At 69.4% G+C, this 57,671-nt stretch carries 46 protein-coding genes and 9 pseudogenes (2 of these 55 running past the window's edge); 26 read left to right on the top strand and 29 right to left on the bottom strand.

The window, feature by feature from the left end:
- The 5 genes and pseudogenes from OG390_RS48580 to OG390_RS48560 all read right to left on the bottom strand — a co-directional run.
- Positions 1-877 carry the 5' portion of an alkaline phosphatase family protein gene (locus tag OG390_RS48580; RefSeq protein ID WP_406177082.1) on the bottom strand. It extends 14 nt beyond the left edge of the window, so 877 of the gene's 891 nt are visible here — the first part of the coding sequence; the start codon lies at positions 875-877; its stop codon lies beyond the left edge, outside the window.
- Between the two features lie 431 nt (positions 878-1,308).
- Positions 1,309-4,245, bottom strand: coding sequence for a hypothetical protein (locus OG390_RS48575; protein WP_406177080.1), 2,937 nt, complete (start codon positions 4,243-4,245; stop codon positions 1,309-1,311).
- Between the two features lie 2 nt (positions 4,246-4,247).
- Entirely contained in the window at positions 4,248-6,131 is a 1,884-nt protein-coding gene (locus tag OG390_RS48570) for an HSP90 family protein (protein WP_406177078.1), read from the bottom strand.
- A gap of 55 nt (positions 6,132-6,186) precedes the next feature.
- On the bottom strand, positions 6,187-7,173 hold the full coding sequence (locus OG390_RS48565; protein WP_406177076.1) for a hypothetical protein: 987 nt from the start codon (positions 7,171-7,173) through the stop codon (positions 6,187-6,189).
- 538 nt (positions 7,174-7,711) lie between these two features.
- Positions 7,712-8,050 (bottom strand): annotated as a pseudogene (locus tag OG390_RS48560) (serine hydrolase); the annotation flags it as partial.
- 564 nt (positions 8,051-8,614) lie between these two features.
- Here OG390_RS48560 and OG390_RS48555 point away from each other — a divergent pair.
- Positions 8,615-9,337, top strand: a complete 723-nt coding sequence (locus OG390_RS48555; protein WP_406177074.1) for an FAD binding domain-containing protein — start codon at positions 8,615-8,617, stop codon at positions 9,335-9,337.
- Entirely contained in the window at positions 9,334-9,633 is a 300-nt protein-coding gene (locus OG390_RS48550) for a hypothetical protein (protein WP_406177072.1), read from the top strand. The genes OG390_RS48555 and OG390_RS48550 overlap by 4 nt, the downstream gene beginning before the upstream one ends.
- Positions 9,634-10,198: 565 nt before the next feature.
- Here the strand turns inward: OG390_RS48550 and OG390_RS48545 are convergent.
- Both OG390_RS48545 and OG390_RS48540 read right to left on the bottom strand, forming a co-directional pair.
- A complete protein-coding gene (locus tag OG390_RS48545) occupies positions 10,199-11,569 on the bottom strand; it encodes a PQQ-binding-like beta-propeller repeat protein (RefSeq protein ID WP_406177070.1) in 1,371 nt (456 codons plus the stop codon).
- Complete coding sequence (locus OG390_RS48540) at positions 11,566-12,117, bottom strand: SigE family RNA polymerase sigma factor (protein ID WP_406177068.1); 552 nt, start codon at positions 12,115-12,117, stop codon at positions 11,566-11,568. The genes OG390_RS48545 and OG390_RS48540 overlap by 4 nt, the downstream gene beginning before the upstream one ends.
- A 132-nt stretch (positions 12,118-12,249) precedes the next feature.
- Here OG390_RS48540 and OG390_RS48535 point away from each other — a divergent pair.
- Positions 12,250-13,084 (top strand): annotated as a pseudogene (locus tag OG390_RS48535) (TrmB family transcriptional regulator); the annotation flags it as partial.
- 449 nt (positions 13,085-13,533) lie between these two features.
- Positions 13,534-13,857, top strand: coding sequence for a DUF6302 family protein (locus tag OG390_RS48530; protein WP_406177066.1), 324 nt, complete (start codon positions 13,534-13,536; stop codon positions 13,855-13,857).
- 227 nt (positions 13,858-14,084) lie between these two features.
- Here OG390_RS48530 and OG390_RS48525 read toward each other — a convergent pair whose 3' ends face one another.
- On the bottom strand, positions 14,085-14,498 hold the full coding sequence (locus tag OG390_RS48525) for a winged helix-turn-helix transcriptional regulator (protein WP_406177064.1): 414 nt from the start codon (positions 14,496-14,498) through the stop codon (positions 14,085-14,087).
- An 89-nt stretch (positions 14,499-14,587) separates the two neighbouring features.
- On the opposite strand from OG390_RS48525, the gene OG390_RS48520 reads away from it, so the two are divergent.
- Both OG390_RS48520 and OG390_RS48515 read left to right on the top strand, forming a co-directional pair.
- The gene (locus OG390_RS48520; protein ID WP_406177062.1) at positions 14,588-15,544 is read left to right on the top strand and encodes an NmrA family NAD(P)-binding protein; all 957 of its coding nucleotides are present in this window, start codon (positions 14,588-14,590) and stop codon (positions 15,542-15,544) included.
- A 292-nt stretch (positions 15,545-15,836) separates the two neighbouring features.
- Complete coding sequence (locus tag OG390_RS48515) at positions 15,837-16,307, top strand: hypothetical protein (RefSeq protein WP_406177061.1); 471 nt, start codon at positions 15,837-15,839, stop codon at positions 16,305-16,307.
- A 385-nt stretch (positions 16,308-16,692) separates the two neighbouring features.
- Here OG390_RS48515 and OG390_RS48510 read toward each other — a convergent pair whose 3' ends face one another.
- The gene (locus OG390_RS48510; RefSeq protein ID WP_406178312.1) at positions 16,693-17,595 is read right to left on the bottom strand and encodes an EamA family transporter; all 903 of its coding nucleotides are present in this window, start codon (positions 17,593-17,595) and stop codon (positions 16,693-16,695) included.
- A 623-nt stretch (positions 17,596-18,218) separates the two neighbouring features.
- Here OG390_RS48510 and OG390_RS48505 point away from each other — a divergent pair.
- Positions 18,219-18,467, top strand: a pseudogene (locus OG390_RS48505) (hypothetical protein); the annotation flags it as partial.
- Positions 18,468-18,716: 249 nt separating this feature from the next.
- On the opposite strand, the gene OG390_RS48500 reads toward OG390_RS48505, so the two are convergent.
- Positions 18,717-20,909 (bottom strand): FG-GAP repeat domain-containing protein, encoded by a 2,193-nt coding sequence (locus OG390_RS48500; RefSeq protein ID WP_406177059.1) that lies wholly within the window; start codon positions 20,907-20,909, stop codon positions 18,717-18,719.
- Between the two features lie 689 nt (positions 20,910-21,598).
- Here OG390_RS48500 and OG390_RS48495 point away from each other — a divergent pair.
- A complete protein-coding gene (locus tag OG390_RS48495) occupies positions 21,599-23,431 on the top strand; it encodes an AMP-dependent synthetase/ligase (protein ID WP_406177058.1) in 1,833 nt (610 codons plus the stop codon).
- Positions 23,432-23,505: 74 nt separating this feature from the next.
- Positions 23,506-23,716 (top strand): annotated as a pseudogene (locus tag OG390_RS48490) (IS630 family transposase); the annotation flags it as partial.
- A gap of 135 nt (positions 23,717-23,851) precedes the next feature.
- Here OG390_RS48490 and OG390_RS48485 read toward each other — a convergent pair.
- Together OG390_RS48485 and OG390_RS48480 are read right to left on the bottom strand one after the other, a co-directional pair.
- A pseudogene (locus OG390_RS48485) lies at positions 23,852-24,957 on the bottom strand (IS701 family transposase); the annotation flags it as partial.
- A 42-nt stretch (positions 24,958-24,999) separates the two neighbouring features.
- Positions 25,000-25,335, bottom strand: a pseudogene (locus OG390_RS48480) (DsbA family protein); the annotation flags it as partial.
- 341 nt (positions 25,336-25,676) lie between these two features.
- Between OG390_RS48480 and OG390_RS48475 the strand changes: the two are divergent.
- Together OG390_RS48475 and OG390_RS48470 are read left to right on the top strand one after the other, a co-directional pair.
- Positions 25,677-26,294, top strand: coding sequence for a TOPRIM nucleotidyl transferase/hydrolase domain-containing protein (locus tag OG390_RS48475; RefSeq protein ID WP_406178311.1), 618 nt, complete (start codon positions 25,677-25,679; stop codon positions 26,292-26,294).
- A 991-nt stretch (positions 26,295-27,285) separates the two neighbouring features.
- A complete protein-coding gene (locus OG390_RS48470; protein WP_406177056.1) occupies positions 27,286-27,423 on the top strand; it encodes a hypothetical protein in 138 nt (45 codons plus the stop codon).
- A 177-nt stretch (positions 27,424-27,600) separates the two neighbouring features.
- Here the strand turns inward: OG390_RS48470 and OG390_RS48465 are convergent, their stop codons facing one another.
- The 5 genes from OG390_RS48465 to OG390_RS48445 all read right to left on the bottom strand — a co-directional run bounded on the left by OG390_RS48465 (position 27,601) and on the right by OG390_RS48445 (position 30,809).
- Positions 27,601-27,882: a transposase gene (locus OG390_RS48465; protein ID WP_406177055.1), complete on the bottom strand. Its 282-nt coding sequence runs from the start codon at positions 27,880-27,882 to the stop codon at positions 27,601-27,603.
- A 356-nt stretch (positions 27,883-28,238) separates the two neighbouring features.
- Positions 28,239-29,351, bottom strand: coding sequence for an ABC transporter substrate-binding protein (locus OG390_RS48460; RefSeq protein WP_406177053.1), 1,113 nt, complete (start codon positions 29,349-29,351; stop codon positions 28,239-28,241).
- A 395-nt stretch (positions 29,352-29,746) separates the two neighbouring features.
- Complete coding sequence (locus tag OG390_RS48455) at positions 29,747-30,178, bottom strand: SHOCT-like domain-containing protein (protein WP_406177051.1); 432 nt, start codon at positions 30,176-30,178, stop codon at positions 29,747-29,749.
- 20 nt (positions 30,179-30,198) lie between these two features.
- Positions 30,199-30,450 (bottom strand): hypothetical protein, encoded by a 252-nt coding sequence (locus tag OG390_RS48450; protein ID WP_406177049.1) that lies wholly within the window; start codon positions 30,448-30,450, stop codon positions 30,199-30,201.
- Complete coding sequence (locus tag OG390_RS48445) at positions 30,447-30,809, bottom strand: DUF2089 domain-containing protein (RefSeq protein WP_406177047.1); 363 nt, start codon at positions 30,807-30,809, stop codon at positions 30,447-30,449. The genes OG390_RS48450 and OG390_RS48445 overlap by 4 nt, the downstream gene beginning before the upstream one ends.
- Positions 30,810-30,900: 91 nt before the next feature.
- Here OG390_RS48445 and OG390_RS48440 point away from each other — a divergent pair, with 91 nt between their 5' ends.
- The gene (locus OG390_RS48440; protein WP_406177045.1) at positions 30,901-31,221 is read left to right on the top strand and encodes a hypothetical protein; all 321 of its coding nucleotides are present in this window, start codon (positions 30,901-30,903) and stop codon (positions 31,219-31,221) included.
- A 52-nt stretch (positions 31,222-31,273) separates the two neighbouring features.
- Here OG390_RS48440 and OG390_RS48435 read toward each other — a convergent pair whose 3' ends face one another.
- Complete coding sequence (locus OG390_RS48435; protein WP_406177043.1) at positions 31,274-31,690, bottom strand: ATP-binding protein; 417 nt, start codon at positions 31,688-31,690, stop codon at positions 31,274-31,276.
- A gap of 230 nt (positions 31,691-31,920) precedes the next feature.
- Between OG390_RS48435 and OG390_RS48430 the strand changes: the two genes are divergently transcribed.
- Positions 31,921-32,799: a DMT family transporter gene (locus tag OG390_RS48430; protein ID WP_406177041.1), complete on the top strand. Its 879-nt coding sequence runs from the start codon at positions 31,921-31,923 to the stop codon at positions 32,797-32,799.
- Between the two features lie 110 nt (positions 32,800-32,909).
- Here OG390_RS48430 and OG390_RS48425 read toward each other — a convergent pair whose 3' ends face one another.
- A complete protein-coding gene (locus OG390_RS48425; protein ID WP_406177039.1) occupies positions 32,910-34,085 on the bottom strand; it encodes a cytochrome P450 in 1,176 nt (391 codons plus the stop codon).
- 450 nt (positions 34,086-34,535) lie between these two features.
- Here OG390_RS48425 and OG390_RS48420 point away from each other — a divergent pair.
- Positions 34,536-34,962: pseudogene (locus OG390_RS48420) on the top strand (Crp/Fnr family transcriptional regulator); the annotation flags it as partial.
- 822 nt (positions 34,963-35,784) lie between these two features.
- Here the strand turns inward: OG390_RS48420 and OG390_RS48415 are convergent.
- The 3 genes from OG390_RS48415 to OG390_RS48405 all read right to left on the bottom strand — a co-directional run bounded on the left by OG390_RS48415 (position 35,785) and on the right by OG390_RS48405 (position 39,136).
- Positions 35,785-36,354 (bottom strand): hypothetical protein, encoded by a 570-nt coding sequence (locus tag OG390_RS48415; RefSeq protein WP_406177037.1) that lies wholly within the window; start codon positions 36,352-36,354, stop codon positions 35,785-35,787.
- Positions 36,355-36,403: 49 nt separating this feature from the next.
- Positions 36,404-38,269, bottom strand: a complete 1,866-nt coding sequence (locus tag OG390_RS48410) for a hypothetical protein (protein WP_406177036.1) — start codon at positions 38,267-38,269, stop codon at positions 36,404-36,406.
- A 255-nt stretch (positions 38,270-38,524) separates the two neighbouring features.
- On the bottom strand, positions 38,525-39,136 hold the full coding sequence (locus OG390_RS48405; protein WP_406177035.1) for a TetR/AcrR family transcriptional regulator: 612 nt from the start codon (positions 39,134-39,136) through the stop codon (positions 38,525-38,527).
- Between the two features lie 173 nt (positions 39,137-39,309).
- On the opposite strand from OG390_RS48405, the gene OG390_RS48400 reads away from it, so the two are divergent.
- Complete coding sequence (locus tag OG390_RS48400; protein ID WP_406177033.1) at positions 39,310-39,897, top strand: ester cyclase; 588 nt, start codon at positions 39,310-39,312, stop codon at positions 39,895-39,897.
- A gap of 85 nt (positions 39,898-39,982) precedes the next feature.
- Here the strand turns inward: OG390_RS48400 and OG390_RS48395 are convergent, their stop codons facing one another.
- On the bottom strand, positions 39,983-40,633 hold the full coding sequence (locus OG390_RS48395; protein ID WP_406177031.1) for a hypothetical protein: 651 nt from the start codon (positions 40,631-40,633) through the stop codon (positions 39,983-39,985).
- Positions 40,634-42,001: 1,368 nt separating this feature from the next.
- Here OG390_RS48395 and OG390_RS48390 point away from each other — a divergent pair.
- The 7 genes and pseudogenes from OG390_RS48390 to OG390_RS48360 all read left to right on the top strand — a co-directional run bounded on the left by OG390_RS48390 (position 42,002) and on the right by OG390_RS48360 (position 48,197).
- Positions 42,002-43,234 carry a GNAT family N-acetyltransferase gene (locus OG390_RS48390; protein ID WP_406177030.1) on the top strand — a complete coding sequence of 411 codons (1,233 nt, stop codon included), beginning with the start codon at positions 42,002-42,004 and terminating at the stop codon, positions 43,232-43,234.
- A gap of 405 nt (positions 43,235-43,639) precedes the next feature.
- Entirely contained in the window at positions 43,640-44,491 is an 852-nt protein-coding gene (locus tag OG390_RS48385; RefSeq protein WP_406177028.1) for an SDR family NAD(P)-dependent oxidoreductase, read from the top strand.
- A gap of 86 nt (positions 44,492-44,577) precedes the next feature.
- Complete coding sequence (locus OG390_RS48380) at positions 44,578-45,597, top strand: GlxA family transcriptional regulator (protein ID WP_406177027.1); 1,020 nt, start codon at positions 44,578-44,580, stop codon at positions 45,595-45,597.
- A 302-nt stretch (positions 45,598-45,899) separates the two neighbouring features.
- On the top strand, positions 45,900-46,163 hold the full coding sequence (locus OG390_RS48375) for a hypothetical protein (RefSeq protein WP_406177025.1): 264 nt from the start codon (positions 45,900-45,902) through the stop codon (positions 46,161-46,163).
- Positions 46,142-46,405, top strand: coding sequence for a hypothetical protein (locus OG390_RS48370; RefSeq protein ID WP_406177024.1), 264 nt, complete (start codon positions 46,142-46,144; stop codon positions 46,403-46,405). The genes OG390_RS48375 and OG390_RS48370 overlap by 22 nt, the downstream gene beginning before the upstream one ends.
- 80 nt (positions 46,406-46,485) lie before the next feature.
- A complete protein-coding gene (locus OG390_RS48365) occupies positions 46,486-47,301 on the top strand; it encodes a DUF427 domain-containing protein (protein ID WP_406177023.1) in 816 nt (271 codons plus the stop codon).
- A 95-nt stretch (positions 47,302-47,396) separates the two neighbouring features.
- A pseudogene (locus tag OG390_RS48360) lies at positions 47,397-48,197 on the top strand (hypothetical protein).
- Between the two features lie 88 nt (positions 48,198-48,285).
- On the opposite strand, the gene OG390_RS48355 reads toward OG390_RS48360, so the two are convergent.
- Positions 48,286-49,239: an EamA family transporter gene (locus OG390_RS48355; RefSeq protein WP_406177021.1), complete on the bottom strand. Its 954-nt coding sequence runs from the start codon at positions 49,237-49,239 to the stop codon at positions 48,286-48,288.
- A 42-nt stretch (positions 49,240-49,281) separates the two neighbouring features.
- Between OG390_RS48355 and OG390_RS48350 the strand changes: the two genes are divergently transcribed.
- Positions 49,282-49,806 (top strand): MarR family winged helix-turn-helix transcriptional regulator, encoded by a 525-nt coding sequence (locus OG390_RS48350; RefSeq protein ID WP_406177020.1) that lies wholly within the window; start codon positions 49,282-49,284, stop codon positions 49,804-49,806.
- Between the two features lie 84 nt (positions 49,807-49,890).
- On the opposite strand, the gene OG390_RS48345 is transcribed toward OG390_RS48350, so the two are convergent.
- Entirely contained in the window at positions 49,891-50,067 is a 177-nt protein-coding gene (locus tag OG390_RS48345; protein WP_406177018.1) for a DUF6059 family protein, read from the bottom strand.
- A 175-nt stretch (positions 50,068-50,242) separates the two neighbouring features.
- Positions 50,243-52,990, bottom strand: coding sequence for a multifunctional oxoglutarate decarboxylase/oxoglutarate dehydrogenase thiamine pyrophosphate-binding subunit/dihydrolipoyllysine-residue succinyltransferase subunit (locus OG390_RS48340; RefSeq protein ID WP_406177016.1), 2,748 nt, complete (start codon positions 52,988-52,990; stop codon positions 50,243-50,245).
- A gap of 339 nt (positions 52,991-53,329) precedes the next feature.
- Between OG390_RS48340 and OG390_RS48335 the strand changes: the two genes are divergently transcribed.
- Positions 53,330-53,737, top strand: a complete 408-nt coding sequence (locus OG390_RS48335) for a hypothetical protein (RefSeq protein WP_406177015.1) — start codon at positions 53,330-53,332, stop codon at positions 53,735-53,737.
- A gap of 164 nt (positions 53,738-53,901) precedes the next feature.
- Here OG390_RS48335 and OG390_RS48330 read toward each other — a convergent pair whose 3' ends face one another.
- A complete protein-coding gene (locus OG390_RS48330) occupies positions 53,902-54,228 on the bottom strand; it encodes a sulfurtransferase TusA family protein (protein WP_406178309.1) in 327 nt (108 codons plus the stop codon).
- Between OG390_RS48330 and OG390_RS48325 the strand changes: the two are divergent.
- Both OG390_RS48325 and OG390_RS48320 read left to right on the top strand, forming a co-directional pair.
- A pseudogene (locus tag OG390_RS48325) lies at positions 54,160-54,759 on the top strand (SDR family NAD(P)-dependent oxidoreductase); the annotation flags it as partial. The gene OG390_RS48330 and the pseudogene OG390_RS48325 sit on opposite strands and share 69 nt — an antisense overlap.
- 81 nt (positions 54,760-54,840) lie before the next feature.
- Positions 54,841-54,993, top strand: coding sequence for a hypothetical protein (locus OG390_RS48320; protein WP_406177013.1), 153 nt, complete (start codon positions 54,841-54,843; stop codon positions 54,991-54,993).
- Between the two features lie 45 nt (positions 54,994-55,038).
- Here the strand turns inward: OG390_RS48320 and OG390_RS48315 are convergent, their stop codons facing one another.
- On the bottom strand, positions 55,039-56,391 hold the full coding sequence (locus tag OG390_RS48315) for a carboxypeptidase regulatory-like domain-containing protein (RefSeq protein ID WP_406177011.1): 1,353 nt from the start codon (positions 56,389-56,391) through the stop codon (positions 55,039-55,041).
- Between the two features lie 507 nt (positions 56,392-56,898).
- Positions 56,899-57,671 carry the 3' portion of an SDR family NAD(P)-dependent oxidoreductase gene (locus OG390_RS48310; RefSeq protein WP_406177010.1) on the bottom strand. Its footprint extends 19 nt past the window's final position, so the window shows 773 of its 792 coding nt (coding positions 20-792); its start codon lies beyond the right edge, outside the window; the stop codon is at positions 56,899-56,901.

Here is a 57,671-nt window from a genome sequence, read left to right as displayed (position 1 = left end):
CGGTGATGTCGGACGCCGAGGCGGCGTGGCCCGCGTGCGTGGACAGACCGGCCAGGTCTTCCACGGTGCGCAGGACGTTGTAGTGGTTGTAGGTGGTGGAGGTGGAGCTGCCGGGGGTGACGTGCTGCCCGTAGAAGACGGTGGGGATGCGGTTGCCGGAGAGCTTGTTGTCCTCGTCGAAGGTGACGGCGAGGATGCTGTTGTGCGTCTGGGCCCAGGTGGCGTAGGCGCCCAGGTTGTTCTTGATCCAGGTGTCGCCGGTGTTGACCGAGCAGTCGTGCATGTCACTGCACAGGTTCGGTACGACGAAGGAGACCTTCGGCAGGGTCGTGTAGTCGGTCGGGAACTGCGCCATGGTCATCGCGCTGCTCGTCGGCACGTTGGAGAAGCCGAACCACGGGTTGTGCTTCTGCGCGTACCTGCCGCTGCTGCAGGTCGTCGAACCCTGGCTGGGCAGCGACTCGTTGTAGCTCTTCCAGGTCTTGCCCGCGGCGATCAGCTCGGAGGCGAGGTTCGGCGCGGAGATGGAACCTACGGGGACACAGCTGTCGTCGGTGCGGCCCTGGTTGGAGCCCGAGAACAGCATGTAGTAGTTCGGCTCACTGGGGTGGGTGAGGCCGTAGGACTGGGTGAGGTTGGCGCCACCCGCCTTGAGGGTGTTGTTGATGTACGGGGCGCTGGAGCTGCCGATCACCTGCGAGTAGGCGTGGTTCTCCATCACCACGACCACCACGTGGTCGGGGGTGGGGAGAGCGACGGCCTGAGCGGTGGAGGCTGTTGCGGCCCACACGCCGATCGACGTGGCAGTGAGGGCGACAGCCCCGGCGAGTGCGGCGAGGGGGCGTCTGTTGCGCTTGGAAGCCTTGACGGCGGCCATGACTGTCCTCCGGACAGTAGTGACGGACGTTCGGGGAGCGGCGCCGCAAACCCTAGAAGCCCCAAGCCGGTACTGCGTGAAGCACAGACGAACGGTGGGCCCCACCAGGCAAAGGTCACGCCAGGCACAGGTCACGCACAGCAAAAGTCGCGCCGGCGAGCCTCACCCCACCGCCGGCACCGCAGGCACGGGAAGGCAGCTTCGGGCGGGGCGTGTTCACTCATGACGAGCAGGTGTTGAGCCTGCGCTGCGGCGCCTTCGGCCGCCCGCTGGTTGAAGCCGTCGTCGTCCTTCTGCCGGAGCCGGACCCGGCTGACGGCCGCTCAACTGGGCCGTCGGCGCGGCGGGCAGGCCGTCAGCGCCACGGCGGACGGACCCACCCACCGCCCCCGGCGCCGGGGCGAGCTGGAGCCCCGGCACCGGTGGCCGCGTCACTCCTCGTCGCGCAGCCGGGCCGCCAAGGAGGTCAGGGGCTCGGTCTCCTCGGTGTGGCCCAGTGCGGTCAGGCGGGAGATTGCCGCGTCGAGGCGAGTGAGGGCGGGGGCGGGGCGTTTGAGGTAGATGCCCTCCACGGCACCCGCGAGGCGGACGCACTCGGCCCACTCGCCGGCGTGGTCCTGCTCTGGTCCCGGCTCGCCGAGCAGGGCGAGGGCCTTCTCCAGGGCGGACAGGGCGTCCTCGTACTCACCGGCGTAGGCGTTGACCCGCCCGTGTTCGTAGGCCAGGGCGGTGTCCAGGGAACGGCCGCGTGCCTCGTAGTCGGCGGCGCGGGCCTCGTCGGCGACCCGGCCGGCGTCGGCGAGTCGGGCGAGCGCGTCGGCAAGGCCGTCGGAGCCCTGTTGCTGGGCCTGGAGGCGGGCCAGTTCGCGTAGGCAGTTGCTGAGGTGCTCGTAGCGCGGGGCCCGGGCGTGGGCGGCGAGTGCCTGGTTCGCAGCCTCGCGGGCCCGTTCGAACTCGCCGGACTCGCCGAGGAGTACGGCCGTCTCCGCGGCGATCATGGCGTGGCTCCCCGGGTCGTCGTCCCAGCCGGCCGACTCGGCCGCGAGGGCGACGAACTCCGTCGTGGCGGCCTTGAGGTCCTCCCCCGCGTGCAGCGCGCGGGCGCGGGTCAGGCGCAGCTGAGCGACGAGTCGGTCGTCCAGCTCTTTGGCGGCAACGTCCGGTTCGGCCAGGAGGGAGTCGAGCAGAGCGATGCAGTCCTCGATGCGGCCCAGGTCGAGGCTGAGCTGGGCCGCGTTGCTGTAGGTGCAGAACGCGTCTGTCCGGCTGCCGCGACGAAGGTCCAGCTCCGCCGAGCGCGTCAGGTGCCGCAGTGCCTCGTCGGGGCGGCCCAGGTGCATACTGGCCTCGGCCAGATCACTGTGGAAGCGGCCGGTGTTGACCGCGTCGGCCGGCCAGTCGGCGCCCAGTCGCAGGCCTTCGGCCAGGTCCGCGTGCGCGGCCTGCGCGTCCTGGAGGCCGAGCTGGAGCCGGCCACGCAGTCCGAGCGTGCGGGGCACGTGCCAGGCGGGGCCGTGCACCTTCAGCCGGTCGAGAAGGCCGTCGATCTCGCTGACCGCGGTGGGCAGGTCGCCGGAGAGGGCGTGCGTGCTGGCCCGCAGCAGCAGGGCGCCGGAGATCTGCCCGGCGATGTCGTGCCGGGTGGCGAACGCATGCAGCAGCTCCACCTCGGCGAAGACCGGCGCGACGTGCTCTTCGCTCCCCGACGTCTGCAGGCGCAGGCCGAGTACGGTCGCCCGCAGCTGCAGGAGGCGGGCCTCTTGATACGGGGCGAGGCCGGCCGTCTGCTCGTGCAGGCGGACCATGGACGCGTGAGTGGTGGTCAGCGCGGCGGCCTTCGTCTCGGCTGCGTGGGCACCCTCCGCCGCGGGGATTTCGGCAGCGGCGAGCAGGGCGCAGGCGTGGGCGAGCGCCGCGTGAGCCGGCATTCCGGCGTCGTCGTACAGGCCGGCGGCCTCCTCGTGGAGGTCGGCGGCGACGGCGAACTCGTCCTTGTGGCCCGCGCGGCTCGCTTCGTTGTCGAGCAGGTCCGCGCGCAGCTGTACGAGCGGGCCCACGGCCGGGTCGTCGGGGTGGGTGTAGTCGCCGGCGGCGACGAGCGTGCGCAGCCGCGCCCAGCAGGTCTGCGCGTCAGGGTGCCCCTGCTCGTCCAACGCCCTTGCCTGGAGGATGAGTTCGGGCAGCGACTCGGGGACGGCGGCGGCCGTACGGGCAGCGGGCTCGGTAACCGGGGCGGCCGGGGCCACGTCGTCGAGGCTGCGGGTGCGCAGGGTCAGTTCCAGCGCGTCCAGGAGTGGGGCACGGTCGAGGCGGGCCCTGCGGCGGTCGGTGTGGGCCATTGTGCCATTGCGGGCATCGAAGCGGGCGGCGAGGTCGTCGGCGCGGCCTCGCAACTCGGCGCGCAGACCGGCCACCGTCCAGGTCCGGCCCGCATATCCGGCGGCGGGCAGTTCGCCGTGGCCAAGGGGCTCGACGCGCTGGAGGAGGACCTCCACGCCGGTGAGGAAGTCGAACAGGTCCTGCGGCGAGTCCACCTCCTCGAACAGGCTCCGGTTCTCGGCGAGCAGTTCCAGGCCGCGGGCCTCGTTGCCGGTCAGCGCGCAGAACTCCAGGTGCCGGCCGACCTCTCCGGACATCGACGGATTGCGGCGGCAGGCGCGGTAACCGCTGAGGTGCAGTTCCCGGGCCCGGTCGGCGTCGCCCGTGCGCAGCAACGGCAGCAGCGCGTACGAGACGGAGCGGGCGGGCTCCTCCTGGCAGGATTCCTTCCCGGCCAGGACGGGCTCCCACGTGCGCAGCGCCCGCTCGTCGTCGCCCGCCGCGAGGTGGTACAGGGCGCGCTCGCAGATCTCGCAGGCCTCGCAGTCGCTGAGCCGGCTGCGGGTGCGGCCGGCCCACAGTTCGTACGCGAGGGCGGTGTCCTCACCGACGTGGGCGGCCAACTGGTACGCCTGGCCGTAGTACGGCTGGAGATCGAGGCCGGCCTTCACATACCGGTCGCGCATCTCCGTCAGCCACTGGCGCAGGCTCTCCATCGGCACCTCCGGCAGCGCGCGCAGAGCGTTGGCCACCCACTTGAACCGCCAGAACAGCATGTGGCGCAGGCGCTCGTCGAAGACGTCGGGCTGCTCGTCGAAGAGGTTCAGCAGTCGCGCGAAGACGACGGGCGACTTCCGGGGTTCGGCACCGTAGGTGTAGGCCTCCTGGAGCTCCAGGAGCGCGTACGCGAGCGGCTCCGGCTCCCCGAACTGCTCGGCGGCGTCCACGAGTTCCTCGGCCGTGACGGTCCGGGAGCGCCCGTACGGGCGCCGGTCGTTCTCGCTCAGGGCCTGGAAGAGTTCGTCGGTGGTCTGGGGTGCGGTCGGCATCGTCAGCTGTCCTTGCGGAGGGCGTGGGCGAGGAGGTCGAGGAAGGAGCGGTTGATGAGGCTCGATTCGGCGGGCCGCAGCGGGCGCCGGGACAGCATCGCGGCCTGCCCGTAGAGGGCTTCGGCGCTGGTGCGGGCCAGTTCCGGCTCGTCGATGGTGACGGCCGTGCGGACCAGCGGGTTGAGCTGGTTGAGGATCAGCTGGGCCCGCGGGGCCTCCTGGCGCAGGGCGCCGAGGATGTCGCCCCACAGGCCGCCCTCCTGCTCACGGGCGAGCTGGGAGCGGGTGCGCTCGTGCCGGGCTTCGCGGGTGTCGACGAGGAGGGCAGGCGCGGAGGCAGGCTGGAAGGCGCGCAGCGCGACGTCGCAGTCGAAGACGGCGAGGGCGTCGCGGGCCAGGGCGAGATAGGCCGCGGCGGCCAGCTCCGTCTCGCGGTCGACCGGGTCGAGATGGGCGGTGAGGGTCGCCGGGTCGAGGTCGGCGACGGTGGCCTCGGGCCTGATCTCGGGCAGCCGGTGGACCAGTTCACGGTCGTACGTGTAGCCGCCGTTGACGACGCCGAGCCCGGCGGCGGAGGCGATCGCGGCGACCTGCCGGAACTCTTCCACGCTCGACGTCACGAGCACGGTGCGGTGGGTGCGTGCGAACTCGTCGAGAGTGGCATGCCCGTCGGTGGTCTCGAACGGCAGCCAGGGCAGCAGCATCCGCAGGATCTCGTCGTCGTGCACCGCGAGCGACTTCACGGCCAGGTGGTGGACCTGGAGGAAGCGGGCGAGCAGGTCCGGGTCGCTGGCGGCGGCCCGGGCGATCCACGCGCGCAGCCGCTCGGCGAGGGCGTCGCGGACGGCGGCGAGGGTGTCGTCCTCGTACAGGGACTCGCGGGACGCCGTCGGGCGCAGGCTCTCGGCGTCGACGACGCAGCGGACGAAGAACGCCCACTCGGGCAGGATCTCCTCGGCCTGCTCGGACAGCAGCATGCCCTTGACGTGCACGCGGTGGCCATGGCGGCGCCCGGCCGGTACCGCCTCGGGCAACACGCACGCGATGCCCTTCAGTCCCACGGCCGGCAGGTCCAGCTCGATGGTGTCCAGCGGCGTGAACCCGAAGACCTCCTCGCCGTACGCGCCCAGCGCGCGGGAGCGGGCTCCCGGCGTGGGGTGCGTACGCGCCCAGGGTGCGGGTTCGGCGTTGATGGATGCCCCCGGGCCGCCCGTGCCGTCGTCAAAGGTCACCGGGTGGCGCAGCAGTGAGCCGAAGTGCCGGGCCAGCGAGTGCACCTGCGTCGGCCGGGTCCACTCGCCCGCGTCGGCGCGCGGCGTCAGCGTGACGGTGGTGCCGGGCCGGGGGCGGGCGGAGGCGGGCAGGGTGCGAACGGTGTAGCTGCCGTCGCCGCGGCCCCGCCATTCCACGGCAGGGGCGTCGGGGGTGCGCGCGGAGCGGCTCAGGACGTGGATCTCGTCCGCGACCAGGAAGCAGGAGAGCAGGCCGATTCCGAACTGGCCGATGAAGTCGCCGCGTTGCTCGGCGATTCTCCCCCAGCCTCGAATGGGCTCGTCCGGGGGGACCCCCATGGCGCGCTTGCTGCTGCGGCCGATCGTGGCGAGGAAGGTGTGCACGTCGGTCTCGGTGAGACCGACGCCGTCGTCCTCGACGCGTACCACCGAACCGTCGGCGTACAGGCGGATACCGAAGGCGTGGGCGGGGGCAGCCGGTTCGAGACCGTGCCGGGCGGTCAGCGCGTCCACCGCGTTCTGCAGGAGTTCGCGCAGGTAGACGCGGGGGCTGGAGTAGAGGTGATGGGAGAGGAGATCGACGAGGCCGCGCAGATCCACCTGGAAGGTGCGGTCGGCGCCGGCCGGGTTCGCGGCGGTGTCGGGCAGAGTCATCGGGCAGTCCTGGGAGGGGCGACGGTGGCGGGCGGGACCAGGGATCGGCGTGCGCTCAGGCGCGGCGGTGATGGCGGGCGAACTGCTTCTCGGGCTCCGCGAAGTAGGTCCAGGGCCATCTGGTGTAGGCGCCGTCGAGCGTTTGGAAGACACGCCGGACCGTGTGGCGCTCACCGGCCAGCGACAAGGCCATGGCGAACATGTTGAAGTCGTGCTGCCAGCCCGGGCGACGCGCATAGGCGGGGTGGAGGATGCTGTGGTCGGCCGCGTTGCGCAATTCGGCCTGGATCTCGGAGGTTTGGAGGCAGTCCTCACCGTCCGACTCGACCCAGTCCTCGATGTGCGCCATAGCGACCACACAACCCAGGCGGTGCCCCTGCGGTGCCCGGGCGAGCGCGTCGCGGGCGAACGCCAGGGCATGGCCGGGCTCACCACCCCAGCGGGGCTGCAACTGCGACACCCACTCGACGTGGGTCTCCAGGTCCAGCGGGTCACGGCGCAGGGCGGCGTCGAGCCGCGCCTCGTTCACGGCGGGGCCCAACGACATGCCGCGGCCGGAGGTGAGGAGGCGGCGCCACGGCGTGACCCATTCCGGCCGCAACTCGGCGGCCTCGAGCAGCTGTTCCTCGGCGATGTGGAGCCTCTCACGGAAGACCCGCCACTGCTCCTGCGTGACGTTCACGGCAAGCGCGGTGGTACGCGCCTCCCAGCCCCAGCTGATGTGGCGCGTACCGGATATCAGCAGGGCCGTCGCCCGGTGCTCCTTGTCCTCCTCGACGGCCCGGCCGATCCAATCCTGCACACCGTCCAAGTCGGCCAGCTCACCCAGGACTTGGTGGTCTCGGCCGACATCGAAGGGGGCCAGCGCCGCCTTGACCGCCTCCCAGTCACCAGCGTCGGCCGCCTCCACCAGCGCGAGCACCCGCTCATCCCCCAGCGCGCGCAGCGTGTACATGCCGTTCTTCTGCCTGCGCGGGACGGGAAGGGCGTGCGAATCCGCCTCCGGTCCCGCCCCACCCCTGCCGAACAGTTTGCCGAGCATGCTGCGCCCTCCCCTGGTCCCGCGTGATCGTCCGGTGCAGCATAAGCGGCCCCGCTGACACCGCTTCCACAGGGTTCTCACCAGTGCTTCACGGGCCCGGCCCCGGTCCCGTCCTCTCCCCCCTCCCGGTCCCTGCCGGCACCTCTACCACCCCAAATGAGGACGGGACACGAGAACGCCGGGTGGCGGCGATGGAGCAAGCTATGACCACGGGGCCATCCACGCAGCCCCTGTGACGGTCAGTCCGGTCAGGTCGGGAACGCAGACGCGGATGCCCCGCTCACCGCATGCGCTTGCGCATGCGAGAACCGCAAGCTGTTCGACGCACAGACCGCCTTCCCGGACGATCTCGCCGTCGCCGCAGGACGGCAGAACCTCGTCCGCCATGCCGGCCGTCACGCAGGGACCGGGGGACGCGTGACCGAGCCGATCGCCGTATGGATCACGGGTCACAATCTGTGCCCTTCCTGGAACTGCTGTCCCGCTCGGGTGGTTGGCGGAGGCGTACTCGTCGCGACGGAATGTCAGGGCGTGTGGTTCAGCGGCACAGGGCCGTGTCCACGACACTGTCCATGCGCTCCTTGGTTGCCTGGCTCGGCTGGATGGTCACCGCGATGCCGGCGGCGCGTCCGTCCTCGGTTGCGCCGCCTCGGGTCTCGTATCCCGTCATGCTGCCGCCGTGGCCCCAGTACACACCGCCGCACGACAGAGGCGTGCTCACGATTCCAAGCCCGTAGCTGGCACCTGCGGGAAAGGGGTAACCGGCGGGGACGGTGGTGCGCATCGGGTCGAGCTGAGCCTTCGGGAGGAGGCGGCCGGCCAACAGCGCGGTGAAGAACCGGTTCAGGTCAGAATTGGTGGACACCATCTGACCCGCAGTGGACGGAGTCAGGCCCGGCGTCGGCAAACGCCGCGCGCGGCGCCAGGGCGCTTATCGTCATGACGCCGAGGGCCACCGCGGCCGCGGCCGACACGACTCTCCGCCGACCACTCCGCCGCCCGGACGAACGAAACCTCTGCCATACCTGCTCACGCACGAGTCAACTCCCGCGAATTCATTGGGAAACCGGCTGCCTATGCCGGACCCAGCATCTCGGGATGCGACCGCGCGGGACGATCGTGCTACCCGGTCAAGTCGTGGTAGAGCTAACCTCCGGCACGCTCAGTCGGCGGGAAACGGGGCAGGGGACGCCTGGGTGCGGTGGCAGCGTCAGGAGAGCGGAAGCGACGGAGCCTGGAGTCGCCGACTCCGACCGTCGGACACGCCCTTGCCGTCGCCGCGACGCTGAGGCTGCTCGCGTTCTCGAGGGGCGCATGGTGGGAAGTGGTGAGCCCTGTATGCGCCCCCGCGTGCGTGGGCAGAATGCGCCATGTCGGCGGCCATATGGCTGAGACATCGTGTCACTCGTGGCCAGCGTTCGAGGAAAGCAGGTCGGCTCCCGTGCTGTTGCGTCTCCCCACGTCCGTGTCCGAAGCGCAGGAGTGCCTGGCCGAAGGGGCGGTGCCCATCGGCGGCGCGACCCTGGTATGGGCCGCCTGGCAACGGGACGGCTTTCCTGAGCAGGCCGTGTCATTGCGTGAAGTGCCGGAGGCCAACATCATCGGACGTGAGGTGCTGGGTTCGGCTGTGATGCTGCATCAGGTCGGCGGCCCCGTACCGGAAGTCCTTCGCCGGGCGGCGGCCTCGGTGGGGACGGGAGCCGTGCGCCGGACGGCCACGGTCGGCGGCAACCTCGTCGGCAGCACGCTGCGCTGCCTGCTGCCCCCGGCCGTCGTGCTGGACGCCCGGTGCACCGTGCTCGAACCGCACACCGTCTACGAGACCGATCTGGCCGAGGTTGTGGCCAAGCGCCATCTCCTGCTCAGCCTCCGCTGGCGCGAACCGATCGCCAGCGGATACCGCAAGCTGTCCGCAGAGGCAGGCGGAGAGCCGCCCCTCGTCATCGCCTGCGCCGTGCACGCCGACGGCGACGCAGGCAACCGCCTCCGTGTCGCCGTCCGCGACGGCTACGAGGTACTCAGCGCCAGCACCGCCTACGACACCGACGCCGAGCAGGTCCTCCACGCCCTGCAGGGCACGGAGCTCGGTTCACTTCACACCACCGCTCGGGACGTCGTCCGCCAGGAAGTCACCACCCTCCTGGACCGCCTGGCCGACCGGTGAAGGCCGCGGCCGGGGGTGCAAAACTGCTGTCGAACCCACACATCGGAGAGATCCCACTGGACCAGGCGGTCGACCAGTTCTACACCGCCGACGTCTTCATGCATACCTGGGACCTCGCACGGGCCACCGGCCAGAATGAACACCTCGATCCCGCCAAATGCGCCCAGTTGCTCGCGGGAATGCTGCCGCTCGACGACGTGCTCCGCGCGAGCGGGCAGTACGGACCGCGGGCCGAGGTACCGGAGAGTGCCGACGTCCAGGCTCGCTTGCTCGCCTTCATCGGCCGCAAGCCCTGACAAGCACCAGGCGCACGACACGATTGGCTTGAACAGCGAACCCGGGTACGGGCGCTGTCATCGCCCTCCGGATCCATCAGCATCGGCTTGCCCAGCCGTTGACCGATGTCCGGCGGGATGCGGCAGAGGACATCGAGTCGCTCCTGGCCCTGAAGCTCCGGCAGGTCCACATCGAAGACGATCTGCTCGCTCGGCCAGGCCATCGAGGCATGGGGGCCGTCCGGCCTGCCCGGCCGCGATGCCCGACCGCAAGACCAACGAGTACGCCGAACCTCCGGCCCCGCCACCAACGGCGAACGAGTCCTGGTGGCACTTCGACCTCGGCCACGGCTGGTGCACCTACATACTCCTACGCCTTCTTCGACCAGTGCCGACACCGAATGGCCTGCGCGCGGCGGAGCGCGCCGCTGTGTCGCGGCATCCACTGGATGCGAGACGGACGAATCGGGCAGGACCCCAGCCTGGGCCCCGGCGCTGAACCGTCGCCCCCGCCGGCCGCACTCCGCGGCGGGCGCGGGACCCGGGTTCCCCTGCCGGGGCCCGCGCGACCTCCTCCTGCCTCTGGCTACGAACCCGCCTTGGGCAGCACGGGCTTGATCCGGAAGAGCTCGCCGTCGATCTGGCCGATGAGGCCGTGATCGTAGACCATCAGCTCCGGGGCGATCCCTCCCTCCGCCGGGCTCTTCGGCACGTACACCCGCCCGCGCCAGCGCACCGCACCGCTGTCCAGGTCGAGGCCCACCAGATGCCCGGACGGATCGAGGTAGTACGCCACCCGACTACCGAGATCCACCGCGGCGGCGGAGGTCAGTTCCCTCATCCTGGGATCGCGCGAGTCCTTGCGCAGTTTCAGCCCGAGGTCGCGCGACCACAGCCGCTTGCCGTCGTCGGCCGAGTATGCGACGGCGCTGCCGTTCCGGCCGGGCGCCAGGACGATGCCGTCCGCGACCACGCCCATCGGCAGGCCGTCGACGCGGTGCTGCGACACCTTGCCCGAGCTGAGGTCGACGCGGGTCAGGGTGGCGGGCCCGGGGTCGCTGGAGAACCACTGTCCGCCGGCCATACCGCCCAGCAGCACGGCATCCCCGTCCGTGCCGAGGTAGGCCGCCGGGCCCTTGACGGTCGCGACCGTCCGGGGCTTGCCGGTCGCCGGGTCCAACCGGACGACGGTGCTGCGTTGCGGGGCTTTCTCGCTGTCCGGCGAGCACATCAGGTACGGGACGCCACCGATTGCGGCCCGGTCGCAATCGGCCTGCTTCCACGAGTACGTCCACAGCGTCCGGCCCGTCTTGTCGTCCAGCGCGACCACGCTCTTGAAGGTCGGGGCATTGGCGAGGATCCCGCCGTCGAACAGCACGGCAGAGGCCCGGTTGCGGCTGTCGTCGGCCAGCTCGTGCTTCCACAGCACCCGCCGACTGCCGATATCGAGGGCGACGAGGTCCGTTCCGGCTCCGGGCGCCCCCGGGGCGTGATCGGCGTAGGTGTACAGCACCCCGTCGCGGACGCCGGGCAGCGATCCTGCCGGAGAGCTGCCGCCGTTGACGTCCTTGGCCTTCTGCTGCCACACGACCTTGCCGGTACGGGCGTCCACGCCGATGCCGTCGTACTTCACCCCCCGGCAGTAGACGGCACCAGGACCGGTGGTGCAGGCGTCCCAGGACTTGCCGGGCAACGCGGTCTGCCACAGCAGCTTGCTCTGCTTGCTTACCCGCGAAGCCGGCGGCTGCGCCCCGTCGTCGCCGCCCGTATTGGTGACAAGGACCGCGCCGAAGGCAATACCGGTGAGGCCGAGGGCCGCGCCGGTGGCGCGCACGAGGGTCCGCCGTCGGCGGCGGCGCACGATGCGGTCGGCGATGTTCGCGGGAGCGCTGGGGTTGTCGGGGGTCCACCTGTGCAGGACGTCCCGGATCGCGCGGTCCAGCTGGTCGGCGTTCATGTGTGGGCTCCCTTCGGCGAGTTGATGCTTGGGGCGGCGGCTGCGGCCTGAGCCGGGGCACCCAGCTCCGGCGCGAGACTGCGCAGCCGGGCCAGCGATCGATGGGTGGTGCTGCGCACTGTGCCCACCGAGCAGCCCAGGGCGCTCGCCACCTCCGTCTCGGACAGGTCTTCGAAATAGCGCAGTACGAGCATCGTGCGCTGCCGCGGGGTCAGCCGGGCGAGCGCTTGGCCCACCGTGATCCGCAGATCGGCGGCGGACGTGCCGTCAGCGACGCCGAGGTCCTCCGGCGGCGCGGCGAACGTCGCCTCGCGGTGCGGGCGACGCAGCCGCCAGCGGCTGATCTGGTGCCGGTACATCACCTTGCGCACGTAGCCCTCCGGGTCATCGATATGCCGCCAGCGGCCCAGCGCTTTCATCAGAGCGATCTGCACAAGATCCTCGGCCTCGTGCCGGTCGCCGCCGGTGAGCAAGTTCGCCAGGCGCAGCAGGGCGCTCCACCGAACGTCGACGAAGTCCCGGAATCTCTCGTGGTCCTGCGGGTCCATGGGCCCTCCCGTTCCCTAACGCTCACAAGGACGCGCGGGCCACAGACGATCTATGCCTGCCGTTCCGGGTTTCTTCCGCCGGATTTTGCTCGCACGCTTCCGATCCCGCCTTGAGTCCCACGGCGGCAGACAAGCGACGGCAAGCCGGCCAATCGACCCGAGCCCCCGGACGTGGCGCTGCTGCCCTGGCTGAGGCTCAGCGCCGACGCACTGGACCTGGCCCCGGGTCGAGGCCGCTCGTCTGGTCGAGTCCTACCGGGAGACGATGCGCCGGCACGACGCCGGCCAGTTGCTGGAGGTCATCACCGGGGCCGAAGCCCTGCGCCAGCACCTCCGGCAGATCCAGACCAGCACACGGGACGAGATGCTGTGGTTCTGCAAGGCCCAGTACGTGGCCATGCCGTCGGGCGACAACGGCGAGGAGTTCCAGGCACTGACCCGGGGCGTACGGTACCGGGTGCTGTACGAGAAAGCGTTCTTCGACGACGAGGGTGCCGTGGACAACGTCGTTGCGGGCGTCCGGGCCGGCGAGGTCGCCCGCGCCGTACCGCACTTGCCGCTGCGCCTGGCGATCGCGGACCGGTCCGTCGCCATATTCCCCCTCGTGGCCGGCGGACCCCACGGCAGCCCGGAGGAGCCCACCACCGCGCTGGTCAGGGACAGCAATCTGCTCGCCGCCCTGATCACGCTGTTCGAGCGCTCCTGGGAGGACGCCGTCCCCCTGCACCTCGACGGCGCCGGCGCGGTCTCGGGCACCGACGGCGTCGGCGGAGCCAACTCCCTCTCCCCCACCGACCACAAGCTGCCTTCCCTGCTGGTGGCGGGCGTCGCCGACAAAGCAATCGCCTCGCAGATGGGGCTGAGCCGACGGACCGTCCAGCGCCGTATCCAGAGCATGACGGAGCACGCCGGTGCGACCACCCGTATGCAACTCGCCTGGCAGGCGGCACGCCGCGGATGGCAGTGAACCGGCGCCCTCCGCAACGTTCGCTCCGGGTCCAGGCCGCGCACGCTGCGCCGCCATGGCACGCGGCGGCCGCCGCCGGCTGAGGTGGGGGGCTGGCCATAGCGGCCGCCTTCGCGGCACCGATGATGCGGAGGAACTGCTGGCGTTCGACGACTTCCCGGCCCAGTACTGCATCCGCCTGCGGACCACGGATGTAATCGTCAAGGAGGGCAGGTCGCAGCCCCGTTATCGGCACCGGGAATGGGGGGCAGCGGTGGCTTGCCGGGTGGGCGTGTGGGCTGCCACTGAGACGGCGTAGACCGCTCCCGGAACAGCCACGTCGAGCAGGCGGCACACCCGCCTTGGCGCTCTCAACCTGGCGAGCAGTCTCGCCGGACAGCTCGGCGCTGAGCGTGCGCTGCTGCGCGCTGACGTTGCGCGAGGCCCCGTTCCGTCAGCGGACCAGGCCCGTGGCACCGTTCGATGAGGACGCCGGGTCGATCCGTATCGTCGCGGCGTGTACCGCAGGGGCCTGCCGACGAGGGCGCCGGCCGAACTGGCGCGAGGCGCTGATCACGATCCTCCAACTGGAAGCCCACACCGACCAATTCCCCAATGTCCGGCAGCGCAAGCCCGTCGGCGCACCCTGCGAGCCGCGCACCGTCTGCTGGGGCATGCCTACACCTGCCGACGACCGGACCACCCGCGGCCGCCTGTTCGGTTACCACGAAGCCGACATCGCCGCATACGGCGCCGAGCACAGCCACTTGGCCACCACCAGCACCCAGGACTGACCCTCCACGTGGCGGGCTACGGAGCCGCAGCTTGCTCAGCGTCCGTTGCACATCGTCTTGCACCGTGCGGGCCGAGATCCCAGGCACTGGGTGTGAACGGTCAACTGACTCCCCACTCCGGGCAGCTTGAGCCTCGCGTAGTCCCCACCGTCGCGGTCATGGCTCCCGATGAGCGTGCCGGATCCCGGGTTGAGGTTCCTGGCCGTATCGGAGCCGTGGGCGGCACGCTAATCCGCCGTGTGCATCGAGTCCTGCGGGTGTTCCGCGTCCCAGCGGGCCCGGGCGGCGGCGATGGCGGGTTTGTGGGTGCGGGACCAGTCGGCGAGGTCGGTGATGACCGAGGCGAGACTGTGGCCGGTGTCGGTCAGGCTGTATTCCGTCTGAGGTGGGACGGTCGGGTAGACGGTGCGGTGGACGAGGCCGTCGCGGCACAGGCGACGGGTCGTCACGGTGAGCATCCGCTGGGAGATGCCCGGGATGGCACGCTCGAGCTCCCGGAAGCGACGTACGCCCTTGGCGAGTTCCACGACGACCAGTACGGACCATTTGTCGCCGATCCGGTCCAGGACGTCCCGGATGCCGCAGTCGTCGTCGCCACAGGGGCCGGTCTGCGGGGTTACCGCGGTGTGCGCCACTGACATGAAAGTGCCTCCTTACGTCCACCGCCGTGCGCGGTGAAGCTGTCGGGCGTGGTCACCACAAGGAACCACGAATCTCACGGAGGCATTTCATGATCCTGGTGACAGGCGTGTCCGGCGCGCTCGGCGGCCTCGTTCTCGACCGGCTCACGGCCGCGGCCATGCGGCCCGGAGGTCCCGGGGTGGCCGCCGGAACCCGCTTCCCGGTGCCGGGATCCGGCGCGCGCCGCATCGACTTCGACGACCCGGCCTCCCTGGCGGAGGGCTTCGCGGGCGTCGACGTCCTCCTGTTCGTCTCCGCCGGGTATGCGGAGGACGACGTGGTGCTGGGCCGCCACGGTGCGGTGGTCGACGCTGCCGCCGCAGCGCGTGTCCGGCACGTGATCTACACCAGCTTGGCGGGCTCCGGTGAGCGCCTCACCATCGGCGTACCGCACCGCTGGACCGAACTGCGGCTGGCCGCCGCCCCGTTCGCCACCACCGTGCTGCGCAACGGCCTGTATGCGGAGATGCCGGTCGGCCTGGCGGTCGCCGGCGCCGAAACGGCGGCCGAAGCAGGTGTGTTCAGCGCCCCGTTCGGCGACGGACATATCTCGGTCGTGGCCCGCGAAGACCTGGCCGACGCCGCCGCCCGTGTGGCGCTGGAGGCCCATGCCGACCTCGCCGCCACGGGCCGCCCTGGCAGGCATGCCGATCGCGTCTACGAGTTGGAGGGCGTCGAGGCGCTGCACGGCGACGACATCGCGGAGGTCCTCACCCGCGAATTGGGTCGCCCCGTCCGCTACGAGTCGGCGCCCCTGGGCGCGGCGCGCGAGGCACTGTCCAAGAACGGCCTGCTGCCCTACCAAGTGGGCCACGCGATCTCGGTGTTCGCCAACCTCCAGGCCGGGTGGTTGGCCGCGGACGGCAGCGACCTGCCCGACCTGCTTCAGGCCCCGCCGCGCCCGGCAAGGCAGCTGATCGCGGACGCGGTGCGGGCCGGCGGGTACGTCTCGCAGTCGGTGTCAACAGACGGCGGCGCCATCGCGTCGCACTCCCCGGTCGCCTGAACAGCGCCCGTCGAGGCCAGCGCCTGGGGAATGACGCGATCTTCCATTGGGCGACCTGCGGGCAGCCCAAGCCCCCCGGCAGTCAGGCCCAGGACCTCGATTTCACACATGGTGGGGCGTGCCGCGGGGGTGTTCGCTCCGCCAGTCGGCGACGCTCCGGCGGGACTCGCCGGGCAGGGAGGCAACGCACGGAGCGGATCGGGCACTTGTGGCCCAGCGTGCGAGGTCAGTAACAAGACGCAAGTACCCCGCCGGAGTAGGCAACCACGCCACCGCACCGGACCATAGGGCCATGGACTGGTCGATCGACCCCACACTCGCGTCGCTCGCCGGAGTGGCCTTGGGGAGCACGGGAACCTTGGTGGGTCAATATCTGTCGACCCGGGCCTCGGCTCGGCAAGCGGCGACCGAACGGGCGCAGGCGCTGCGCGCCGAGCGCAAGGACGCGATCCTGCGTTTCTTAGCCGTTGCGCAGGAGGCGGAGAGCATTGCTGAACGCTGGCAGAACCACGGCGAGCGTGAACAGACCGAGGCACTCGCGATCACCCATCGAGTTTGGCAGGTTCAGAAGGAACTGGAGATCGTCTGCTCGCGGCAACTGCGCGAGCCTGCCTTCTTGTTCACTCGGTCTCTACGGGACGTCATCTGGCAGGACCCTCCGGAGCTCCAGGCATCCTTGTGGGCCTGGCTCAGGGAGCCGCGGGACATCTTCATGAACGCGGCCCGCTCGGAGATGGGCGCCGATCAAGCGGAGAAGGGGTAGCGCCCTGACCGGGAAGGCTTGCCGGGTCGGCGGGCCGACCACCAATGGCGATTATTTGGAAGGCGTTTCAAGGCCCTGGGGCGTAGGGTCTGCCGGATGCCGCTCTCCCATGATGTGGCGGGAAACGGCCCTGCGCTGGTGCTCCTGCTTGCCGGGGGGGGTGAGACCGGCGGATCTGGAATGCGCAGTGGCCGGCCTTGATCGATGCCGGCTGCCGGTTGGTGCGCCGAGTCGTAACGAGTTGCGATCGCGCGGAAGATCTTCAGCCGGATCCGCCGCAAGCGGTCGGTTCCTTGGGAGTGGGCTTCCTCTTGACGCCCATGATGACCCAGCTGCCTGACCTACGTCTCGTCAGGGCGGCCAACTCCTGGAGCTCGGGGCTTAGTTAGAGGTCTGGGCGGGCGCCGCGTGTGGCGCCCGCCGATGCGGCCACCACGCACAGCACCGCGATCCACTGCGACCGGTGCAGCGACTCCTGGAGCACGACGAGGCCGATGAGGGCCGCCATCGCTGGTTCGAGGCTCATCAGGATGCCGAACACACGCGGTGGGATCTTGCGTAGTGCTTCCAGATCCAGCGAGTACGGGATCACCGACGACAACAGTGCCACGCCGAGCCCCGCAACCAGGACCCACGGCTGCATCAGTGCCGTTCCGCTGTCGGCCACGCCGAATGGCACAGCCACCAGTGCCGCGACGGCCATTCCCAGAGCCAGACCATTGCCTTCCGTGGTGTGGCGGCCCAGCGCCGCGCCGACCAAGATGTACAGGCCCCAGCACGTTCCTGCGGCGAGGGCGAACAGAATACCGACAAGGTTGAGGTCGCCGCGTCCCTCCATCAGCAGGACCACACCGCCTGCCGCGAGCACGGCCCAGAAAGCGTCCAGCCATCGCCTCGACCCGGCCAGGGCCACCGCCAGCGGCCCGAGGAACTCGATGGTTACCGCGATCCCGAGCGGGAGCCGGGCCAGCGCCAGGTAGAAGCACAGGTTCATCAAGCCGAGAATCACGCCGTAGCCGAGCACTACTGTCCACGTGCGACGATTCATGCGCAGTGACGGCCGCCACAACAGCATCAGCACCGCCGCCGCGAAGAACAGTCGCAACGCGACTGTGCCGAAGCTGCCCACTGCACTGAACAGGTGCTTGGCCAATGCCGAGCCCACCTGAACGCTGACGATGCCAAGCAGTACCAGTGCCGTTGGCGGGATCGCGCCGAAGGTACGTCCGGCCGGCGCGGTCAGGGAGGATCGGGGGGACGGGCCGCGTTCAGTCCTGTCCACGTTCATGATGGCCACGCGTGGATTCTCGACGATCGGGCGCCGCACGTCATGTGATTTTTCTTTACCCGAAAAGTGCCTCCGACGGGGCGGGAACAAGGGCCTGGACAATCTTCTTTCTCGCCGGTCAGAGGCACTTCTGCTGAGTTGACCACCTGTCGGACAGCCCGCCTTATGGAAGCCCGAGGTCAGTTCGGAGAAGATCCCGTCTGGACGACTGCGACCTCGACCAGACCGACATCGACACCGGATACGTCCTGACCTGCCGCTCCCGCCCCCAGGACGACACCGCCGTCACCGACTTCGATCAGAACTGAGACTGCGGTTGCCCGCCTCGTAGCGGTGTCAGTGCGGTGAAGTCCACGCTGTTGCTCGGCGTCCCCGCGGCCATATGAGTAGCCCGCGCACCCCCGGGCACGACCGTGCGGCCGACGTCAGTGGTCCCTACCTTCTTGATCGGGATGAGCGAGCCATTCGTAGGGTTGGCTCACCCAGGGGTGTCGGGTGTGGCTTTCACTGGTCTGCCGTCCGTGGCTTCTTACGATTCGCCGCCCGACACCCCCCGACGACTCGGCTGCTGATTAGGAATTGCGATCCGATCGCTGAGCAGGGACTCGCCAGCGCGGTCGTCCGTGGTGCAGGTAAGGCCGGAGCAGCGATTTACGCGCCTTCAGGAGGCGGCCGAGGTCCCGTGGTCATCAGGGAAGAAGCGGCGGGAAGCGTCGGTCAGCACCTGTAGGCGAGTCGACGGGTGGGGTAGCGGGAAGAAACTGGCCCGGCTGCGCCACCACCTCGGCGAGGCCGGACTGAGCCAGGATGCCTCGCGCGAGCGGTGGCGGGCGGCGAGGATGTTCCTGGCCGCGGACGGGGAGTCCGCCCAGGCCGCAGCGGAGACCCGCGGGCGTGCGGGACTTGATCACGCAGTTGGAGGTGACGACGTCGATCGTGTCCGCGAGCCGCGTCCCACGCTCGACCGGCGCGTGGGTGCCCGTGAGTGCGAGTACGTGGGACGGGCTCGCCCGGTCCACCCGCCCTTTCGGGGCGCGGTGGTCCGGGCGGACTGGCCGGAACCGTACGCGAAGCCGGTCGCCGGGACCCCATGGTCCCAAGTTGCCCCCGGACCGGCGCCGTTAGGAGATGCGGATGTCCGACCAGTTCGTGGCCTTGCCGACCTGCGACCGGTTGTCGAAGCCGCCGTGGCCGTTGCCCCGGTTCAACCAGGCGCGGCCGTCCTTGTCGAGCGAGATCAGGTCGGCCCGGCCGTCCCCGGACAGGTCGAGCCCGCCGACCACCTCCTTGTAGGAGGTGCCCCAGTCCTTGAAGACCAGCGACCGAGGTGTGAAGGTGCCGGCGCCGGTCCCGCTGAACCGCCACAGCTCGTTCGACGCGTCGAGGGCCAACAGGTCGTTCTTGCCGTCGCCGTCGAGGTCCCCCGCGGCGATCAGCCTCTTGTAGCCGCCGAAGCCGGACCCGGCGAGCGTGCGGGCCTTGAAGCCGCCCGCGCCGTTGTTCGCGTAGACATACAGCTTCCCGGTCGAGGCGGACCGGGTCACCAGGTCGGCCCGGCCGTCGCCCGTCACGTCGCCGGGCGAGACGACCGCGTCGTACCCGCTCCAGTCCGAGGAGACCTTGACGTGGAACGACTGCTGGTCGGGCAGCCCGCCGCAGATCGTCGGGTAGACGCGGGCCTCGCCGTTCGGGTAGCGGACGAACACGTCGTTGCAGCTGTCGCCGTCGAAGTCGCCGAACGGCAGCACCAGAGTGCCCGTCGGCCAGCTGCTCGCGCGCTGCCCCGCGGACAGCTTCGTCACGTCGCCCGCGTACACCTTCAGCCCGGTGCTGTCCCGGCCGAACAGGTCGGCCTTGCCGTCGTCCGTGTAGTCACGCCACTTGGGCAGCGCGCGGCTGGTGGTGGTGGCCTGGTAGACGCCGTCAAGGACGGTGCTGTTCGTCTCGGTCCGCTTGTACTCGTCCCACAGCACGACGGGCCGGCCGAGCGCGTCGGCGGCTACCTGCGGCGCCCCGGTGAACTGGGCGCTCGTCGCGCTCAGCCGCCGCGGGGCGGACCAGGTGCCGCCCTTGAAGACGGCGGCCCTCGTGTACTCCTCGTACGAGTAGCCCTCCCGCCACGTCACCGTGACCGTGCCGCCCGAGGTGGCGGCCGCGCCGATCGCGCGCACCTTCTTGTGCGTGGAGAAGCCCTGCGTGTACGGCTGCCAGACGCCGGTGGCCGCGGAGCGCACCGCGTACCAGGGGCCGGTCGAGTAGCCGGGCCCACCGGCGACGAAGAGGTCGCCGTTGGGCAGGTAGACGGGCGCCGTCATCCCGTACGTGCTGCCATAGTTGGCGGCGGACCGCGGGGTGCTCCACTGGGTGGCGCCGGCGGGTCGGCGCGTGTGCATGAGATGCGCGAGGTTGTCGTAGAACACGTCGAAGCCGCCCTGCGGACTGGCGAACACCTTCGGGCGCGCCAGGTCCACGGCCGGGACCGGAAAGCCCTGGACCGCGGTCCAGGCGGTCGCGCCGGGAGCCTTCTCCAGGGCGACGACGGCCTTGCTCGCCTGCCACTGCCACACCAGCAGGGCGGTGCCGTCCTTGGCGAGGGCCAGGTCCATGCTGGAGATGTCCCGGCTGCCGGACGGCGGCTGCTCGTTGAGGTCGGCCGGAGCGGTCCACGCGGCCTGCGGGCCGGACTTCTCGGCGGCCTTCACGACACCGGAGACCGACCACACAGCGATCAGCCGGCCGTCGGGGGCCGCCGCCAGGTGGTGGTAGCCCTTCTCGGGGACTGCGGCAACGTACTCGGGCTCGGAGAAGGCGGTCGCGCCGGGCGTGAGGGTGGCCACCTTCAGCCAGTAGTTGTTGTGATCGTCGACGCGCTTGGCCCGCCAGACCAGGCGCACCGAGCCGTCGCCGAGCGAGACCAGCTCGGTGTTGTACCCGCCGGCGTCCGGCCAGGTCTGCGGGGCGAGCCAACGGGTGCTCTCGGCGGCCCGGATCCGGGTGGAACGCGAGAGCCCGTCGCCTGTGAGGGAGACGAGCGCGCCGTTCCCGGCCGACACCAGGGCGTTCAGCCCGCCCGATGCGGAGGCGGGGTTGGCGTTCGGGGCGTGCAGGGTGCGGGTGCCCCACGGGCCCGGCGTACGCGTCCCGACGGCGGCCGGAGCGGTGTCGGCGGCCGTGGCGGTGGTGCCGGTGGCCGCGGCCGTGGCGGTGGTGCCGGTGGCCGCGGCGGTGGTGTGGGCGGCGGCCGGGGCCGCGGCCCCCAGGGTGAGAACGGGAGTGAGCGCGATGCCGAGCACCGCGCGGGACTGCGAAGTCATGGGAATGCCCCCCCGGGCAGGGCGTATCCGGTGGCACGGATTCGCCGGTCTGTTCGAGCAAGTCAGGCGCAGCGTATATCAACCAAGATCGTCCCGCGTGGGAGATTTCCCTCCCCCTTCCCAGAGAAGTTCGGCCAGCGCGTGCCTCGCGCGCGGCACCTCGCGCCCGTCGGGCGACGAACCGGCTTCTCGCGGGGCCTGCCCGGCCCGAGGCGAGGAACCCGGATCTTCTCCAGCACCCGCACGAACTGGGTGCAATCCACTCGCTGCCCCGGCGTGACGATCCGGGACAGCGGGCGACAGTGCCCGTCGGCACTCATGTGGATCTTGCTGCCTCGGCGCGGTCGCCACATCGTAGACGTCGTAGGCGACGGCCGCGGCGATAGCAGCTTGCCGCCGACCTTGGCGGTCGACCTGGCCAGGTCAATGGCTCCGGCGTCGCCCACGGCTCGTCGAAGGGGATGTTCGAGGTTCGCGCCCGGCGCGCTCGACTACGGCAGCAGGTCGATCTTGGCTCCCTTGTTCCCCGTGAAGGGGGCAGGTGTTCCCCGTGAAGGAGGCAGCTGCGGTGCCCGGCCGTGACGATTTTTAGCATGGTCAAGCCCCTAGGCAGCCACATCAGTGGCCGGTATTTTTCGCCTCCGGCCGTCGCGGGACGGGGCACGGCGGTGGTTCAACGAGGGGGTACCGTGCGCGACTTCAGCCTTCCGCCGATCGTGGGGCCCCTGCCAACGGGTGGTCTTGCGGACTCGGTGTACGACGTGGCCGAACGCGACCCGAAACTGTTACAGCTGTCCCGGCGCAGCAGCGGGCCGGACGGTGACGAGTGGCTTCCGGTGACCGCGGCCGAGTTCCGTGACGAGACCATGGGGCTGGCGAAGGGGCTGTTGGCCGACGGTGTGCGGTTCGGAGAGCGAGTCGCTGTGATGTCCCGGACGCGCTACGAGTGGACGCTGTTCTGCTATGCGCTGTGGTCGATCGGCGCGCAGGTCGTGCCCGTCTACCCCACCTCCTCCGCCGACCAGGTCCGCTGGATCCTGTCGAACGCGCAGGCGGTGGCCGTCGTGGTCGAGCACGAGGACCACGCCATGACCGTGGGTGCGGCCTGCGACGAGCTGCCGCTGCTTCGCTCGATCTGGCAGCTCGACGCGGACTGCGTAAGGCGGCTGACGGACCAAGGAGAGGACGTCCCGGACACCGTGGTGCACCGTCACCGCCGGGCGGTGGAGCCGCAGTCGGTCGCCACCATCGCGTACACCTCGGGCACCACCGGACTGCGGCCCAGGGGCTGCGTGATCACCCACACCAATCTCGCGGCCGAGTGCGACACCCTGTACGAGGGCTGGCAGGGGATCCTCGCCGAGGCGGGGGAACAGCCGTCCGTCCTCGCGTTTCTGCCGCTGTCCCACATCTACGGCCTGATGGTGCAAGTGGTCTGCATGCGGGGCGGCATACAGCTGGGACACCAGCCCGACCTCGCGCCCGCCGCGCTGTTGCCCGCCCTCGCATCCTTCCGGCCGACCTACGTCTTCGCCGTGCCGTACATCTTCGAGAAAATCTTCCACAAGGCGCGTCGTACGGCCGAGGAAGCGGGGCGGGGGGATCTGTTCCGGCGGGCCGTTGACGTCGCGGTGCGCCATGCCGAGGAGGTCCAGCTTCGGGACAAAGGCCAGGGCCCGGGGCCGGGGCCGATGCTCAGGGCCGCGCACGCGGTCTTCGACCGTCTGGTGTACGGGCGGCTGCGAGACGTGCTCGGCGGCCGAGTCCGCCATGCCACCTCCGGCGGGTCGACCCTCGACCGGGAACTCGGCCTGTTCTTCGCCGGGGCCGGCATCACCATCCACGACGGATACGGGCTCACGGAGACCACCGCCGCGGTGACCAGCCAGCCGCCGGGCCGCCCCCGGTTCGGCACTGTGGGCAGGCCGCTGCCGGGCTGCGCCGTCCACATTGCACGGGACGGGGAGATCTGGGTCCGGGGCGATGTCGTCTTCTCCGGCTATCACGACGATCCCGAGGCCACCGAGGCGGTACTGCGCGGCGGCTGGCTCGCGACGGGCGACATGGGCTGTCTCGACGACGGCCATCTCGTGATCACCGGACGCAAGAAGGACATCATCGTCACCAGCGGTGGGAAGAGCGTCAGCCCACAGATTCTGGAAGAGCGGCTGCGCCGGCATCCCCTGATCTCCCAGTGCCTCGTGGTCGGCGACAACCGGCCCTTCATCGCGGCCCTGATCACCCTGGATCCTGAAGCGTCGGAGCACTGGCACCGATTGCGCGGGAGGCAGTCGCCGCCCGCGCAGGGGGTGACGGCCGACGACGAACTGCACGCGGAGATCCAGCGGGCCGTGTCCGTGGCGAACAGCGCGGTGTCGCGGGCCGAGTCCATTCGGGCGTTCCGGATACTTCCGGCCGAGTTCAGCATGGCCGACGGCCTCATGACACCGTCGCTCAAGTTGCGGCGGGGCGCGATCGTGCGGGCGTACGCATCGGATATCGAGGAGTTCTACGCGCCCTAAAAGTATCTTTTTTTCCTGGCAAGGTTGTTTGAGAAGTGGGAGGTCGGCCGCGGTATGGGTTCGCGCCGAGCCAGCGTGAGGCACACTTCGGACCGCTGAGGCAGTTCACCATCGCCAACTCCACCCCCAACAACACCGTGCAGACCCAGGCAGTGGACGCCCGCCGACGCAACGCCCACGCCCCGCCACCGCGACGTCCTGGCCGCCGAAAGCAAGGAACGCGCCTGCATCCGCAGTGAGAAGGGCATCCGCTGGGGAGGACGCCCTCTCAAAACCGCAGCCTGACCGCAACCCGGCGAACGTACGCGGTCACACCACTAGTAGGGCTCCGTTAGGTTGCTCTGGCTCTGGGTTTCTGGCTGGTGGTGGGTGTTCTGGGCAGGGGGCGGTGGCAGGTGGTGCAGGTGCCGGTCCAGCAGTTCAGCAGGTCTTGGATGGTGTCGAGGATCTGGTAGAGGGTGAGTCCGCTGTATCGGCTTTTGGGACCAGGCGCTGTTCGGTGAGGAAGCCTGGGCGGCGGTGACGAGGGTGACGTGGTGATGCCGGCCGGTCCAGGAGCGTCCCTCGAAGTGGTCCAGGCCGAGGCCGTGCTTGAGTTCGCGGTAGTCGTGCTCGATGCGCCAACGGATCTTGGCCAGGCGGACCAGTTCGGCGACCGGGATGTCGGCGGGCAGGTTGGACAGCCAGTAGTCGGTGGGTGCCTCGGCGCCGTCGGGCCATTCGACCAGCAGCGTGACCTCGGGCAGGACACCGTCCCAGCAGCCGTCTTGCGCGGTGGCGGCGGCCTGGGCCAGGCGGCGGGCTCTGACCCCGGCCGGCCGCACCCGCAGCGCCAGGAAGTGCGAGCGCATCGGTCCGCGGGAGCCCTGCCGCCAGGTCACCTCGGTGAAGGCCTGCCGCCCATGGCCGGCCGCCGGCGCGGCCACCGCCGACGGCTTGTCCCGGTAGCGGGGCTGCGGCTTGCGGCCGTTGCCCGACCAAGGCGGCGTGACCGGCTCGGCATCGTGCGGGTGGACGGTCACGTCCGAGCGGACCGCGACGACATAGCCGATGCCCCGGCTATCCAGCCCGTCGCGGAAGTCGGCGTTCTGGCCGTAGCCGGCGTCGGCCACCAGCACCGGCGGGACCATGCCCCATTCGGCCAGATCGTCGATGCTGTCCAGGGCCAGGCGCCACTTCTCCCGGTGCCCGATCTCCTGCGGAATCCCGGTCTTGCGCCGGCGTATCGGATCGTCCGCCCACTCCTGGGGCACGAACAGCCGCCACTGCAGCGGACACGACGCGGTGTCGGAGACCGCGTGCACGCTCACCGCGACCTGACAGTTGGCCTGCTTGCCCAAGGCTCCGCAGTACTGGTGCGCAACTGCCACCGACATCCGGCCGTCCTTGGGGAACGACACGTCGTCGACCGCCCAGGCATCCGGGCCGATCAGCGGCACCATCCGCTGCGCGATCCGCCGCCGCACCGGCACCGGATCCCACGTCGACTGGTTCACGAACTGCTGCAGGTTCAGGGTGTCGGTGTCCTGCGCTCCGGGCAGGCCGTACCTGCCGTCGATGACGATGAACGGCGCACCGGTGGCGCCCAGCCGCCGAGCCTGCCGAGCCTCGTCCTGCACCTGTCGCCGGTAGCGGCCCTCAGTGAGCGCCGACCGGGTCTCGTCGCGGTCCAGGCCGAGCTCGTCGGCCAGGTCGAGCAGCTCGTCGAGGCCGAACACCGGCCGGGCCTGGCCGAAGTACGCCCAGCGCACAGGCCGCAATGTTGGAGCACCACCTGTCCCGAGGTCGCCCTCCAGCACAAGTACGCCACACTGCGCACCATCGAGGCCCAGGGTCGGCTGTTTCTCCGGTACCTGCCGTAGGGCGGTTTCACCTCCTGGAGCAAGGTGAGTGCCGTCTTCCATGCCTCGGACCGCTGCCCCGGCGACTGGTGGCGGGCAGGCCGGGCGGCCCGGCTTTCGCGCCGGATGGGCGCGGGGTTCCACTGCTCCGGGTCGGGTGGTGGTCTGGTTCGACTGATCACGGAACTGGGTTGTGCCCGGTGGACACAGCTGGACTTCTCCATTGGGAAGCCGCTCCGGCATCCGAGCCCGAGACTCCGCCGGCGTCGAAGCAGTGCGGCGTGCGCCGGAGTTGCGTGATGGGACGGATTGATGGCTGTCTCGGTGAGGAGGGCGTCGTGCATGTCGAGTGGGACTGTCGAATATTCCGTGCCGTGCCGTCGGTCGAGGTGCAGACTCGCTCCATGGCGGACATGGGGGCATTCCGGGACGCGGTCAGTGGCTGGGCGAACGGCGGTCCCGGCGGGCCGGCGAGTGAGCTGGCGGTGCGGTTGGGGGTGCGGACGGCGGTGCTGCTGGAAGGGCCGAGTGATTTCGCGGCCGTTGAGGCACTGGCGGCACGGCGTGGCCGGGACCTTGCCGCCGAGGGGGTGTGTGTCGTGTCGATGGGCGGGGCGATGAGCGTCGGCCGGTACGCCGGCCTCCTCGGACCGCCCGGCCTTGGCCTGCGCCTGGCAGGACTGTGCGACGAGGGCGAGCAGCGCTTCTATGACCGCGGCCTGAAGCGGGCACGGGCGCCGCACCAGGGCTTCTTCGTGTGCGTGACAGACCTGGAGGACGAGCTCATCCGCGCGCTGGGCACAGCAAGAGTCGAGGAGACCATTCGGGCCGAAGGCGACCTCCGCGCCTGGCAGACCTTCCTGCATCAGCCCGCACACCACGGTCGGCCCCGGCAGCAGCAGTTGCGGCGCTTCCTCGGCACGAAGAAAGGCCGCAAGATCCGCTACGGCCGCCTCCTCGTCGAGGCCCTTGACCCCGAACAGGTACCGACCCCGCTCGACGATCTCCTCACAAGCCTGTGACCCCCGCACGAGGACGCGGTCACAGCCCGTCCACCGACAGCACCGCGACATCCGCGATCGACAGGATCAACAGCTCCTTCAGCTGGAACGAGACCTGCCTCACGGCCCCGAACTGTCAGCCCAACTCCCTTGACCACGGATCATCTTGGGCCTACTCCAGGTCCAGCCCGGAGACGCTCAGCCGTTCCTCAGAATTGCCGCGTCGGAACCGCAATTCGTACCGGTCGCCTGTAGCGTCATCGAAATCCTCTGGCTCGGATGGCCACCGGATACGACAGCGCCCCGTCTCCGGCATTCCAGCTGCCGGGGACAGGGCGCTCGCATGCTACTGATCTTGGACTCGTGATGTCGGTCGGACCGTGCGTGGTTCTAGGCTGGCGGGATGACGGGATGCCCAGGCTTCGGTGTGCTGTTGGCGCGGTTGTCAGATCACCGGAAGCTCGACATTGGTGCCCTGTCTCGGCTTGCCGGGATCCCTGGACCCGAGCTCCGGGCGGTGTTCGAGGGCGCGGCGCCGAGCCCGTCGCTGCTGCGGCAGCTCGCACCGGCGCTCAATCTGCGCGCCGCAGACCTGTTCGCGCTCGCAGGGGCGGCGGTCCCGGATGAGCCGGCCCCCTTGGACGCAAAGGCCAGGGGGAGGGTCCCCCACCTCGTGCGGGATGCCATGTGCCTGGCACCGGAGCAAAGACGCCGACTACGCCAGCTCGTCCTGGCATTGCCGCAGGAGACTTGCACGCAGCCGGTTCAGACACCGCGTGTGTACGAGCACTATGAGCCGGGTTTCGGTGGCGTGCTCGTACGCATGCTGACCAACCGGAACCTGATTGGATGGGTACGGCCCGGACGTTCTTGCACCTGACCGGCCGGTACTGGTCTGCCTCCACGTATGGGATGGTGGGCCACGGTCGCAAGGAGCTGACCCCCGACCTGCTGGCCGACTTCGCGACCGTGCTGGGCATCCCTGCCGACGACCTGGCCGTCCTCAAACGGTATGGAACTGCCGGATGGCACCCCGTCGCAGAATCCGGCGGCGGCCGACGTGGCCGAGCTGATCTGGGACGCCCGACGCCTGACCGCCGCCCAGGTGCAACAGGTCAGCGACGCAGCGGAGTCCATGCGGCAGGAGTGATCGGATCATGTCTTCGCCGGATGCAGCCGGTTGATACATCTCGCCACGGCGTCACGGGGGTGATGTCCGTGACCGCGCCAGGATGGACTGCGAGTGCCATGCCCGTTCCGGTGAGGCAGCCGTCCATCACCGCTGGCCGATATTGCACCATCTTGAGCTTGCGCCTGACCGCCCGAGTTACCTGGCCGAGGTCGACGGCGGCGAGATTGCCGATGTCGCGCTTGAGGAACGACCAGATGCCGTCGTCGGGTTCAAGTCCGGTGCGCAGGCTGGCAGTTGGAAGAAAGTGAGCTGGTCGGCGCGCGCGGTGATGAACTCGCGCAGTGGCTTGGACAGGTGCAGGCGCACGTTGTCCCAGACCAGTACGATCGGGCCGCCGAACTGGATTCGGTCCCGGATCAGCAAGTCGCGGTAGTCGCACCAGCCGAAGCCCTTGGGCTGGTTCTTGCTCCGGAGCACTCGCGAACCGAGTAGAACAGCCGGCGCCCAGCCCTCACGCCGCTGACGCTCGACCGACCGCTCCGACACCCGTAGCGCAGTGACCACTGGCCTTGGTCGTCTCACCGACCTCAAACCGGTTCACGCGTCCAGCCGCCGCATTCCCGGACGGCCCGCTCCGAGCCAGTCAAACCCCCGCGCTGCGCATACCTAACAGATACAGCCCCACAGGGCGCTGGCGTCCGCTTCCGTCGAACGCCCCAGCCGCTGCCCACGGCGACGGCGCCGAGGACCACGCCGGCGCTCGATTGCAGGACGCTGCCGACGACGTGCCCGATGAGCACGGACCGCGGTGGCAGTCGGACCTCCGTGCTCTCTCAGCCGGCGTGAAGGATCCGAAAGCGATCGGGTGCCGCCGGATCTCGATCAACGACTTGGATGGGCGTCCAAGCCCATTGCCAAACGCTGATGCCTGGCGTGCGGGAGAACTGGATCTGCCCGCGGGTGCCTTCGACTGCAACGCGCGGCCAGGATTCGGCAGTGCGCGCCCGGTCCACGCCGTGAGAACGCAGCACATCGGCGAGGACGGCGACCGTGTCGTAGCCCTCGAAGGCGACGAAGGAGGGCGCTTCGGCCAGCCGCTCGCGGAGGGCCGTCTCGACTCGTGCACCAAGTGGGCTGAGGCGCTCGGGCAGGTAGCGCAAGAACGGGATCGCGGCGCTGTCGTCGCCCAGCAACGTCGCCCATTCGGCGAACTCCGGTTGCCCGGCCGGAGCACCAATCATGATCTCGGCGAGGCGCTGGTCGCGGCGGACCGACTTGACGATCGACACTGCCGGCTCCGGGTGGCCGACGAGAAGAAGGAGGGCTGTCGCGCGATTGTCGACGAGTTCGTCGCACACGGCCGTGGGGGCGAGCGAGCGCAGGTCGAGTTCGATGACGGTGCCGCCGCGCGGAGCGAGGTAGTCCCGCAGAATGCGGACCCCAGATGCCCAGTAGACACTCGACTCGGCTGCTACGGCGATGCGACTGTAGCCCGCGCCGAGGAGAAAGTCTGCGTAGATCTGCCAGCCGTGGGACTGCGCCGGGGCGAGGCGCGCGACCCATTCCGTTGGCTGTTCGGTGAGCGCGTCGAGAACCGCTGACGAGCAGAGGAACGGCAGGCCGAGGGCGTCGGCCCTGGCGGCAGCGGCGCGAGCGACGACGCTGTGATACTCCCCCGCCAAGGCAGCCACGCCCAGGCGAGCCAATTCATCTACGGCCGCTGCGGCCCTCTGCGAATCAGCCGCGGTGTCTCGGACCACCAGCTCGAGTGGTCTGCCGACGATCCCGCCGGCGTCATTGACTTCGCGAACGGCCAGCTCGAGTCCAGCGAGCAAGTGTTGGCCTGCCTCGACCCAGCCAGGCCGAGTCAGCGGAACGAGAGCGCCGATCTGGACGGATGATCCGTCAGTCCGCTCCGCCCCAAGTGGCGATGGTGGCGTATTCATGCGTTGGCGTCTCCCGTGTGACGATTCGGCTGCAGCTTGCCCGGATCGCAGAGTGGCAAGGCCCGGTAGTACGCGTTCATCTCATCTCGCCGTGCGGGCGCACCTGGGTGACCATGCCGGACATTGCATCCACCACCATCGCCAACAGGCAACCGATTATTTGTGCGCTGAGCTGCCAGGCTTCAAGAAACCTTCGTTTATTGAAGATCGCCGGTGTGAATGTGGATCACTCCGCCGTCGGGGCCAGTGAGCCGCAACACCCATTCACCCCAGGGCTCAGGTTCGCGGTGGCCGGGCCGGACAAAATGCGGCTCCGTCGAGTGACGGATGGAAGGCCCGCGGCGGCCGGCCGCCGACGCCGTGGTCTGGGCGGGCGTCCGGCGCCGTGGCGGGTGTCACTCGCAGAACACCTGCACCTTTCCGTCGGGATCTTCGACGTCGACGTTGACGTCGTCGAGCTGCTCGATGAGCTCCTCAATGTGCTGCGGCTTGAGCTCCGTGAGGTCGATCGGTACCCCTGACTTGCTCAGCTCTGCATTGATCTTGGTGAGCGCCTGCGGAGGGATGAGGCTCGCGAGCCGAACCCCGGCGCGCAGCAGCTGTAGCGGGATCTGGACGTTGACCCGGCTTGCCCCGTCTCCGCCGGAGTCATCCGCCGAGTTCACCACCACGCGCAGGTACTTGGCTCGGGGTTTCGGACGGGGCGTGGCTGCCCGCGGCGACTCGGGCTGTTCTCGTCCGAGGGCGTCGATCAGCCGCTCGGCATCGTCCGCGGTGATCTGGCCCTCGGCCAGCATGTGCAGGATCTGGCGGCGCTGCTCGTTCATTATTGCTCTTCCCCTCTGGCTCATCTGACGCTTACCAGCCAGGCCGTTCGGCCCTGCTCGATCTCGATCCGGGTGCCGGGTAGCGCCCACAGCAGTTGCCCGGTGCCACGCAGTGCGCCCACTGGGCTCACCTGGGTGGCGAGGCATGCGACCAGCACGGCGAGCAGAAGCAGCGGTGACAGCACCAGCAGTACCGGCACGACCGGGATGTACAGCCGCCGCCGGTGGCCGTCGGGACGGCGATAGCGCACTGTCACCAGCTGCGGGATCATCGGGTTCGCTCCAGCTCGGCCAGCGCCTCCTGCGCGCTGATCTCCCCACGCTGCAGGCGGTCGATGACGTCGGCGCTGGTGGGCGCAGGGTTGGTGTCGATGAAGTCGAGGTGTTCGGCGATCCGTTTCAGCCGGGACTTGATCGTCGGGTAGCTCACCCCGAAGATCCGCTCCATCTCCTTGATCGAACCGTGCACCTGTACGAACGCGGCAACGAACACCTGGTCGTCGCCGCTGAGCTGTGCCAGCTGCGGCGGCTCGAATTGGCCCTCGACCGCGACGCCGCTGCCGACGAGCCGGACTCGCTCGACCACGAACGGCTGCCCCTGCGTCAGGTCCGTCAGTTCCTGCCAGTCCACCCTCGGCTCCCTGCGCTCGGCGGCACGCTCTTGATTCAATTGTGCATTGAGTTTTTTAAGGTGTCAAAGCGTAAACCTTAATTTTTTTGATTTGATCTTCGATAACCTGGACCTGCCGACTCCCGGCGTCGTCCGCGACCCGCGGTGTCCCCGTGGGCCACCTACGACTGCTACGACGGCGTCCGGCACCTGTTCGTCGCACCTGTTCGTCGCCCACGACCTGACCCGCGACCGATTGTTCGGGCACGTCAAGACCCGCAAGAAGCGCACCCAGTTCCTGGACCTCTACCGCTACCTGGGCAGCGTGTATCCGCCGGACGTGCGCATCGCGATCGTCTGCGACATCTACTCCCCGCACCTGTCCACCAGCGTCGACCGGCGCGTCGGCGACTGGGCCGCGGCAACAACGTGAAGGTCGCCTACACCCCGACGAACTCCTCGTGGCTCAACCGCATCAAAGCCCTTCATCGCGCTGCGCTACTTCGCCCTTTGCCCTGCTGGTTCTTGGCGTGGGCGAGGCGGTAGGAGTCGGTTCCGGTCGCGATGATGTTGCCGCCGAACACATAGCGGACCCGGAAGCCGACCACCGCGGCTGCGGTGCCCAGCGCGATCAGCAGGTTCGACTTGCCGGTCCCGGAGTCCCCGATCGGGCAGAGCGGCTCCCCCTTCTTGGTCCATTCGCAGCAGGCGAGGGGATGGCGGCCGGGTCGATGCGTGGGGTTGGGGGCGAAGTCGAAGTCCTGCAGCGGCTTCTGCCGTGGGGGCCGGCCGCCTTGATCGGGCGCTCGGAGCGGTGGCGAGGCCCGGTCGTACTTCCGATGACTCCAGCCACAGCGTGCGGCCGGCTCAGGCCCGGTGATCACCTTTGCCTCGCGCGGCACAGGGCAAACCCCCGACCGCGTCACAGAGGCCGACACCACCCGCCAGGGCGCGGCCGAAGCCGGCGGGACATCCCAGGTGCAGGGATGTTCGGTGCAGCGGTCGCCGTCGCAGGGCAGAGCCTTGCGGCACACGGTCGTGGGCTTCGAGCGTGGCAGACGCGCTCACCACGTCTGCGCAGTGGTGGCGAGTCGATCAAGTACCGTGCGGCAGGAGAGGGAGGAGAATCCCTGTGCAGACCACCCTTGCTGTGCTGTTCGCCCTGATGGCGGCGGTCAGCAATGCCCTGGCCACCGTTCTGCAGCGGTACGCGGCCCGCACGGTGCCCCTGTCCGTGGGGCTGGGGCCGGCTCTCATCGGGGAGCTGCTGCGCAAGCCGGTGTGGCTCGCAGGGTTCGGGGCGGTGATCGCGGCGGCACTCTGCCAGGCGCTGGCCTTGCTGAACGGCGAGCTCTCTCTCGTCCAGCCGCTGTTCATCCTGGAACTGCCCTTCGCGCTGTTCATCGGCGCGATGGTGCTGCGCCGGCGGCTGCCGCGGCGCGGCTGGCTCGCGGTGGGCTGCATGGTGGTGGGGCTGGGCATGGGGCTGTGGGCGGCCTCGCCCAGTCCCGGGGTGGACCGGCCGCGTACGGGAGTGTGGGCGATGGCGCTGCCCAGTTGCGTCGTGGCCGTGCTGCTCCTGCTCGCGGTCGCCGTGCGGCGCCCGGCGGGACGGCTGCGCGCCGCCTGTTTCGGTCTGGGGGCGGCTATCTGCTACGCGCTGACTGCGGGGCTGCTGAAGGATGCCACGCAGGTGTGGAATACCGACGGCGTGGCTGCCTTCTTCACTTCCTGGCAGACGTACGGCTTCGCGCTCGTCGGGGTGGCCGCTGTCTTCCTCCTGGAGAATGCTCTGCAATCGGGGCCCCTGGTGGCCTCTCAGCCGGCGCTGACTTTGGGGGACGCGACGGTGAGCCTCACCCTGGGTGTCACCGTCTTCGAGGAGCAGCTACGGGGCGGTTGGTTCGTGCTGCCCATGCTCCTGGGGGCGCTTCTCGTCGTGTGCGGCGCGTTCATTCTCGTCCGCGTCCCGCTGATCCACACTCTGGTGGCACCAGACGCTCCCCACTGATCAACTGAGTATCAGGGCTTGCAGATAGTTCGGACAAAGAAGGTCCTCCGCCTCTGCAAGACCGCCATCACGTCACCGACGCACCGGGACAGCACTTCCAGGGCACCGTGTCAGCCCCAGAGGACGTGAACGGCCTGCGGCTTGCGAAACACCAGGCCCCGTATTTCGGGCGTCGGGTGGTCCGGGTCGAGCCCGAGTCCCGGCAGGCGCTCCAGCAGCTGTCGAAGGGCAACGCGTGTCTCCAGGCGGGCCAGATGCGCGCCCACGCAGTAGTGCGGCCCCTGGGCGAAGGCCAGCTGCAGGCGCGCGTTGTCCCGCCGTATGTCGAATGCGTCCGGGTCCTTGAAGACCTCCGGGTCCCGGTTGGCGCCGGCCAGCGACACGCTGACCAGGTCCCCGGCACGTACGGTCACCGGGCCGAGCGTGGCGTCCCGGCTGGCATACCGGTCGACCACCGTCGCGCCAGGCTCCAGGCGCAGGGACTCCTCGATGGCGCCGTCGAGCGGTTCCGGACCGCCGTCGAGGACCGCGGACAGCTGCGCAGGGTCGTTGAGCAGGTGGACAAGGAGGTTGGCGATCATCGCCTCCGTCGTCTCCAGGCCTCCGAACAGCAGTACGGCTGCGTTGGACGCCACTTCGGACAGACTCAGCGCCCCCGCCGCCGAGGCAAGCAGCGACGTGCTGTCCGGGCCGCCGATGGTGTGCTCCACTGCCACCTTCAACTGTTCGTACGCGGCGGCCCCGTCCGGGCCGGGCGCCTGGCCCGCCGTGATCCGGGTGACTGCGTTCACGATGGCGTCATACCAGCTCAGTACTGTGCCGGTGGCGGTTCCGGCGAGGCCGAGCGCCTCCGCCATGACGGCGACGGCGAGCGGCCCGGCGAAGTCCCTTCGCAGTTCCGCCGCCCGCTGCGGGATCAGGGCGTCGATCAGGCGGTCCGCCTCCTGTTCGGTGAACTCCGTGAACCGGCCCAGCACCTCCCGGGGCCGGAAGGGGTCGGTGAACGGCGCCCGGTGCCGAGCGTGTTCGGCGCCGTCGAGCGACAGCATGCTCGGGCCGACCACTTGCGCGGTGGAAAACCGGGGGTCGTCCACGGTGAATGCTTCCGCGTCCCGCATCACTTGCGTCGCCAGGTCGCGCCGGGTGACCAGCCAGCCGCCCAGCTCGGGCAGCCACGAGACCGGTTCGCGGGCGCGCAGCAGCGCCAGCCGCGGGTGTGGGTCACGGCTCAGCTCGGCGAGCGTCGTCGCCGCGCCCAGCGGAAAGGCGGTGACGCGGTGCGTCATCCCAGCCTCCATCCTCAGATCGGAACGTAGGCGGTCAGCCGGTCCTTGGCCTCCTCCGCCGAGTTGACCTTGCCCTACCCACCCAGCACCTCGACTGCACCAGCCCGGCCGTCAAGAGGGCGCTCGATCCGGGCATCGGCGCGGTCGACAGCGGCGGCCGCCTCCACCGAGGGTGCCGGTCGGCAGGACGTCACTGGAAAGCAACGTGGTGAACCGCCATACGTAGGCGACCAAGCCGGTCGGGCCGAAGAGCGATCGGGACGTGCGGCCGGGCAGACGCTTCCCGCAGGCGCCGTACGCCCTCTGCGCCGGTGGCAGAGGCAGTCGACCGGCGTGGAAGCACTCGCCCTCTCATGGTCTGCCTCGCTAGGTGGATCTGCACATCCAAGAGGCGAACACGCCCCTTTCACGCGGTTCCCGGCCCCCGTCCGTGGCTGTTTGGCTTCGGAGCAGCAGAACAAGCCCATGAACCGCAAGGGCGAGGCCGGCGTCCCCCTGCAGGCCGGGCACGTGGGCGAGGCGACCCTCTCCGGCGGCTTCGTCGACTACGACCTCGTGCCGCGCGAGTACGAACTGTCCCTCACTCAGACCGTGCTGCGCGTCCACACCCGGGTCGCCGACCTCTACAACACCCCTATGAACCAGACCGAGCAGCAACTGCGCCTGACCATTGAGGAGATCCGCGAACGCCAGGAGTGGGAGCTGTTCAACAACCGCGAGTTCGGGCTGCTGCACAACGTCGACTACAGCCAGCGCATCAGCACCTTTTCCGGTCCCCCCCACGCCGGACGACCTCGACGAACTGCTGTCGATGCGCCGCAAGACCCGGCTGTTCCTGGCCCATCCGAAGGCGATCGGGACATTCCGATGCCGTAGATGACGAACGGGAGGACCCAGACGAACGTGAACAGCGTGACGACGACGGTGATCACGGCCATCAGGGGATTGGTGGCGAGACGCCCGTCGACGAATCCGGTCAGAACGGATGCCGGGAACACGGCGACGCCGGCGATGATCGCCAGTATCGACCCGAAGGGCTTGGCGGCGCGTCGCAGCAACTCCCCACGGGCAGGTGGACGGGCTGCGGCGATGAACAGGCCGACGACCACCGGGAAGGTCACCGAGAGCACGAGGACGTTGGTCCAGGACTGGTTGAGACGGTCGTTCGCGACATCCCCCGCGGATTGCGCGAGTTTGTAGGAGAGCGTCACCCACAGGACGGCAGCCAGACCGACGATGGTGCGGATCTTCTGGATGCGGGCCACCACCGCGTCGTCGACTCGGCCCGGCCGCGACGGCCTCAAGACCTTGCGCCCGATCGCGATGGGACCCACGGCGCGCCACAGTCTGCGGAACGGCCCCACCCGACGCACAGGCGGCGGCACCGGCTGCCGATATCCCGGGTGCGGAGGTTGGGGATAGGGGGCGCGGCGGGTAACCACCCTGCTGCGGAGGCGTGTTGTACGGGTAGGGGCCCTGAGGTGGAGGAGGTACGTTGCGTACGTAAGGGTCGTACGGCGGCTGGCCCTGCGGGTTCCAGGCGTTCATCTTCTTGGCTCCCCCGATTCACGACTGATGTGACGGACGCGTCGGCGCAGTGCATTGGTTGCACCCGGGAAGGATGTTCTGTTCGGCCGGGGCGGCCTGACGGTCCGTTGTCGACGTGTCGGCGCGAAGGCGCGATGGAGACGGGGTGAATTCAGCGGGGATTCTGCTCCACCTCCGCGAAGCCCTCCTCCCGGCTCCACCGAAGCCGCATCAGCCATTCGGTGGAGACCCTGGTGAAACGCAGGTGCTGCGGATCGCCCACTGCGGCGACCTTCGTCCAGCCGTCGAAGTCCTTGGTGAGCTTCGTGTCCCACCGCGACAGATTCCGGCTGCCGACCCCGGCAATCGATTCCGTCGGCGGTTCGCCGTCCGCGCAGTAACGACCCCAGTTGGCCATGACCGCAACCGTGCTGCCGAACGCCTTCAGCGTGATGCTCTGGCACGGCTCGGACGCGGTCCGGTACACCAGGCGCGGCTCACTCCATGCCCCGGCTCGCGCGTCCTGGTGCTGCTCGAGGAGCCCACGCCCGGCAGCGTAGGACACGCCCACGCGGCGGCCATCGGCCAGCTCGATCTCCTCGTCGAAGCGAGTGTGCGTCGGCGAAGTGACGGTGGCAACGGCCTCCTTGGCCCGAGCTCCCGGCCGCCCGCAGCCCACCGAGACCGTCAACAGGACCGCCACCCCGGCCAGGGCCGGCAGCCGGCCACCACGCACCCTCATGTTCCTCCCCCATCCACGCCACCCGCGGTTCCGCACAGCGGTCGCCCCCTCAGCCGGCAGCAAGCAACGTTCGGGCCAGGGTGCGAAGTTCTTCGTCCGGATGGCCTTGTCCTGAGAGGGGCGAGTCAGTGAGCAGGCGGAGTGGAGAGAAAAAGAAGGAGCGAAGGGTGGGGCTGAGCGCTTGTGGGACATGGCCGGTGGCGGCGAGCGCCTTGAGGGCGCGGAGGCCGACCGGGGTGGGGCCGACCAGTTCGACGAGGACGGGGACGGCGCGGTCCGTGGATCCGGTGATCCAGTGGTGGGCCTCGGCGGCCGCCATCCGAGTCCACTCGTACCCTGCCCCCAGCAGAGGCTCGATGAACGGCAGCAGTGGAGCAGCGGCGCTGCCCAGCGGCTGCAGGCTGCTCAGGTACCAGTGGGTCTGGCCCCGGGCCGAGAGCAGCTCCTCGAAGGCGCGAAGCGCCGCACTGGCGTTACCAGTCAGCTGATAGTGGGCCACGGCCGCCGCGGCACTCAGCGAAGAGTCGGTGCTCTGCGCGGCGTTGCACAGCAGGTCGGTGATCTCCTGTGTCTGTATGCCGATGAGCCCGAGCTGGCGGGCGGCGACGATGGCCGCGCGGCCGGTCTTGAGGCAGTCGACCAGTTCGGGCTGGGCTCTTCGGGCGGCGGCACCGAACGGCGCCAGAGCCCCGACAAGGGCGATGCCCGTGTTCCCGGTGGCGCCCGCTGCCAGCTCACGGCGGATCACCGGTATCAGCTCGTCGGCCGCCTCGGGGAAGTGCCGGGCCGCCGCTGCGAGCAGTTGGGCACTGGGGCGGCGCAGCACCAGCTCCGGGGCGCGGGGGTCGCGGGAACGCACCAGAGCCAGGAGCGCCGGCTCGGCGGTCTCGTCGTCGGCACCCGCGTACCGGTGCAGCGCGTCCCGCAGGTCGGCGCCCGGCTCGGGCAGGTGCTCGATCCAATGGCCGATCGTGCGGAGGCGGCCTGCGAGGGCGCGGGCGTCCTTCTGGTGGGGCAGGGCGGCCAGCAGCAGGTCCAGGACCTCGGGCTCCTGGTCGCGCCAGGTCTCGGCGATCTCCTGGGCCAGCCAGGAACCGCGCGAGCCGAGGTCTCCGGCAGCGATCCAGCGGGCGGCCACGGCGAGGCCGGCGACCGGATCCCGGGTGAGCAGGCGGGTCAGCTGCTCCTCCTGGGTACTGGTGCCCGACCACGGGAAGTCGTCGTCCCCCGGGTCGGGTTCGGCACCGTCTTCGGCGATGAAATCCACGAGCTCAGCCGGGTACGGCGGCCCGGACCGCTCGGCGCCGAGCATGGCCGCCGCCAGCCTGACCTCGGGCAGCGGGCTGTCGAGTGCCGCCGTCTCCCGGCCGAACCGGGCCAGGACGACCATCGCGTCCGCCCGCACCGCCGGGACGGGATCGGTGGTGTACAACCCATCTACCTCCGCCACGACGGAGGCCCGTAGCTCGGCCGGGAGTAGCTCGGCCACGGCGGCGACCACCCGGAGCGCTGCTCGGCGCACCCCCCGTTCAGCATCCCTGAGACAGGGCAACAGGTCCGGGAGCACCCGGCAGAGCTCGGCGCAGATCGCGGCGACCGAACTGCCGGGCCAGCGCGGCGAGTCGACGTACGCCGGATCGTGGTCGGCCAGGACGGCGAGCAGCATCAGCAGCTCATCACGCTTGCCCGGGGCGTGCCGCGCGGCGTGTGCGAGGAAGGGGACGGCGGGTGCCGAAGCCGGGTAGACCGTGCCCTGGTGGTGGATGTTGCCGTAGAGCTCGTAGATCGCCTCGCCGGCCGTCTCCTCATCGTCCTGATAGAGCGCTCTGATCAGCTCAGGCACGTCCTCGGCCGAGCCGTAGGCGTGGGTCAGGGCGTGCCACTGGACGTTGTCCAGTTCGGCCGGAGACTTCATGGTCCGCGCTCCTCGTCTGATCAGGTGCGCCGACCATACCGATCACTGCTGACAATGCTGCAGCGAAAGGAACCCATGCGGACCTCCTGCGGGTCCCCTGGGCCGGAACCCAGCTCGGTTCAGCCGAGCAGGCCGTAGGCTGCCGGAACGGTCAGGGAGACAGGGCTGGACCCCGACCGCCCTCATCGCTGCGACCAACTGGAGGTCGACGGCATCTACTTGATGCGCTGCCTGCCAGGGACTCACCGAGCGGTGTCAGCACAGTGTGGCTACGGCCGTGCGGTAGAGCAGTTCCTCGACCCGGTCCCACGGCCAGCCGTTCTCGACCACCAGCGTGCGCCAGCCGGTGGGGCCGAACCAGAACCACAGGAGGTCTGCCGTCTCGTCCACCGGGTAAGGGGGCCGCGGAGTCAGGGTGTGCAAGTGGCGCGCGGCGGCGTGGAGCGCATCTCGGTATTCGGCAGTGGCGCGCTCCCACAGTGCCTCCCCGTTTTCGTGGACGGGCAGTGCTTTGCGGATCGCCTCGTGCACTGTGAACTGCCCCTCGTTGCCCATGCGCGTGCCACGAGCCAGTGCCTTGAGGACCGTCTCGGGTGTGTGGAGGGTGAGCAGCTGCTGCATGGCCTGTTCGTAGCCGGAGTCGACCACGCCCTGGTCGACGATCTGATCCAGGATGTCGCTCTTGCTTCCGACACTCGCGAAGACGGTTTTCGGCGCGACGCCCGCTGCCGCCGCGATGTTCGCGACGGTCACCCGCCCGTAGCCACGGTCGGCGAACAGTTCGGCGGCCCGCTGCAGGATCAGCGCGCGCGTCCGCGCAGCAGCCTGCTCACGCAACGGGGAGACGTAGGGGCGCTTGGGCGGCATCTCGCCATCCTAGCCAGAGTGATCCCACCATTGCCCTATTCATTATACGCCCTATAACCTCAATTGCGGCCGGCCGAAACGACCGGCGCAGACAGCGGGCTGCTCCCTGCGCACTGCGGGCACCCATCAAGCCGACCGATGCCACAGCACAGACCGCACAGCAGGCGAAAGGCATGGACACCATGGGAATGGACCCCACGGACCTGGCTCACGGACTCTTCCGGATCCTCGAGACCGGGGATCCGGCACTGGCCGCCGACATGGTGGGTGAGGACTTCCACAACCGCGAAGCCGCCGTGGCACCTCCGGCATGCGCGACCGCAGGACCGGCAGGGGTTCTCGCCTCCGGTGCCTGGATGCGGTCGGCCTTCAGTGACCTGCGTTTCCCCGTCCTGGGCATCGCCCAGAACGACGACCAGGTCTGGGTACGACTGCGCATGCAAGGCCGCCACACCGGCCCGTTCGTACGCTTCCGCGACGGCGCCCTCGACCAGGCCATACCCCCCACCAGGCGCGAGATCGACTTCGAACAGATCCATGCGCTCACCCTCCGTGACGGCAAGGTCGTCGCGCACGAGGCCGTGCGCGACGACATCACCATGCTCGGCCAACTCGGCGTCTTTCCGCCGTCCCCGGCCATCGCCCTGCGCATGCTCGCCTGGCGAGTGACCGCACGCGCCGCACGCGCGGCCGACCATGTCACGGCACAGGCGGCCGAGGCAGCCACCCTGCTGCAGAACAAGATGGAGGAGAGCCACTGAGTCCCGCCCGGTTCGCGCCATCGTCTTTGGCGTTGCGGGACAGCTTCCGCTGAGCCTTCGCAAGGCGCACACGGCCAGGATGGAGTCAGGGGATGCGCAGGCCGGCGACGGCCTGCTCCTGTGCCTCGATCACGGACTTCTCGTTGGCCTGAGAACCGACGGTCACGACCTGAACGATGTGGTCGTCATTGAGGACGGAGCGAGTCGTGGCGAACTTGTGGTCCCCCTTCGTGGAGGAGAGACGCACGTCGAGGGCGGGGTGGCCATCGACCGTATTGTGCTTCTGACTGGTGACGGAGGCGCCGCCCCACTCGTCGGCCATTCCCTGACGGGTGCCCTCAGCAGCATCCTCGAGCTGAGCCGGCCCGGCTCCGTGTACATCCATGACGAGGAAGTACATAAACCCGTCAGAGGTCGGCACGGCGTAAACGCGCGCTGGGTAATCGCCGGCTTCTTCTTTGGGGACCTCGCGCATCTTGGGCTTTCCGGGCAATTTGAATGTGATACCGCTGGTGGCATCGGTGGTCTCCACCCACTTCACCCCGGAGGTGGCGGTGCCGTGGTGATGGTGACTGCTGAGCCCGGCTACCGTCGCCGTCTCGGTGCCGAAGTGCGGCGTCGCCGGGGCGGCGAGAGCACTGGTGGGCAACAGCACTCCCGCAGCCAGTGCGGTCGGGGTGGCAAGCATCAGAAGGCGCTGCGCGAGGGAACGGTGAGTCACTGAAATCACTTCCATTGAGAAAAGCGTGAATTTAATGTCGCCGGCCCTGTCATTCGAGACGTTGTGACATGGGGGCCATGTTCACCATGGGGCCAGGGCCTTTTCTGGACAATGCGGGCAGGCCACCTGCTCTGCATACCCACGTCTCAATTAAGCCCGGCAGATCGAATCGCGTCATGCCCCTTCATCGAGTAACACGAGAACTCGGGACTTGACAGACAGCTGTAGTCGCTGTGTAGCACCAAGCGCCGTCGCACCGTCAGCGTTTCGACCACGGCCAACCGCAGGACACAGCCTTGGTGGTCAGCGACCCATCCAGAACTTCGTCCGCACCTTCATCTCCCGCCGCGACGTATCGCTCTCCACCGGACGACGGCCACGGCCGGCCTCGCTGTATGCCGCAGTCGAGGACGAAGAACCCCGTAAGAAGTCCGAACCGACACGACACACGACCGCCGACCACCGAGGTCCGGGGGCCCGGAGGGATCGCGCCCCCGGCGCTCCCACGGAACGGAGCGGGAGAACACAGTTCCGATGCCTGCACCACGGAAGTACCCGGACAAGCTGCGTGAGCGGGCTGTCTCTGAACAACGCCGAGGTATAGAAGACTCCTCTACAGGCGGCAGTTGTATCGCTGAGGACGCCGCAGGCCGCCGCTGATCTTCCCGGCGTCACGAGGCACTGACACGACACCGCCGAAGCGGCGAGACGGTCTCCGCGGACGACGTGGCGATTGCTCAGCCAGGTCTCCAGCCGTTTGCTGCCGATCCGGCGAAGGGCAGCGGGAGGTCTGGCAGCGGGTCGCCAAGGCGGCCAGGCCAGTGTTTGGTCAGATCCAACGCCCGTTCCGGGCCAGGAAGATACCGCTGAGCTGGGCGCGAAGGCCGTTGACCGTGCGGGTGCGGTCGGCGACCAGGTCCATACGCCGTCGCCGACCTGTGAGGATCTTGAGATCGGTGACGGCCTCGTCGATCGCGACGCGGTGGTGATGGGTATTGCCTGCGTCGATGCCGGCCCAGATCGCGGCCCTGAGATGCCTCCGAGCGGTTGCTGATACTGCCTCCCACGGAGTGGCGTGACCAGCACCTTCGCAACGGACCGTCAGTGACAGTCGTACCGAAACACGTACGGCAGATCCGGCCCCGGACACTCCCGGCAGACGAAGAAGTACATTCCCCCAGCGTCCCCAACCGGGCGCCGGCGGGGATCACCGCCGCCGACCTCGACCACCGCAACTCGTCCCGGGGGCTGGGTTGGGACCGTGCTGTGCCGTGAACGGCCGTGGGCCCGGCCGTAATTCGCTTGACCTGGCCTCGGGTCAAAGCTGCACTGTGGCGGGGCCACGAGTCGTGGTGCCGATACGCCGGGGAGGCAGCGGCAACTATGGAGATCCGTTCCACGACCGACCAGGACCTCGACGTCTTCGTCGACACGCTCCATGCCGCGTTCGGGCGCTTCCCGGAGCCCCCGCCCGAGGGCGGCGGGGTCTGGTGGTCGGCGTTCGAAATGGACCGCAACCTGCTCGCCATGACGGCGGACGGGCGACCCGTCGGTACCGCCGGTGCGTACTCCTTCGAACTCACCCTGCCCGGTGAGATCCTCGTGCCGACCGCCGGGGTGACCGCCGTCGGCGTCCTGCCCTCGCACCGACGCCAGGGCGTGCTCAGCGCGATGATGCGGCATCAGCTCACCGAGCTGCGGGCCCGAGGGGAGTTCCTCTCCGTACTGCTGGCCTCCGAGGCCCTGATCTACGGCAGGTTCGGCTACGGACCGGCGACCTACACACAGCGGCTGACGGTGCCGCGCCACCAGGCCGCCTTCGCCCTCCCCCGGGCGCGTAGCACGGCCGACGCCCCGGCGACCGTCTCGGACACCGGCTCGGTCGAGGTGCTGCGGCGTGCCGAGTGCGCCGAGATCCTGGAAGAGGTCTACGACCGATACCGCCGCGCACAGCCCGGCGCGCTGTCCAGGCCGCACCGCTGGTGGGCCTCGGGCGCGGGACATCCCCCGGTCTCTCCGGCGCCGCGCTACGTCGCCGTCCATCGGGACGCCGACGGCGTCCCGGACGGGTACGCCGTCTACTCGTTGGCCGAGCCCGACACCTTGAAGGTCGACGAGACCATCGCCACCGACGACGCCGTCTTCACGGCCCTGGCCCGGTTCGTGCTCGGACACGACCTGGTCTCTCAGGTCGTGTTCAGGCACGTCCCGCCCGAGCACCCGCTGCGCTGGCAGCTTGCGGACTTCCGCGCCGGCCAGGTCAGCGAAGACACCGACTGGCTCTGGGTGCGGCTGCTGGACGTCCCGCGTGCGCTGACCGCGCGCGGCTGGTTCACGGACGGCGCGCTCGTCCTCGACGTCGACGACCCGTTCCTCGGCGAGCACGGCCGCTACCTGCTGACCGTCCGGGACAGCAAGGCCGACTGCGTCCCGACGGACCGGGAGCCCGACCTGTCCCTGGACGTGAGCGACCTGGGCTCGGTCTACCTCGGCGGCACCGCCCCGAGCACGCTCGTGCGTGCCGGACACATACGGGCCCACCGCCCGGGCGCGGCCACCCTCGCCGACGCCCTGTTTCGCGCCGAGCGCTCCCCGCACTGCCTGCACTGGTTCTGACCGCGCGCTCGCCGACCCTGCACAAGTCTCGTTAAGGGGCTACAAGGGCGCTTCAACGGTGCTTGCTTCCTGCGCGGTGAGTGCTCGGCCATAGTCACCCGTCGCGGCGGATGCTCCCGACGCGCGAAGGGGTTCGGAACTTCACCGGCGCCATGGGAGTGCTCGGCACGCTCTTCGCTCCACTCGTCACGACCTGGGCGACGAAGCGCGGACGGACCGTGGCCACCCGACCCGACAAGCTCGCCGTCCGCGACGAGGCGACCGTCGCACTCCTTCACGACTGGCTGCGCCCAGCACGTTCACATCTCTGGCTGTGCCCACGTTCACAACAGAGCCCAGTGGCAGAGCTGACTCAGTCTTGCAGACGGCATCCCCACCGCCATCAGATCCGCTGAATCCTCTGAAATGGCCTCCTGCGCGTACGCGTTCGTCGTGAAGACGAGCACCCGGGATGAGCTTGGGCATGAAGCAGGACCACCACCGGCTGGTGGTCGCGTGCCATACCACCGCGCCATGCGACGGCTCTCGCACCACGGCTGCGGAGCGGACGGTGTCCGCGGGCCTCACCTATGGCCCATGGGGACGATCGTCCGGCTGAAGCCCTATGGAGCTTTTCGCCGCGAGGCGACCGAGGAGGTGCCGCAGGAGCAGCGTCACGCCGCTCCCGATGAGCGGACTGGGAGGTTTTACCTCCCAGAAGGGAGTACGCCGGTCGTGGCATCGATACTGGTCACAGGCGCACGATGGGCAAGTGGAAACCCGACGAACGGCGGTCCGGCGTCGGCCGTGCGCGCCGCCGGCAGGCTCCTGGACATCACCGACGAGGACGCTGCCACCGCGGTGGTCGACGAAGTCGGGCAGCACGCCGGTCCCATCGAGGTGCTGATCAGCAACGCCGGTCACGGCGTGGAAGGCACTGTTGAGGAGTACAGCATGGACGACCTGCGTGGCCCATCCGATGTCAACGTCGTCGGCAGTGCCGCGGTCGTCAACGCCGTCCCGTTCCCACCGATGACTGACCCCAGCCCCGGCCTGTTCTGGCATGCCGCGACCACGTCTGGATGCTCTCGTGAACGACCCCCGTACCCCCACGCCCGTCGACTTCTGGTTCGACCCTGTGCGCCCGTGACTCGACCAGCCGACAGACCCATGAGGAGACTCCGTTCCGCGTCCCGCAGGGCACGTTCCACGGTGCGCACCGGGCTATGGACTACTTCGGCGCCTGGGCCGCTTGTCGGACGTTCACCTCGATCCTGACCCGAACGGCGACGCACCGGTGAACATGCTGTCGCCGGCATCCCATCGATCCAGTGTCCGGATCGCGCACGACCGAGAGGCATCCAATGAATCGCCAGCACTCCAAAACGGCCTCGCTCACCGTGACGGTGTTCGTCTTCCCTGGGGTGCGGCTGCTCGATGTGACGGGTCCCATCGAGGTGTTCGCGTCGGCGAACGAGTTCGGCGGGCACTATCGGGTGCAGATTGCGTCCAAGGACGGCGCAGAGGTGATCACCTCCGCCGGGACCCGCCTCAGCGCCGACCTTTCCGTCGATGATGTACGTGAGCCGTGCGACGTTCTGGTGATCCCGGGCGGCCCGGAGTGGGAAACCCTGATCAAGGACGACGCACTCTTGGATGTTGTCCGGCAGCTCAATGAGAAGGCCCGCTGTACGGCATCGGTGTGCACGGGAGCGTTTCTGCTGGCCGCGGCAGGACTTATGGATGGCCGTCGCGCCACGACGCACTGGCGGCACTCACGGCAGCTGGCCCTGCGTTTCCCGTCCGTGCAGGTCGAACCGGACGACATCTTCGTGCGGGACGGGCACATGATGACATCGGCAGGTGTCAGCGCCGGTATCGACCTGTCCTTGGCGCTCGTCGAAGATCACTACGGTGCTGAGGTCGCTCGTGCGGTTGCCAAGGACATGGTCGTCTTCATGCAGCGGCCAGGTGGCCAGTCCCAGTTCAGTGTCCGCTCCCGGGCCCCCCACACCCGGCACGAGATGCTCCGCGGGGTCCTGGACGCGGTCGCCGAGAACCCCGGGGCCCACCACACGCTGCCGACCATGGCCCGCAGGGCAGGCGTCAGCATCCGTCACGTGACCCGGCTCTTCTACGAAGAGGTAGGAACCACTCCGGCCCGCTATGTGGAACAGGTCAGGCTGGAAGCTGCCCAGGTGATGCTGGAGACGGGTGAGGACCCCATGCCGGTAGTAGCGCAACGCACAGGATTCGGCTCACCCGAGTCGCTCCGTAGAGCGTTCGTGCGACACCTGGGTGTGACACCTGGTGCCTTCCGGGCCAGTTTCCGGACGACCGGCGCGGGCACGAAGGATTCGGTGTCCGAGGCGCTCGCGCCGTAGTCGAAGCACAACGGGCCGATGGCGGTGCAACTGCCTCTGGTCACCTCAGCGGCGAGATCCGGTACAGCAGATGACAGATGAGGTCCTCGTCGCCGGAGGATGCGCGGGCGGTGAACTTCAGGCCGTGCCGGTGCCGGCTCGCCCGCGTGGCCCCCGATGGCGCCGACCGCGCCGGTGATCAGCAGACTTCGAGCACCCCAACGTCTGGCCCGAGCAGGAACCCGGCCTGCGCGCTGCGACCCGCCGCTACCACGACGCATTCGTCGAAGTCGCCCGACGCGTGCTCGCCCTGCTACGCGCGCGTGCTCGGCGTTCCGGCGGACACCTTCCCGCTCGGTAACGACGTGTACACGACGGTCGTGGTCAACAACTACCCCAAGTGGCCGCACGACGGCGATACGCCCACGGAGGACAAACTGCTGCTGGAGCACGCCGACAGCTCCGCCCTCACCGTGCTCCATCAACGCGGCGACTACGCCGGACTGCAGGGCCAGCGCCCGGCGGCACCTGGACCCCCGTACCCATCAGGCCGGACGCTCTCCAGGTGTTCACCGGCACGCTGCTGACCAACTGGACCGACGGGCGCCTGCGCCCCGGACGCCACCGTCTGGTCGCCGGCGGCTCGGTGACCCGCCGCTCCTCAGCCGTCTTCGTCCACCCGGCACTCGACACGGTCGTCGAACCCTCGGCCGCCTTCGCCGACCCCCACGGCTCCGATTTCGAGCCGGTCTCGGTGTGGGAACGGGCCAACGGGAACGTCGAGGAGTATCTGAGGGTGTTCGGCCGCCCCGACCAACTCGCCGCCTGACGCGAGGGACGTCCGTACGTCGCCGAAGTCGCCCCCTGAAGGACAGAGAGTCCTCTACATGTGGAAGGAGAGAACCGCCAATGAACACACTCAGCACCGCCGAGTCCCTGCGCAGCACCCCCGAAGGCCTTCTCTGGGAGCCCAGCGAACGCTGGGTCCGCGGCCGCAAGGGCGACGTGACGGTCGTCGACAGCCGGCACCCCGTCCTGGTGTGGGAGCCCGGCGTGCCCGTGCCGCTGTACGCGTTCCCGCGCGAGGAGGTCCGCGAGGACCTGCTCCGCCCGGCGAAGAACCCGCCGACCGGCACGCACACCGGCTCGCGTGTCTTCCACGACCTGGAGGTCGCCGACGAGCTGCTGGAGAACGCGGCCTGGACGTTCCCCGCACACGACCTCGCCGACCACATCGCCTTCGAATGGTTCCAGCGCACCGGCAAGGGCCTCGACCACTGGTACGAGGAGGACGAGGAGATCTTCATCCACCCCCGCGACCCGCACAAACGGGTTGACGCCCTGCCCAGCAGCCGCCACGTCCAGGTGGAGATCGCCGGCACCGTCGTCGCCGACACCCACCGTCCGGTGCTGCTCTTCGAGACCGGCCTGCCCACCCGCTACTACATCCCCCGTGAGGACGTCCGCCTCGACCTGCTCACCCCCACCGACCACCACACCGGATGCCCCTACAAGGGCACCGCCGAGTACTGGTCCTGGCACGGCGAGGCGGACGTTGCGCCCAACGTCGTGTGGAGCTACCCCGTCCCGCTGCCCGCGGTGGCCGCCGTCAAGGGGCTGCTCGCCTTCTACAACGAGGCGGTCGACATCATCGTGGACGGCGAACGCCTCGAACGCCCGGTCACGCACTTCAACAAGACGCTGTCCTCACGCTCGGCGCACTGACGGCTGCGAGGATCGTCCGATCAGTCCCGTCGGCCCGCCGGATCCTCCGGGAGCGCCCGCTTGGAGCGGGCGGTCCGCGCGGCCAGGGGCACATCCTGAGCAGCGTTTTGGCCTCCGAGGCCCCTCTCCCGCCCGCCTCCAGGGCCTGGCAGGAGGGGGACCCTCCCGGGCGGCGCCGGTGGCACGCCCTGGAGCGGCCGCTGCCGCTGGAGGCGGGGGCCGAACTGCCAGGCGTTCGCCTGGCAGTTCGAGACCGTGGGGCGGCTCGCGGCGGACCGTTCCAACGTGGCGCTCGTACTGCACGCACTCACCGGTGACAGTCATGTCGCGGGACCCGCCGGGCCGGGGCACCCCACGCCGGGCTGGTGGGACGGCCTCGTGGGGCCCGGCCTGGCCCTCGACACGGACCCCTGGTTCGTCGTCGCCTCGAACGTGCGGGGCGGCTGCCAGGGCAGCACCGGCCCCTCCTCCCCGCGCCTCGACGGACGCCGATGGGGCGGCGCCTTCCCCCGGCTGACACGGCGTCACCAGGGCGCGGCGGAAGCGGACGTGGCCGACGCGCCGGGCCTCGACCGCTGGGCCCTGGTCGTTGGCGGCTCCATGGGCGGCATGCGCGCACTGGAATGGGCCCCTCCCCGAGGCGATGAACACACACGACATCGGCCCGCGCCCGCGGCGGTATCCGAGCGGCCCTGAGCCGCATTGCGGCCCCCACCCTGGTGGCAGGCGTCGACTCCGACCGCCTCTACCCCCTCGCCCAACAGGCCGAGCCGGCCACGCTCATCCCCACCGCCGACCGGCTGCGGGTGATCGAGTCTGCCTACGGCCACGACGGATTCCCCATCGAGACACAACAGGTCGCAGTGCTCGTCCACGAACTCATCGCCCTACCGTGAGTACGGCCGCCGCCTCTGTCCGACCCCGCCCGCCCCATCGCCACTGCCCGCGCGGTCACCCCCGACCCCTGCCCCCGGGACTGGCGTGCTACCCGCTGCTCTCCCCTCCTCTCTCGTGGCCGGGCCGGGCGCAAGCAGCCAGGGCCGGCTGTTCGGGTGCGGGCCGGGGAACCGTCCGGCTGCTGTGCCGTCGGGCCGCGCGCCTCGGCCGCCCGAGTGTGACACCCACCAGGACGAGGGCCAGTCCGCACAGTTGCTGAACCGTGAGGGCCTCTCCGGCGACCGCCGTGCCGAGCAGGACGCCCGTCATGGGGTTGAGAAGTCCGATGAGACCGACCGTCCCCGCCGGCAGGTGCCGCAGGCCGCTGAACCAGGCGACGAACGCCAGCGCGGTGGCAACCCCGGCGACATAGCCGAACGCGAGGAGTGCGGGCATGGAGAGCTCGGGCGGCGCGCCCTCCGCGGCTGCGGCGACCGGGAGCAGGAAGAGACCTCCCGCGGTGAGCTGCCAGGCCGTCGAGGCGAGGATGTCGACTCCAGCGCCCCACCGCTTGGCCAACAGGTGTCCGAAGGACGACACCAGCATGGCGGCGACCGAGGCGAGCACTCCTGGCACGCCCACTCCTCCCGGGCCTGTGAGCAGCATGAGGCACACCCCGCCGAGTCCGATCGCGGCGCCGACCAGGTGCGCGGCCCTGGGCCGCTCGGACACCAAGGGCCAGGCGATGAGCATCATCGTCAGCGGGGACACGGCCATGACAGTCGAGGCAACGCTCGTCGGCAGCAGCTGTGAAGCGACGTAGACGAGGACGAAGAACACGCTCATGTTGAGGAGCCCGAGCACCGCGGACCGCCACCACCACGCGCCGCGCGGACACTGCCTGCGCAGGGCCAGCAGGACGAGGCCGGCGGGCAGCGCCCGAAAGGCGGCCCCGTACAGCGGGTGGTCGGCGGGGAGGAATTGGTGCGTGACGAAGTAGTTGGTCCCCCAGGCGACCGGCGCGACCGCGGTCAGTCCCACCCAGCGCAAATTAGCTTCCATGGAAGGCAATATATCTTCCCTGGAAGCTATACGCTTGCGGTCATGGAACATCGCCAACCGCTGGACCGCGTGGCCGGCATCCAGGCCGACTGGCGCCGTGAGCGGCCCGACCTCGACATCACCCCCCAGGCAGTGATCGGCCGCCTCCACCGCCTGGCGGGTCGCCTCACCGAAGAACTTTGTCTGGTCTACGGCCACTACGGACTCAGTGAGGGCGAGTTCGACGTCCTGTGCGCACTGCGCCGCGCGGGTGAGCCCTTCGAACGGGCACCCGGTGAACTCGCCGCACACACCATGGTCACCACCGGTGCCATGTCGAAGAGGATCGACCGCCTGGAGCGGGCCGGACTAGTCACCCGCCGGCGTTCCGACGACGACCAGCGTGGACGGATCGTCGCCCTCACCCGCCCCGGACGCGAGCTGATCGACCAGGCATTCACCGATCACATGCGAAACGAGCGCCGTCTACTGGATCTGCTGACACCCGCCGAGGCCGCGGCACTCGAACCGCTGCTCACCACCTGGCTCTCGCGCATGGAGCACCTGCGAGGCCCGGGCAACGAATGAGGCCCGCCCGGCGGTATCCGGGCGCGGCGGCCCACGGCGAGACGCTGCGGTGTGCTCTTCCCCGTGGTTGGAACAGTGCGGCTCTCATACCTCCCGGCCCAGGCCGGCCCAGAGCGCACGTTCCACATCCGTCGGCGGGATGTGTGCCGCCCGGCACTCCGGGTGGCCGGGCGGTGGGCCACGGGGCTTCTCCGGAGGCTGCCCGACTTCCTGCCAGAGCAAGAGTGCCCGGAACGCTCCACAGGCAGCAGCCGACAGCAAACAACCCTGGTGACAACTGGGCCATCAGTTCGGTCCATCGCTGCCTGCGTTGATCGGGACACCGCACGCCCTGCGACCGGACACCTCTCGGCCCGGTCCGAGCGATGTCCGGCACAACGGGTCGCGCGCCGTGGGGCGTGGGAGGCTGTCTTCCGCGCCGTTGCAGGCGGCATGGTCAGCGGAAGGCTGATGCCACGAGATCCTTCTGCTCGTCGGCATGCCGCCCGGCAGAGCCCACGGCGGGGGCTGGGGCCTGCGGTCGGCTGACGCATCCAACGGGACGGTTTGTCAGTCGGTGCACTTGTGGCCCCACGAAGGACCATGCCCCTTGGTTCTCTGGCTCCTCCTGCACCCATCGCACCCCGGCATTGGCAGGGAATCGCGCGAGTTCCGCGCTGAGTTCTTGCTCCGGGAACGGGTAGAGGCGCTCCACGCGGACGATCGCGGTGTCCGACAGGTCCGAGCTCCGCCGGTAGGTGTCCAGGTCGTAGAAGACCTTGCCCGAGCACACCAGCACGCGCCTGATCCGGGCGGCGTCCACCGTCTCATCCGGTATGACCGTACGGAACGCGCCCGTGGTGAGCTCCTTCAGCGTGGAGGTGGCTGCCTTCGACCGCAGCATCGACTTCGGAGTGAAGACGACCAGTGGCCTGCTGTGCTCGTCGAGCGCTTGCTGCCTGAGCAGATGGAAGTAGTTGCCCGGCAGGGAGGGCATGGCGACGGTCATGTTCCGCTGCGCGCACAGCTGGAGGAAGCGCTCGATCCTGCCGGAGGAGTGGTCCGGCCCCTGCCCCTCCAAGCCGTGCGGCAGCAACACCGTCACCCCGGAGCGCTGCCCCCATTTCTGTTCGGATGACGAGATGTACTCGTCGACGACTGTCTGGGCGCCGTTGGCGAAGTCGCCGAACTGGGCCTCCCACAGCACCAGAGCATCGGGCCGCGCCAGCGAGTAGCCGTACTCGAAGGCCAGCGCTGCCAGTTCGGACAACATCGAGTCGTAGGGTGCGAAGCCCGCGGCCTGCGGGCCGAGGGAGCTCAGCGGCGTGTGCTCCACGCCGGTGCGCCGGTCGGTGAGCACAGCGTGTCGTTGGCCGAACGTGCCGCGGCGGGAATCCTGCCCGGCCAGCCGCACCGGAACACCGTCCAGCAACAGGGAGCCAAGGGCCAGAGTCTCTGCGGTAGCCCAGTCGATCGTTCCCGCATCCAGCATCGTGGTACGCCTCTGGAGCTGCGGCAGAACGCGCGAGTGCACGGTGAAGCCTTGCGGCAGAGCGGTCTGGGAAGCGATGACGTGCCGGGCGGTCGGCTCCGTGATCGCGGTCGCCACCTGAGGGGCGGCTCCCTCCTCGGCGTCCATGGGATTGACGGGCTTCGGGGAGTCGGGCACCAGCAACGCCCGGGTCTCGGCGAAGGCCCGCTCAAGGTGCCCCTGGTAGTCCCGCAGTGCGCCTTCCACCTGCCGCTCGCCGATGTCCCCTCGGCGGACCAGCGCCTCGGCGTACAGCTTGCGCACCGAAGCCCTGACGTCGATACGGTCGTACATCGCCGGCTGCGTGATGGATGGATCATCGACCTCACTGTGCCCGTGGCGCCGGTAGCAGATCAGATCGACGACGACGTCCTTGTGGAACGCCTGACGATAGTCGAAGGCCAGCCGCGCGACCCGGGCGACGGCCTCGGGGTCGTCTCCGTTGACGTGGAAGATCGGGGCCTCGACCGTCCTTGCCACATCGGTGGCGTATGTGCTCGAACGGCCGTTGGCGGGCGAGGTCGTGAAGCCGACCTGGTTGTTGATGACGATGTGAACCGTCCCGCCGGTGCGGTAGCCGGGCAGCTGTGACATGTTCAGCGTCTCAAAGACCACGCCTTGACCGGCGAATGCGGCATCGCCGTGGACGACGATCGGCAGTACAGGGAAGGCTTCGCCACCTTCTGCGGCCCGGTCCTGCTTGGCGCGCACGACTCCCTGGGCCACCGGCCCCACGATCTCCAGATGCGAGGGGTTCGCCACGACGGAGACGGCGATCGTACGGCCGTCCATGGCACGGTAAGTCCCTTCCGCGCCGAGGTGGTACTTCACATCGCCGGATCCCTGGACTGACCGAACGTCTACCGCATCCTCGAACTCATTGAAGATCTCTGCGTAGGACTTGCCGATGATGTTGGCCAGAACATTGAGTCGGCCTCGGTGCGCCATACCGATGACTGCTTCCCTCACCCCTTGCCTTATGGAGCGGAGCAGCAGGCCATGGAGCAGCACGATCGCCGACTCGCCGCCTTCGAGCGAATACCGCTTCTGGCCCACGTACTTGGTCTGCAGGAACGTCTCGAAGGCCTCTGCCGCGCCCAACCGGTAGAGAATCTGCAATTGTTCGGCGCGGTCCGGCCGGGGCTGAGGCGATTCGATCCGCTGCTGGACCCAGCGACGTTCCTGGGAGTTCTGGATATGCATGTACTCGGCGCCGACGGTCCGGCAATAGGATTCCTGCAGGACATTCAGCACGTTGTGAAGAGTCATGGTGACCTGCCCGGCGAACCCGTCGACGACGAACTCTCTTTCCAGGTCCTCTTCTCGGAGCCCGAATGCCATGATGTCGAGCTCCGGGTGTGCGGCCACCGGCTCGGTGGTGAGCGGGTCGGTATCGGCCACCAAGTGCCCGCGCACTCGATACGCGTGGATGAGCGCGGCAACGCGGACCGCCTTGATCGCCGCCTCGTCCGTGCTGTCATGCGCAGTCGCCGTGGCCTTTCGCGCCTGCGGAACGGCCGGGGAGGCCGGGGAGGCGAAGAACTCCCTCCATGTCTGGTCGACCGAACCGGGATCGTGCAGGTACCGCTCGTGCTGTTCCTCCACGAGCCATTCATTGAGGCCGAATTCCAGCCCATGGAGCACCGGCTCCCCGGCGCGTGATTGCGACGCCACTGTGTGGATCGCCTTCTTTCCTCACTCAGAACTGCCGATGGCGGACGCGGCCGGACTGGCTGGTCATCCCCCATCATGCACAGGGAGTTCGCTGTCACTTCGCATCCACTGGGAGGCGAATGCATCCGACCGTGTCGCACCACCGAGGCTATGACATCGCGGGAGCTGAAAAAGTACTCGAATATGCCATAACGGCGTCACATTAGGACATTGCACGAAGGTAGGCGGCTTCCGCGTGGAATTCTGCCACCGCACAGCTAAGGCCTGCTTACCGAGTACCGCGCGTCCTGATCCGAGGGCTTGGAGTCCACGAGGTCCGAGATCGCTGCGGTCCGGAGCGTGGTGGTAAGTCATGGGGCCGGTGCTGCCGCTGCGCCCGCGACGGGTAAGTCCATCCCCTCCGACCTCCCGATGGGGCTCCTCGACCAGGCCAGGACACCGCTCGGCCGCCTCGTCATCACCCTGAGCGCCGTCTACGCCCTGCCCGGCCGCGGGATCCGCACCCTGCACACCACGGGCCTCGACCTCTCCCGCGGCACCCTCGAAGTACGTCGCGGCCTGCTGCGGCACACCCTCTACCTGGAAGACATCACCCACCAGCTCGCCGCCGACCGGACGACCTACCGCCACCAGCGATGGCCGGCGTCGGACAACCCGCACTTGCTGGTCTGCCAGAAGACCGTGGCGGATCCCGACCACCCGCCCGTCAGCACCGGCCTGCTGAGCGGAGCCCTGCCCGAGGGCTGACCCTGAGCGGTCTGGGTCAGGACCGCATCTTCAACGAAGCGCCGCAGAGCGCCGCCCCCTCCGGCTCATGCGCCTGTTCGGCATCACCGATGCAGACCGCCACGCGGTACGTCACCGCCGCACAGCCCGAGCACACGGCCAAGCTTCCCAAATGAACTCAGGCGTCAGGGGCCGGATTCGGGCCGGTGCCAGGGTGCATCGGGTCGGGTCGGCGTCGACTGGGCGGCGAGGCGGAGGGCGTAGACGTATCGCTTGTGGTCAGCGACGGGTCCGAGGTAATCATGGCCGGTCATGTGACACCAGGCGGACAGGTCGAGCGGGGCGGCCGAGTCGGTGGCGATGACGTGAACGACGATGCCGGGCTCAGCGCCGTCGATGTTCTTGCGTAGGCGGAGCAGGAGGGTGACACAGAGCAGACCGGCGCCGTCGACGGTGATGTCCGGCGCCCCGCGGCCGTCGACCGCCTGGGCGTCATCCTCACCGAGGAACACGCCGACGCCACCCTCCTCGTCAATGCGGCCGGCGTCTTCGCCCCGAAGCCCTTCCTCGAGCACACGTCCGAGGACTACGACCGCTACCAAACCATCAACCGGGCCTTCTTCTTCCTCACCCAGACCGTCGTCGCCAACATGATCGACCACGGCACCAAGGGAGCCATCGTCAACATTGGCTCCATGTGGGCTCACCAGGCCGTCGCCGCCACCCCCTCGTCGGCCTACTCGATGGCCAAGGCCGGCCTGCACTCCCTCACCCAGCACCTGGCGATGGAACTCGCTCCGCACGGCATCCGCGTCAACGCGGTCGCCCCCGCCGTCGTGCGCACCCCCATCTACGAGGAGTTCATCCCCAAGGCGGACATCGACTCCGCCCTCGACGGGTTCAACACCTTCCACCCCCTCGGCCGCACCGGCACCCCCGACGACGTCGCCGCCACCGTCGCCTTCCTCCTGTCGGACCGGACCGACTGGGTCACCGGCGCCGTCTGGGACATCGACGGCGGCGTCATGGCCGGACGCAACTGACCCGCCTCGCCCCCGTCCACGCCCCCGGGCGGCGCCGCCCGGGGCAACACCCGCCCATTGACGGGCATCGCAGGAGCACACGTGTCGTACCACGAGCACGGCGACCACCAGGACGACGAGCCGCCCACCTGGATCGAAGAGGTCAGCGGCAGCAGGGCTGCCGGTCTGCTTGGCTTCCCTGAGGGGCTGGCCGCCGACCTGGACGCGGTCACCACCGGCTTCACCATTGAATAGAGCTCGTGCGACGCACTGAGCAGGCCCATCGGCGAAAGGAGTTGTTCAGCCCTCGTCGTGTGCCAGCGTCAGATCGAAGGCGTCCTGGCGGGTGGCATCGAGGGTGAGGGGCGTGGCTTGGGCCGGGTACCCCGCAGCTACGACGGTGTAGCGGTCGCCTTCGAGATTGGTGAAGGCATAGGAGCCGTCCTCGGCGGTGAGTGTGATGCCGACGACGTCGCCCGCCGGGTCGAGGAGGGTGACGCGGGCTTCGGAGATCGGGCGGCCGTCGGTGGTGGTGCGGACGGTGCCACTGAGCACGGTTGCCACGTCGAGCCGCGGGTCCGGCTCGACGGGCCGCCGGCGCGCGTGACCGGCGACGGGCCGGCGACGCGTGTGCCTGGCGGCATGGCGTAGGGAGTACCCGGCCACCACCACCCAGGCGATGACGAGTAGCGCAAAGAGCACGACGGCCATCCAGATGAACAGCTCCGAACTGGTCCGCGCCGCGAGGGTGCCGGTGGCCGTCACACAGGCGCCGACCGGGAAGATGAAGGACCACCACGTGGGCGCGAAGGGCAGCCCGGACCGGATCGTCCGTGCGGTCAGCCCTGCGGCGAGCGCCAGCCACAGCATGGCGAAGCCCCACACCACAATTCCGCCCAGCAGCGCGAAGACCGCGGTGCCACGCGCGTACGGCGCGGGCAGCACGCTCGGCGCCACAGCGGCCAGCGCACCGAGCGCCGTCACCGACTGGCCCAGCGCCCCCAGGCCGATCCACACCGTGGGCACCACCGTCCCGCTGGGCGCGTCGTGGTGCACCAGCCGGCCGTAGAGCATGGCCAGCACCAGCAGCGCCGCGACCAGGCCGAGCCCGAGCATCGCGTAGCAGCCCAGCAGCAGGGCGAGCCGCAACTGCCCGGCCGGCGCATAAGGGACAAGCAGCGCGCCCGTCGCGGCGGACACCATCGGCGGCACCACCGGCATCAACCAGCCCCCGAACGCCGCGTCCGGCGCGAAGCGGTGCCGAGTGACCATCAGATAAGGCACCGCGCACGCCGTGGCAAGACCGAGTACCGTACCGAGCGACCACAGCACCCAGTCCACGTCCAGCGCAGCCTCAAGCCCGATCATCCGGCGGCCGAGCAGCAGCGCCCCGGCGCCCACCGTGAGCAGCGCCATCGGCGGCGCGCCGAAGAACTGGGCCATCACCGGATCAGCGGCGTGTCGCCGCAGCGCCCGCTGCCGGAGGTAACGGACAGCCAGCAGGATCAGCAGTAGCGCGGCGCCCAGCCAGACCACCGTGGCGGCGGTCCGCAGCCCGTGGAAGCTCCGTGGCAAGGTGGCCGCCGCGTTGGCGACGATGCCAGTGCCCATCACGGCCGCGAACCAGCTGGGGCCGATCAGCGGACGCGTCATCTTGTTTGCCGCCGTAGGCGACAAAGGACGGGCAGACAAGGAAAAATTCATGACCCAAACCGTATGTTGGGTTGGGTCAGCACTGACGATCATGTCCTGATGCAAGGGGCTCATGGCACTTATTGAGCGACCGCCACAGTGTGACAACCCCGGAGGGCCGACCTCGTCAGCCGCGACCGTTGATCTGCTGGGCCGGGTCACCCGACCGGCCGGGTGCGGCCGCGGGGCTGCTGGAGCCGGTGCACACCGCGTACCGCAGGCTCCGCCTCATTTGGGTGGACGGCGGCACCGGCATGCTCGTCAAGTGGGCCCGCAACACGCTCCGTCTCACGCTCGAGATCGCCGCCGCGATCACTCCCGGTCGACGGTCGCGGCCCGGCGCTCCCGATGACCGGCGCTTTCGCGCGCCGACCGCGGTGCGGGCGGGCATCCGCAGGTGCCAGGCAGTTGCTGAGCGGCCTTCCCAGCAATCGGCCTGCACATCGCTCTGATTGGGCTGCCGGTGACTCAGCGGCTCGACCGCTGCGCCGCCACGATCACACCCATGGTCGGCTCTGCCCCCGCCAATCGCTGAACTCGCTCCGAGAATCCCGGGAACTGCGATGCGATCTTGGTGAGGAGCCTCAGTTCGAGCGGAGCGACGTTGATCTCGGCGACATCGCGCTCGATCGCCCGCATCACGCCCTTGACGACCCGCTCCGGCGAAACGGTGCGTACGCCACCGGGTGTCGGTGAACCCGTCTTTGCGAACATCCCCAGGTCGCGTACGAAACCGGGCTGGACGATCGAGACCCCCACGCCCGTGGCATGCAGGTCCTGGCGGAAGGACAGCGAGAATCCCCGAAGCCCGAACTTCGTCGCGGTGTACATGGAGGACGACTTGGTGGCTGCCATCCCTGACAGCGACCCGACGAAGCAGATGTGCCCGCGTGCCGCCGCCACCATCTCCGGAGCGAGCAAGCGCGCAAGCATGGCAGGTGCGCGCAGGTTCACCGCGAGCGCACGATCGATCTGCTCCGGCGTGTAGTCCAGCACATCGCCGCTGGAGGGCAGGGCCGCGTTGGCGATGAGGATCTGCGTGCCGGCGGCCTCCGCAGCGAGGCGCAGCACATCGTCCGGATCAGCGAGATCGGCGAGGATGATCCGGGCACCATGGCGTTCGGCGAGTGGTTCCAGCGCCTCGCGGCGCCGACCCGTGAGAACAAGGTCCGCGCCCCGGGCCGACAGTTCGTCGGCGAGCGACCCGCCGATGCCGCCCGTAACTCCGGTAAGCAGAACGG

Origin of the sequence: Streptomyces sp. NBC_00996 (genome assembly GCF_045162675.1) — a bacterium.
In the GTDB taxonomy this organism is placed as follows: Bacteria; Actinomycetota; Actinomycetes; order Streptomycetales; family Streptomycetaceae; genus Streptomyces.
This window is presented reverse-complemented; position numbering and strand designations above follow the sequence as displayed.

Bases quoted from the DNA above. Each gene is read 5' to 3' on its own strand.
- OG390_RS48575 (WP_406177080.1), bottom strand. From the start codon at position 4,245: ATGCCGACCGCACCCCAGACCACCGACGAACTCTTCCAGGCCCTGAGC.
- OG390_RS48570 (WP_406177078.1), bottom strand. From the start codon at position 6,131: ATGACTCTGCCCGACACCGCCGCGAACCCGGCCGGCGCCGACCGCACC.
- OG390_RS48565 (WP_406177076.1), bottom strand. From the start codon at position 7,173: ATGCTCGGCAAACTGTTCGGCAGGGGTGGGGCGGGACCGGAGGCGGAT.
- OG390_RS48545 (WP_406177070.1), bottom strand. From the start codon at position 11,569: ATGAACGCCGACCAGCTGGACCGCGCGATCCGGGACGTCCTGCACAGG.
- OG390_RS48540 (WP_406177068.1), bottom strand. From the start codon at position 12,117: ATGGACCCGCAGGACCACGAGAGATTCCGGGACTTCGTCGACGTTCGG.
- OG390_RS48525 (WP_406177064.1), bottom strand. From the start codon at position 14,498: ATGTCAGTGGCGCACACCGCGGTAACCCCGCAGACCGGCCCCTGTGGC.
- OG390_RS48520 (WP_406177062.1), top strand. From the start codon at position 14,588: ATGATCCTGGTGACAGGCGTGTCCGGCGCGCTCGGCGGCCTCGTTCTC.
- OG390_RS48515 (WP_406177061.1), top strand. From the start codon at position 15,837: ATGGACTGGTCGATCGACCCCACACTCGCGTCGCTCGCCGGAGTGGCC.
- OG390_RS48510 (WP_406178312.1), bottom strand. From the start codon at position 17,595: ATGAACGTGGACAGGACTGAACGCGGCCCGTCCCCCCGATCCTCCCTG.
- OG390_RS48500 (WP_406177059.1), bottom strand. From the start codon at position 20,909: ATGACTTCGCAGTCCCGCGCGGTGCTCGGCATCGCGCTCACTCCCGTT.
- OG390_RS48475 (WP_406178311.1), top strand. From the start codon at position 25,677: ATGGCGGACATGGGGGCATTCCGGGACGCGGTCAGTGGCTGGGCGAAC.
- OG390_RS48470 (WP_406177056.1), top strand. From the start codon at position 27,286: ATGGAACTGCCGGATGGCACCCCGTCGCAGAATCCGGCGGCGGCCGAC.
- OG390_RS48460 (WP_406177053.1), bottom strand. From the start codon at position 29,351: ATGAATACGCCACCATCGCCACTTGGGGCGGAGCGGACTGACGGATCA.
- OG390_RS48455 (WP_406177051.1), bottom strand. From the start codon at position 30,178: ATGAACGAGCAGCGCCGCCAGATCCTGCACATGCTGGCCGAGGGCCAG.
- OG390_RS48450 (WP_406177049.1), bottom strand. From the start codon at position 30,450: ATGATCCCGCAGCTGGTGACAGTGCGCTATCGCCGTCCCGACGGCCAC.
- OG390_RS48425 (WP_406177039.1), bottom strand. From the start codon at position 34,085: ATGACGCACCGCGTCACCGCCTTTCCGCTGGGCGCGGCGACGACGCTC.
- OG390_RS48415 (WP_406177037.1), bottom strand. From the start codon at position 36,354: ATGAGGGTGCGTGGTGGCCGGCTGCCGGCCCTGGCCGGGGTGGCGGTC.
- OG390_RS48410 (WP_406177036.1), bottom strand. From the start codon at position 38,269: ATGAAGTCTCCGGCCGAACTGGACAACGTCCAGTGGCACGCCCTGACC.
- OG390_RS48405 (WP_406177035.1), bottom strand. From the start codon at position 39,136: ATGCCGCCCAAGCGCCCCTACGTCTCCCCGTTGCGTGAGCAGGCTGCT.
- OG390_RS48400 (WP_406177033.1), top strand. From the start codon at position 39,310: ATGGACACCATGGGAATGGACCCCACGGACCTGGCTCACGGACTCTTC.
- OG390_RS48395 (WP_406177031.1), bottom strand. From the start codon at position 40,633: ATGGAAGTGATTTCAGTGACTCACCGTTCCCTCGCGCAGCGCCTTCTG.
- OG390_RS48390 (WP_406177030.1), top strand. From the start codon at position 42,002: ATGGAGATCCGTTCCACGACCGACCAGGACCTCGACGTCTTCGTCGAC.
- OG390_RS48385 (WP_406177028.1), top strand. From the start codon at position 43,640: ATGGCCTCCTGCGCGTACGCGTTCGTCGTGAAGACGAGCACCCGGGAT.
- OG390_RS48380 (WP_406177027.1), top strand. From the start codon at position 44,578: ATGAATCGCCAGCACTCCAAAACGGCCTCGCTCACCGTGACGGTGTTC.
- OG390_RS48365 (WP_406177023.1), top strand. From the start codon at position 46,486: ATGAACACACTCAGCACCGCCGAGTCCCTGCGCAGCACCCCCGAAGGC.
- OG390_RS48355 (WP_406177021.1), bottom strand. From the start codon at position 49,239: ATGGAAGCTAATTTGCGCTGGGTGGGACTGACCGCGGTCGCGCCGGTC.
- OG390_RS48350 (WP_406177020.1), top strand. From the start codon at position 49,282: ATGGAACATCGCCAACCGCTGGACCGCGTGGCCGGCATCCAGGCCGAC.
- OG390_RS48315 (WP_406177011.1), bottom strand. From the start codon at position 56,391: ATGACGCGTCCGCTGATCGGCCCCAGCTGGTTCGCGGCCGTGATGGGC.